Genomic DNA, 55,050 nt, shown 5'->3' on the forward strand with positions numbered 1-55,050 from the left:
GAGCTTCAGTTCCGTCTCGCCGAGGTAGGACAGCAACTGGGCGACGTCGCCGTCACGGAACTCGAGCTCGCCGAACTCGGCGAGCGCGTTCAGGAAATGCTCCTCCGCCTTCTCCAACTGCCCCAGACGCAGCCGGCAGCGGGCAATCAGATCCAGCGCGATCGCGGCGTTGAACCGCTGCCCTTCCTCGCGGTAGAACCGCCACGCCGTGTCGGCCAGTTCGACCGCGACCTGGCAGTCGCCGCCTTCGAAGGCCAGCCATGCGTGGTTGGCCACGACGTTCATCTCGCCGTGCTCGTCTTCGGCGGCGACGAACTCGGCCCGCGCCCGCTCGTAGCGGTCCATCGCCTCGACGCGCTCACCGAGCTGCCCGCGCGCCAAGCCGAGCCCGTTGTGCGTGACACCCATCGCCTTGTGGTCCTTCGTGCGGACCGCCGACTCGTGCGCCTGCTCGAAGCAGGCGATCATCTGTTCCCATTGCTTCGTGGCGTAGAAGTACTCGCGAAGGTTGTAGGCGAACTTCCAGCACTCGGTGTCGTGACCGTGGTCGGCCATCTCCTGCAGCAGCGGCAGGAAGTTGTCGGCTTCCAGGTCCATCCACTTCTTCCCGGCCTCGGGATCGGGGAAGACCGGGCTGGTGACCGGGGTCGACGGCGGGTCCAGCGGGATCCGGTAACGGTGCTCGTTCGTCCGCCGGTTGGCCGCGGCCGCAGTGTGCAGGAAGTACTCGAACAGCCGCCGACGGCCCGCGATGGCCTCCCCTTCGGACAGGATCCCGGTCGCTGGGCGGCGCAGGTGATCTCGCAGCATGTCGTGCAGACGATAGGCGTTGTGCGAGTGCCATTCGAGCATGCCGGACCGGATCAGCCCGTCGAGCAGCTCTTCGGCGGCGGCCGGCGTGATTCCGGCCAGGGCGCCGGCCGCGTGGGAGTCGATCCGCGGTCCGGGGTGCAGAGCAGTCATCGCGAGCATCGCCTGCTGGGCGTCGGACAGCGTCGCGCAGGACGCCGCGAACACCGCGGCGATGCTGCGCACCCCGTCGTCGAATTCGCGCGGCCGGGCAGCCTCGTCGGCCAGCCGGGCGGCCACGTCCTCAAGCCGCCGAGCGGGGTTGTCGCGGAACCGCGACGCGACGATGCACACCGCGAGCGGCAGCTGGTAGCACAACCGGGTGATGTCGGTGATGACCGCCCGATCGCCCCGCTCGTCCGAGCCCTGCCGCAGCTGCGCCACCGAGCGGAAGAGCTCGGCGGCGGCGCCGGGAGCCAGCGTCCGCACCTGGCGGTGAAACGAGGTGCCCAGGGCGGTCAGCGGCTGCCTGCTGGTGACGATGACCGCGGATCGGCCGTTCGGCGGCAGCAGACGCACGAGCTCCTGTGCGCTCTTGACGCTGTCGAGGATCAGCAGGACCCGCCGGTTCACCAGCTTCTGCCGCAGGAGGGCCGCACGGTCGTCGGTGTTCCTCGGCACCAGCTCGCCGGGCACTCCCAGGCGGCGCAGAATGCGGTCGAGCGCCTCGTCTTCCGCGATGGGCTTGCTGTCCGGGTTGTAGCCCTGCATGTCGAGGTAGAGCCGGCCGTCGGGGTAGTCGTCGCGCAGGACGTCCGCGACCCACAGGGCGATCGCTGTCTTGCCGACCCCCGGCAACCCGTGCAGCACGCACACCTGGGCCGCCTGCCGCCCGCCCACCTCCTTGAGGTGTTTCGTGAGCGCCTCGACCTCGGCGTCACGCCCGATCAGCCGGCTCGGGCCGGCGGGCAGGTCGAACTTCGGCTCGGCCGACATCCGCCGGTCGCCGACCGCGCGCCGGGCCGCCACGCGGGCCAGTTCGTCCCCGGTTCCGAAGACCCGGTCGCAGGCGGCCGCGAATGTCGTCGTCGGCGGTGACTGGCCCTGCTCGACCCGGCTGACCTGGGCCTTGCTGTAGTGGATGAGGTCGCCGAGGGCTTTGGTGGACAGACCGGCCCGCAACCGGAGTTCCCGGACCCTGCCACCGAAAGACTCCCAGTCTTCGCCCACTTCGCCTCCTCCGGCCGCCGGGTCCCGCACCACGTGGTTCCCATCATCGGCCATGGCCATCGCGCCAAGGATCGCGGCCGTGGCCCATCAGCGTTACAAACTGCGAAGGGAACGATGTAACGCCGCCACACAGCGTGATCGCTGGTACAAATGGGCGAAGCCTGAGGACCAATGCCCATGACGACGAGTGTGCAAGTCGTCAGCCCGAAAGGACCGACCGACTTGCCTGAACCCAAATACGATGTCTTCTTGTCCTTTGCCGGCCCGGACCGGTCGGTGGGGCGCCGGCTCGCGGAGAACCTCAGCACATCCGGGGTGCGTGTCTTCTTCGACGAGAAGATCGAATTGTTCTCAGGTATCACGGAGAGTATCCGAGAGGCATTGAGCGAGTCGAAGACGCTGCTCGCCTACTACTCGACGGACTACGCCCGCCGCCCCGCGTGCCAACACGAGCTGATGCTCGCCATCCTGGCCGGCGAGCAGGAAGGTGATCCCTGCGGGCGGATCATGGTGCTCAACCCGGAACCGCACACCGCGCACCTTCGTCCGGTCCAGCTGGCCGACGCCAAGTTCGCGATCACGGACGACGACGAACTGGTGCGCGCGATCGCCAAGCGAGCCGCGGTGGTCGACACCCCGATCGGCTCCGCCCTGCCGGATTCGCCCCCGTCGTGGCACGCGCAGCGGGTGGGCCCCGTCCGCCGGTTCCTGGGGCGCTACCAGGAGCTCTGGGACCTGCACACGGCGCTGCACGTGGCGGAGTTCCCGCTGGTCGACGAGACCGCATGCGGCGCCTTCGTCGCGGTGTCCGGCCTGCCGGGGGCGGGCAAGACGGCGTTGGTGACGACGTATGCATGGCGGTTCACGGCGGCGTACCCGGGCGGTGTGCGGTGGCTGAGCCTCAAGGGCGCCACCGCGGAACCCGGCGACCTGCGCCGGCGGCTCGAGACCGCCATGGTCGAGCTCGACCCGCGACAGCGGGTGCGGGGGCGACCGGGCGCCGCATGGGCCCGCCGATCCGCTCGCGCGTCGCCGCGTTGCCTGTGGGTGGTGGACGACATCCCGGCCGGTGTCGGTCCCGAACTGCTCGAGGCGCTCCCGCTGCCCGGATTCGGCACCACCCGGGTCATCTTGATCAGCGAAGACGACGCATTCCGCGACGAACTCCCGGTAGTCCGCGTCGGCCCGCTCCCCGCGCACGACGCAGCCGCGCTACTGGACGCCTACCGGCTGCCGGACGACGGCGAGGACCGCATCGCGCGCGACGAGCTCGCGGCCAGCCTCGGCCATCACGCTGCTTCGCTGGTCACCGTCGGCAAGCACCTCTGCGACCGGCACGGTCTCGCGTCGTACCGCACGTTCGCGGGCGACCTCGCAGCGACCGGGTCGATCGCCGGGGCGGTGTTCGCCCCCGCGCGCGGCGTACTCGACCGGATGACGCCCGGCGAGCTGCTCCTTCTCACCCTCGCCGAGCAGCTGAGCACGACGACGTTTTCGGCCGCGGACCTGACCGGGATGAACCGCCTCGCACCGTTCGACGTGGGAGCGGCACTCAAGATGCTGCGTGACCGGTCGGCCGCGATCCGGGTCGGCACCGACTGGCACCTCGACCCCTACGTCGTCCACGCCGCGCGCCCGGCGCCCCCGCACGCAGCGATCTGACACGTCAGCGCGGTCCCTGGCGCCGACCCACCGAGCGGCCGAGGAAGTACCCCAGCAGCAACCCCACCACCAGACCGATCACCACGAAGAAGATCACCGTCGCCGCGGCGATCTTGCCCACCGTGCCCAGGAAGCCCTTCGCCTCGAACTCACTCACCGTCGCCAGCGTCTGGGCCATCGCGTAGTGCGTCATGATCACCACCGTGGCATCGGCGGCGAACCGGCGCAGCACGGGAAGGTCCCCTCACCGGCGCTCAGGACGCCGGTGAGGGGACCTTCGATCTCCGTGGGCCAACCGGCGATGGCTCAGCCGACGGAGGGGCCCATCCCGAGGGACTGCGGTGTGCTCGCGTCGGGCGAAGGCTGGTGCAGACCCTCGTCCAGGGGGCCGAACTCGGTCATCAGGGCCGCGCTGCCGCCCCACGGGGTCTGCTCCTCGGCGATCAGCGAGTTCGTCGTCAGCAGCAGGCCCGCCACCGACGCCCCGTTTTGCACCGCCGAACGGCACACCCGCAGCGGGTCGACCACGCCCATCGCCACCATGTCGCCGTAGCGGTCGTGCAGCGCGTCGAAGCCCTCGTCGTCGCCCAGTTCGCGGGTGTGCGCGACGATCTCGTGGGCCGGGTGGCCCGCGTTGTGCGCGATGAGGAACGCCGGCTCGGCCAGCGCGCGCCGGACGATCTCGACGCCGATCGCCTGGTCGCCTTCCAGTCCCAGCCCTTCCAGCGCCTTCTCCGCGTGCAGCAGCGCCGCTCCCCCGCCCGCCACGATGCCCTCGGCCATCGCCGCCCGGGTCGCCGACAGGGCGTCCTCGACCCGGTGCTGCAGCTCCTTGAGCTCGGCCGGGGTGGCCGCGCCGACACGCACGACCGCGACCTTGCCGGTCAGGGCGCCGATGCGCTCGGTCAGGACGTCTTCGTCGACGCCGAACTGCGCGCGCTCCAGTTCCGCCCGCAGCTGCCCGACCCGGAACTCGACGGCGTCGGAAGTACCGCCACCACCCACGATCGTGGTGTTGTTCGCGGTGACCCGGACCTGCTTGGCCCGGCCGAGGTGCTCCAGCGTCATCGTCTCCATGCTGAACCCGGACGTCCGCGAAAGCACCGCGCCGCCGACGATCGCGGCGAGGTCCTCCAGCTTGTGCAGCCGGCGGTCGCCGAACCCGGGCGCGCGCACGGCCACCGACTGGAACGTGCCGTTGACGTGGTTGTGCACCAGCATGGACAGCGCCGTGCCCTCGATCGACTCCGCGATCACGACCAGCGGCCGCGGGTCCCGCATCACCTTGTCCAGCAACGGCATCAGCTGCTGCACCTTGGTGATCTTCTCCGCGCACATGAGGATGTACGGGTCGTCGAGCACCGCTTCCAGCCGGCCCGGGTCGGTGACCAGGTACGGCGAAAGGTAGCCGTTGTCGAATTCGAAGCCCTCGACGAAGTCGACGCTCATCCCGATCGACGGCGACTCCTCGACCGTCACCACGCCGCCGTCGCCGACGGTGTGCAGCGCCTTCGCGATGACCGCGCCGACCGTGTCGTCGTCGTTGGCCGAGATCGCCGCGACGCGCGCGTAGTCCTGTTCGGACACCACGGGATGCGCCTGCTTCTCCAGGTGTGCCACCAGCAGCCCGACGGCGTGGTCGATGCCGCGCTTGACGAGTACCGGGTTGCCGCCGCCCGCGATCGCCCGCATGCCTTCGTGGACGATCGCCTGGGCGAGCACGGTGGCCGTCGTGGTGCCGTCGCCGACCACGTCGTTGGTCTTGATCGCCGCTTCCTTGACCAGTTGCGCGCCCATGTTTTCGAACTGGTTCTTCAGGTGGATCTCGCGGGCGATGGTGACGCCGTCGTTGGTGACCACCGGCGAGCCGGTGATCTTCTCGATGATCACGTTCCGGCCCTTGGGGCCGAGGGTGGACTTGACCGCTTCGGCCAGCTTGTCGACGCCCGCCAGCAGCAGGTCGCGGGCGTCCGAGCCGAACCGCAGTTCCTTCGCCATGTTTCCTGCTCCTAGGGTGTGAGGATGGCCCGACCGCGCACGCGTCCGGCATCGAGGTCGGCCAGTGCGTCGAGAGCCGCGTCCAGCGGGTACTTCTTCGTGTGGAGCGTGACCTTTCCGGCCTGCGCGAGCACCATCAGCTCCACCAGGTCGTTGTACGTGCCGACCAGGTTGCCGATCACGCTGCGCTCGGTGGAGATGATGTCGATGGTCGGGATGTCGATGTTGCTGCCGTAGCCGATGACGAAGTGCGACCCAGCGCGCCGGGTCATCGCGAACGCGTCCTGCTGGGCGCCTTGCTCGGCGACGAAATCGAGCACGACCTCGGCGCCGTTGCCGCCGGTCAGGTCGAGCACGGCGTCGACCTGTTTGCCGTCGCCCAGCACCGTCTCGTCGGCGCCCAGGGTCGAGGCCAGCTCGAGGGCGTCGGCGTTGCGGTCCACCACGATCACGCGGGTCGCGGTGAGCGCCTTGAGCGACTGGATGCCGATGTGTCCGAGCCCACCGGCGCCGTTGACGACGCACGTGGTGCCCGGGTACAGCAGCGGGACGGCCTTGCGCACCGCGTGGTAGGCGGTGATGCCCGCGTCGGCCAGCGCGGCGACGTCCTCCGGCTGGGTCGCCGGGTCGAGCTTGATGCACGCCCGCGCCGAGGTCAGCAGGTACTCGGCCATCCCGCCGTCGCTGTCGATGCCCGGGAAGCTCCCGTTCGGACAGTGCATGTCGTCGCCGGCGCGACAGGGGTGGCAGAGCCCGCACGTCGGCGTCGGGTGCAGGATGACGGTGTCGCCGACCTCCACATTGGACACGGCGGGACCGACCTCGTGCACCCAGCCGGCGTTCTCGTGGCCGATCGTGTACGGCAGCGCGACGCCGGACTTCTCGGCCCACTGCTCCTCGATGATGTGCAGGTCGGTGCGGCAGACGCCGGCGCCGCCGATCTTGACCACGACGTCGAAGGGTCCGGTCGCGCGCGGCTCCGGTACCTCTTCGATCACCGGTTGCCGGTGGTACTTCTGCAGCCGCACGGCCTTCATCCCGTGCCCTCCTCTTCAGTGGTCAGGGAATACCGCGCTCGCAGCATGCCGCGGCAGACGCCCGAGTTGGCCTCCATGCTCGTGCGGGTCAGCCGCGCGAAAGCCAGGTGGCGCTTCGCGTCGGCCGGGGCCACCGCTTGCCCGGTGGCCGGGTCGAGCAGCAGCGGGTCGCCGTCCTCGGCGGGCAGGCCCAGCTCACGGCGCCGGGCGCGCAGCCGCTCGACGTCCGGTCCCGGCGGGACCTCGCCGAGCGTCAGCGACGCCGGGTCGAGCCCGGTGCCGGCCAGCGTCCGGCAGACGCGGTCGGTGCCGGCCAGCACGGCCTTGCGCACGAAGTCGTACCGCAGGCTGTCGAGTTCGTCGACGGCCTCGCCTTCGAACGACGCGACGAACCCCTGCCGCGCCGCCACCCCGCGGTTGATGACGTCGGAGGCGAAGTGGTCGTCGAGCCGGATGTCGAGCCCGGTCAGGCCCGGCACGCCGGCGACGGCGTCGTAGGCGTCCGCGACCATCAGGAACGCGAAGTTGGGCGCGCAGAAGTAGGTCGGCAGGCGCAGCCGGATGACGGCGTGACCCGCCTCGCTCACCTCGCAGCAGGCCACGAAACCCAGGTCGGTGAGGGGTTCGTCCAGTTCGGGATCCCGGACGGTGCCCAGCGCCGACCACACTGTCGCGTGGTCGGCACGGTCGGCACGGACACCGCGCTCGTCGAGTGCCGTCACGGGTTCGGCACGCCGACGGGCTCGACGTCCTTCGGGTCCGCGAGCTTCAGCTCCGCGGGCACGTCGATGTCGTACAGGCGGGCGGCGTTGAGGCCGAGGATCTTCTTCTTCTGGTCGACGGTGAGCGGTGCGAAGTCCGACAGTTCGTCATCATCCGGCATGTTCCAGTCGACGAAGCCCTCGACCTGCCACTTGGGTTCCCAGATGGCGTAGTCCGCGCCGAAGATCAGCTTGTCCTCGCCGAGCCAGAACATCAGCTCGCCCATGACCTTCGCGAAGAACTTCGGGCGGGCGTGCATCAGGCCGCCGACGACCACGGCGAGTCCCGCGTAGACGTTGCGCTCCTGGGTGGCCATGAAGCAGAAGTCCTCGATGCGCGGCAGGCCGACGTGCTCGACGATGAAGTTGAGGCCCTGGAAGTCCGTCGCCACGTGGTCCACATCGGACACGTCGAAGGCGTCCTTGTCCAGCGGCCAGATCGTCGGGCCCTTGTGGATGTGGACGTTCTTGACGCCGAGTTCCTCGCACTTCTCGAGGAAACGAGCCGCTTCCGGGTCTTTGAGGCTCCAGCCGCGGGAGTCGCCGCGCCACTCGGCGGTGTAGAGCTTGACACCTTTACAGCCGTACCGCTTGACGCGTTCTTCGAGCGCCTTCAGGCCTTCGTCGCCTTCACGCGGGTCGAAGGTGGTGTTCACGAGGAACTTGCCGGGGTGCTTCTCGGCCAGCGCCGCGTCGGCTTCGGTGGTGTTGAAGCCGTTCTTGTACCACTGCCGCAGGTTCGTCGGCTGGAAGATGGCCGTGTCGACGTGCCCGACCTCGAACAGGTCGTGCATCATCAGCTCTTCGGAGTACTTCTGGAAGCGGTCGATCGGCCAGTGCGTCTCCTTCGGGCCGAGGCCCTGGTAGGCGTGGAAGCACTCGATCCAGCCCTTGGCGTATTCCTCCTGGCCCTTGACCCAGTTGCCCGGGCTCGCGTCCCAGAAGTGGGTGTGGGCGTCGACCACGAAGTATTTTTCGCCGTCTTTTTCGTACATCGGTGATCCTTCCTGAGCGGATCGAGTGCTTCCTGCTGTGGTTCTAACGAATGACCTTGAGGTCGAAGTCGAGGTACTCGGCCGCGTCCTCGGGGTTGGCGAACATGATCGTGCGGTCGTCTTCGTGGATCATCCGCCCGTAGTGGGTGGACATGCTCTCCTCGAACTCGGCCGCGTTGAACCAGCCTTCTTCCTCGCCGGCGGCCTCGTCGACCTCGGCGTAGACCAGGTCGGTCCGGCCCTTCGCGTCGACGCGGATCATCGACGGCAACGGTGTCACGGTCACGTTTTCCTTGCCGGCCATGACTTCGGCGATGATCGCGCCGACCTGGTTGTTCATCAACGTGAACCCGCACATGTTGGACGCGGTGTTGTTGACCTTGTACGGACTTTCCGACGTCTTGAAGACAGTCACTGGCCCAGCTCCTCCGGTGCTTTGAGGCCCAATTCGGACAGGATTCCGGCGAACCGGCTCTTCGCCCGGTCGAGACCGTCCTCGAACCGGATCGGCTTGGCGTCGGGCTGCGACCACAGCGGCTGCAGGGCCCGGGCGGCGGCGATGCTCTTCGGCACCCAGTCCTCGAGCCACTTCTGGAGCAGCGCCTGGTTGTGCCCGGCGAACTCCTTGTCGTTGATCAGCAGGTGGAACATTGCCTTCGTGTAGCGAAGGTCGCGCTCGGAGAAGTCGAACTCCTCCGCGCCGATCAGCGTCGGGGTGACGAAGTCGCCGTTCGCGGGCGCGGCCTGCTGCACCAGGTTGCTGCGGAACAGCTCGCCGACGAGGGGCTCGAAGACGATGTTCGCGGCGAAGATCGCCTCGCACCAGTCCCAGATCCCGGTCAGCTGCTCGGCGGTCTCCCGCACGCCCTGCCAGGCCGGGTCCTCGGCCCACGTCGCCAGGTGGGCGCTGCCGTCGAAGCCGTCGATCTCTTCGGTGAGCGTCAGGTTGTACAGCGCCAGGTCCTGCGCCGCGCGGATCCGGTGCATGCTGTTCACCGAGATCGCGTTGTTGTGCATGTTCGTCGGCGCGCGCCGGTTGGCGTTGGCGTACAGGTACAGGCCGAGACCGTGGTCGACGTGCATCCAGGCGCCGACGTGCTTGGCGACGAAGTCGACCCAGTTGGGGTTCCACTGCTCGAACGCCTTGGCCTGGCGCGCGGCGTCGACGTTCTGGTTGAGCTGGCGCACGACGTTCGCGTTGTAGCGGTAGAGGGTGAGCTCCCACTCCTCGTTGGGGTCACGGAACTCGTGCCAGCCGAGGGCCGGCCAGTCGTAGCCCTTGCCGCCGGAGCCCGGGCCGCGTTCGGGCAGCGGCCGGTCCGAGCCCCACGCCTTCAGCGCGGTCCACTCCAGCGGGTAGCCGCCCTTGCCGTCGGCGAAGGCGTAGAGCCAGCCCTGGGACAGGTAGTGCCGCGGGTCGGGCTGGACCTCGACGGTGACGTCTTCGTAGTGGCTCTGCTTGCGCTTGGCGGCGTTGAAGTAGTTGAACCGGCGGGCGTCCGAGTCCGGGAAGACCTTGGCGCCCGCTTCGGCGTCGGTGAACGTCGGCTTCGGCACGCTGCGTTCGGAAGTGGCTGTCATGGGATCCGTCCTCTGTGTTCAGGCGTCGGATTCGCCCGTGGTGGTGAACTTGTCGTAGAAGACGCGCTTGTCGGCGACGCCGAGCGCGGGCAGCAGTTCCAGCGCGGCCTCGACCATCGGCGGGGGCCCGCAGACGTAGGCGTCGGCGCCGGTCAGGTCGAGGCCGGCCCGGCGCAGGACGTCGGTGATCAGGCCGGTCTCTCCCGCCCAGCCGTCGTCGCCCGGCTCGGAAAGCGCCGGCACGTAACGGAAGTTCGGCAGGGTCTCCTCGAGCTCCCGCAGTTCGTCGTGGAAGCAGAGGTCCGCCTCGCGGCGGGCGCCGTAGTAGTAGGTCGCCTTCCGGTCGATGCCGCGCTCGGCCATGGCCCGCAGCAGCGACAGGATCGGCGCCATCCCGGCCCCGCCGCCGACGAAGACCAGGTCCTTGCCCGGGTTGTCCCGGAGGGTGAACACCCCGAACGGGCCGGTCACCCGGAGCCGGTCGCCGACCGCGACATCGGCGTCGAGGAACCGGGAGAACAGCCCGTCGGGGTAGATCTTGATGACGAACTCCAGGAGCCCGTCGCGCGCCGAGGTGTTGGCCATGGAGAACGACCGCGTCTCCTCGGTGCCCGGGATCGCGAAGTCCAGGTACTGCCCGGGGAAGAACTTCAGCGACTGGTCCGGATCGGTCAGCTTGACGACGAGGTGCCGCAGGTCGTGCGTGACGTGGTCGTTGGCCGTGACCTCGACCTCCGCCTCCTGGATCGGCAGGCCGGACTGGATCATTTCCTCGTCGTAGTTGAGCAGTTCGATCGTCAGGTCTTCGTAGGCGTGGGCCCGGCACAGCAGCGTGAAACCCTCCTCCTTTTCGTAGTCGGGGAGCGCGAAGGTCGAGTAACGGTCGTGTTCGACGTCTTCGCCGTCGAGGATGAACGACTTGCAGGCCGCGCACTGCCCTTCCTTGCAGCCGTGCATGAGCATGACGCCCTGCTCGGCGGCGGCGCGCAGGATCGTGGTGTCCTCGGCGACGTCGATCTCGATCCCGACCGGTTCGAACCGGACGCGGTGCTTCTCTGCCATGCCAGGCCCTTCCTGCGCCGTCAGGCCGTCTTCGGCGCCGGCCGGCCGGCCGGGCCCTGACGGTTGTAGTCGGCCACGAACGCGGCGCGCTCGGCGTCGGACATCTGGTTCAGCAGCACGTTCGGCGACTGCACCTCGGGCATCCGGCGCAGGTGGTCGAGCGTCCACATCTTCTTCGGGTCGAGGTTCAGGTGCGGCTGCGCGACCATGGTCTTGCCGTCGTCGCGCACGAAGCCCATGTCGGAGACGACGTCGGCCCAGTTCCAGCCGTGGTAGAGCGTCTCCCACTCGCGGGCGCCGACCAGCTGGCCCATGTTCGGGGTGTTGCGGCCCTGGTAGGTGGGCCGGAACGCCTCGGCGTCGGTCCAGCGGCACGTCTCCGAGCAGTACGTGCGGTGCTGGCCGTCGACCTCGTCGACCACCATGTCCTCACGGATGAGGCACGGCACCATGCACGTCCAGCAGCGGTGCGGGTACACGTAGTCGACGTCTTCGGCGACGATCGGATGGTGCCCGTTCGGCGTCGCGAGCCGGCTGTAGTTCTCCCACCACTTGCCGTACTTGTCGTACCAGCCCGGGTACTTGTACTCGAACCACTCGAAGTCCTCGTCCGTCATCGGGTCGATGCGCCAGTAGTTGGCGAGCCACCCGGTGGCGAAGAACTGCGCGACCTCATGGACGTAGCCCTTGTTCCAGATCCGGTTCCAGGCTTCTTCGATGAGGTCGTGCGGGATGACGAGCCCGTACTTCTCGAGCGGCACGAGGTAGCTGCGGTAGTAGTCGTCGTAGATCCAGCGGCGCCACATCTCCGCATAGCTCTCGCGGTCCTTGCGGCGGTCCTTGGTGCCGTACTCGATGAACGTGCCGATCGCGGCGTCGACGACGGCGTGGTTGTTCCACCACGCGTACCGCAGGTCGCGTTCGAGCAGCTGGTGGTTGCTCTCGTCCGACAACGCCATCAGCAGGGTCGCGTACCCGTTGCTGATGTGGCGGGACTCGTCGGACTGCACCGAGTGGAACACCGTGGGCAGCAGGTAGTCGCCGTTGGCGGCGGCTTCCGCCGGCATGGCGACGAACAGCGTGTTCGTGAACGCCGTCTCCGCCACGATGGTGAGGTAGATGCTCGCCGCGGTGATGGCGTCACCGGTGATGAAACCTTCGGCGAACTGGCGGCCGATGGTGCCGCAGTAGTCGTTCTGGAAGTTGCGCAGGCTCGAGTTGAAGCCCGCCGGGTCGATGTAATTCTGCATGTACAGGCGCTTGAGGTTCTGCTGGATCGTCGAGTGGCGGACCTCGTCGATCATCTGGATCGCCTGGCCGTTGTGCAGTTCCGGGTTGGGCACCGTGCGGAACAGCAGCGGCATCGCCCGCGCGGCGGAGATCTCCGGCAGCGGGATGATCGACAGGAACAGCTTCTGCCACTCCAGCCAGCGTTCCTGCACCTGGCGGAACATGTTGCCGCGGATCGCGCCGTCCTCGGCGCCGTAGACCCGGTGGTCCTTCTCCTCCTGCATCGGGAAGTACGAGCGGAGGACCTGCTTCAACGGGTCCTTCTTCTTGGCCTTCTGGAAGGTGTAGTCGGTCCCGTAGTGCGAAACCGGGGTGTGGTACGCCGGTTCCCACGACAGTTCCTGGATCTTCTGGTGGGCTTTCGCCACACTCTGGCGACTCATGGATCACTCCTTATCCGTGGCACCTGCCTACGGCGGCCGAGCGGCTCCCCTCCCGGCCGGGGGATGCGGGGCGCACGTCCTGCGCTCACCATTCAAGGGGGGCCCGCGAGTGACGCGGGTCTCAATCTGAGACAGAACCGCTGCTCAGGGCGTTTCGTCCGCGTCGAGCATCCGCGCGCGCAGCTCGGCGAGCTCACTGTGGACGCCCGTGCGCACGCGCGCGTCGCCTTCGACGGTCGGGGTGATCCCGAGGGCGCGCAGCAGCGCCGCGGCCGGATCGCCGGGATGGCCATCCCCGCCGAACGTCGGGTGCAACCCCTGTTCGGCCAGATGCGTGAAAACCAGGTTGACGATCGTCCACGGGTTGTACGTCTCCGCGGCATCGGCGGCCATGGGCCCTCCTCCTGGTCAGCGGTCTCTTCCGCGTCCATCCGACCGCCGCCCGCGCGGCACGGGCGTCTCAATTTGAGACACCGCTCCGGCGCAACCGGCTCTAGGCTGGACGGGCGGCACAACGGGTGTGCCCGCACCCACGTGGGCCGCGGGAAAATGGAGGTCACGTGGACGAGATCGCGCCCGGAACCCTGCTCGCCGACGACGAGCTCGCCCGCACCCGGGTGCGTTTCCTGACCGCCGAGCCGGTGCCTCCCGGGACCGTCCGGCAGACAATCCTGGCCTCCTGGCGGCGTTCACAGGAGTTCCAGGTCGAGGCCGACCGGATCGACCCGCTCTACCAGGGCGACCAGAACCTCGACATCCCGCTGATGCGCGGCGCCGAACCGGTGCTGCACAAGCTGAGCGAGCAGTTCGACGGCCAGCCGATCAGCCTGATCCTCACCGACGCCAGCGGCGTCGTGCTGACCCAGCGGACCGGCGACGCCGACCTGAGGCGCCACCTCGAACGCGTCGAGCTCGTGCCCGGGTTCAGCTACGGCGAGCAGTCCGTCGGGACCAACGGCATCGGCACCGCGCTCGAGGACGGCCGCGCGACCACGGTGTTCGGCCACGAGCACTACGCCGAGCACCTGGAGAACCTGGCCTGCGCGGGCGTGCCGATCCACCACCCGATCTCCGGCAAGAAGATCGGCGCCGTCGACCTCACCTGCTGGTACAAGGACGCCGGCGGCCTGCTCATCGCACTGGCCCGCTCGACGGCCGAGCAGGTCCGCCAAGCGCTGCTGCGGCACAGCGACCTGCGGGAGATGATCCTCTTCCAGGCGTACCTGCAGACCTGCCGCCGGTGGACCGGCATCGTGCTGGCGTTCAACGACGACATCGTCATGATGAACGACCGGGCGCGGCAGCTGCTCGACCCGGCCGACCAGTCGGTGCTGCTGAGCCACGCCACCGAAGCGCTGACCGGCGGGCGCCGGACGTCGGCGACGCTCGCGCTGTCCAGCGGCTTGCGCGTGCGCGTGTTCTGCCGCCGCGTCCCGGGCCAGCGCGAGACCGACACCGCGGGCGGCGTGCTGTCGGTGAAGCTGATCGAGGCCGACGAAGCCCTCGCGGTGCCGTCGACGCCGATGCTGCCGATGTACCTGCCGGGTGTGGTCGGCTCGGCGCCGCTGTGGCTGCGCTGCGGCCACGAGCTCGACTCCGGCCACCAGCGCGGCGAGTGGGTCGCGCTGGAAGGCGAGGCGGGCACCGGCAAGCTGACCCTGGCCAAGGGCCTGCACCAGCGCCACCACCCGGCGGCGCGGCTGCTGACCGTGGACGCGGCGGTGACGACCGGCACCGACTGGGCGGCCGAGCTGCTGCGCGAACACACCGACGCCCCGATCCGCACGCTGGTGATCCGCCACGCCGACCGGCTGACGGCGCCGGCGGCCAACGCACTGGCGACCACGTTGCGGGAGCTGCGCGAGCGCGCCGACGCGCCGTGGGTGGTGGCCACGCTCGTGCCGGAGGCCGAGACGAAGCCGGCGCTGGCCGAGCTGCTGAAGTCGTTCCCGCGGACGGTGCGGGTGCCACCGCTGCGCCACCACGTCGAGGACTTGGCGGAGCTGGTCCCGCTGGTGCTGAGCAAGCTCGGCTACGGCGGCCGGCTCACCTGCTCGGCGGCGGCGTTGCACCTGCTGATGCGGGCGGAGTGGCCGGGCAACACCGGCCAGCTCTACCAGGTGCTGCGGAAGGTGGCCCAGCGCCGGCGGGCGGGGACCATCCGCCCCGGCGACCTCCCGGCCGAGTTCCACACCGTCGCGCGGCGGCCGCTGAACCGGTTCGAGTCGATCGAGCGGGACGCCATCGTGCGCTGCCTCGAAGACGCCGACGGCAACAAGGTCCGGGCGGCGAAGCTGCTCGGCATCTCCCGGGCGACGATCTACCGCAAGATCCACGAGTACGGCATCGTCCCCCCGACCCGCTGACCCCGGCCGCGCGTCGCGAATGACTCATTCGCGGCGTCGGAGGTCCCGAATGAGTCATTCGCGACCTCCGGGGCCGGCCGGTCAGCGGGCCGCGAGTTCGGCCAGCTGGTAGGCCAGCTTCTCCCGGGCCTGCGGCAGCGAGAACACCGTCTTCAGCACCGTGTTGCGCAGCAGCCGCGCCGGGCGGGGGCGCAGGGTCGCCATCCGCGTCATCCGGTCGGTGAACGCCACGACGCCGGTCGCCACCGGGCGGCGGGTCGCCTCGTAGGTGTCCAGCAGCGCGTCCGGCCCGCCGGCGACCACCCGGGCGAGCAGGCGGCCGAGCGCGACCGCGTCCTGGATGCCGGTGTTCATGCCCTGGCCGCCGGCCGGGCTGTGCACGTGGGCGGCGTCGCCGGCCACGAGGACCCGGCCCGCGCGGTAGTGGTCGGCCACCCGGTGGTGCACCCGGAACCGCGAGCTCCACCCGACCTCGGTGACGCGCGACCGCGCGCCTTCCGGGCCTCGCGCGTCCACAATGGACTGGATGTCGGCGATCCCGGGGTGCTCGGGGGCTTCGGCGACCGTCGCGACCACCCGGTAGTGGTCGTCGCTGCCGGGCAGCGGCGCGACCACCGTCACCCCTTCCGGCGACAGGTGCAGGCTGACCTCCGCGCGGTCCAGCGGCCAGGTCATCCGGACGTCGGCCAGCACGAACGACTCGGCGTAGCTGGCGCCGGTGAATCCGATGCCGGCCTGCTCGCGCACGGTGCTGTGCATGCCGTCGGCGCCGACCACGTACTTCGCGCGCACGGTGCCGCCGGTCGTCGTGACGGTGACGCCTGTGTCGTCGCCGGCAACGGCGGTTACCTCGTACGGGCGGTGCACGTCTCCGCCCGCCTCGCGAAGCCGTGCCAGCAGCACGGCTTCGGTCCGGTCCTGCGGCACCATCAGCGTGTACGGGTAGGCGGTGGGCAGGCCACCGAAGGGCACCCGGGCGAGCACCGTGGGGCCGTCGCGGACGGTGAACGTCGGGACGACGACCCCCAGTTCCTTCGGCCGCTCGGTGACGCCGAGCTCGGCCAGCACCTCCAGGGTCCGGGCGTGCACCACGCAGGCCCGGGAGGCGTTCGCGCCCTCGGCCTGGCGGTCGAGCAGGACGTAGTCGACGCCGGCGTCGGCCAGGGCGATCGCGGTGGGCCGCCGACCGACGAGATCCTGCTGACGCTGCTGCGGTCGGCGGTCGCCGACGACGCGGTGGTCGAGAAGATGCGGCAGGTGTTCGCCGGCCAGGTCACCCCCGCGGTGCTGCGGTTCGGCGACCCAGCCGACGCCCCGCGTCGCGCAGGACTGGTGGTGAGCCAGCTGCTCGGCCTGGCGTTGACGCGGTACGTCCTGCGCCTGCCCCCGGTGGTGGCGCTGACCTCGGCGGAGGTGGTCGCCGAGGTCGGCCCGACCGTCCAGCGCTACCTGGCGGGGGTCCCGCCGATGTCATGAACGACCCGTTCACCTCGCCCGACGCCGTGAACGAGTCGTTCATGACGTTCGGGGCCACCGATCCGGGGTGCTGCTGCGAGCCGCCGGGCCCCCGGAACGCTCACTTCGGCGGGTTCACCGCCGCGGCGACGTCGGCGATCGTCTGCGGGTCGACCAGTCCCGTGTCCTCCAGGACGTTCATGTGGTCGAGCACCGTCTGGTTCGCCTGCGTCGCGTGCCGGCGGATCACGTCGTTCTGCGTACCCGCGCGGACCTCGGCGATCGTCGCGAAGATCTTGCCGTGCGACGCGCGCAGCAGGTTCACGAACAGCTTGTCGAACTCGAGCCCCTGCGCAGCGGTCAGCTGGCGGACCCAGCCCTGCTGCTCGGCGCTGGCCTGGTCGGGCAGGGTCACGCCGAGCATTTTCGCGTCCTCGCGGACGAGCTGGTCGAGGTGCGAGTGCCCGTCCAGCAGGTGCAGCCCGGCGCGCTTCACCGCGTCGCTGCTGGCGTGGGTCTGCGCGAGGTCGCCGGCGGGCATCTCCCAAAGGCCCGCCTGACGCACCTTGACCAGGAACGTCTTGTCGAGCTCGGTGACCGGCCCGGCGTCGGCGACGCCCGCGGCGGCCACCGCGGCGTCGGCGGCCGAGCCCATCTGCATGCCCGCCATGTCGTGCCCGTACGCCGGGACCTGCGCCTGCGTCGACCCGGGCGCGGTCTGGGCGCTGGCTTTCAGCACCATGACCGAGCCCACGGCGACCACGGCGAGAGTGGCCACGACGACCAGCACGGTCCGAGCCCTGGCCTTGGCCGTCATGCCACGGTGATCCGGCATCGTTCCTCCTTCTGGCGACAAGTGCCTGTACGGGGTACTACGGCTCCCGCAGCGGAGGGGTTCAAGCGAATCCGGATTATTTTTCTTGCGCACCAACGGTTTTCCACAGTCCACTGTGGAGGCACAAGGAAAGGCGGCCGAACCGGCCGGACGTCCCGGCGAGTGCCGGGGTGACCCATCTTGACCGATGCTCTTGCGGATGGCAAGTATTGCTTCATGCAAACTCTCGAAGACGCGGCTCCGGGCGCCGACCCGGACGTGGTGGCGCTGGACGGCCTCACCCTCGTTCTGGTCGGGATCGCGTGGGAGTGCGCGCACGCGGCGCCGCCCGAGGTCACGTTCCCCCAGACGCGCCTGCTGCTCATCCTCGACCGCCTCGGCCGGGTGCCGAGCTCGCGGCTGGCGGCGGCGATGGACGTCAACGCGTCGTCGGTGACGCGGCTGGCCGACCGGCTGGAGGCCCTCGGCTACGTGGAGCGCGGCCGCGACGCGCGCAACCGGAGCGTGGTGACCCTGGAGGTCACCGCGACCGGTCACGAGCTGGTGGCGCGGATCCTCGACCGGCGGCACGCGGCACTGGGCGCGCTGCTGGACCGGCTGCCGCCGGCGCAGCGCAAGACCGCGGCTGCGACGGCCCGGCGGCTGGTGACCGCGGCCGCCACCCTCCCGGCGCTCGGCCCGGCCCCGCTGTGAGTGCCATCCTGGACGGCATGCCGACCCGGTGGACGTGCCCGCGCTGCGACCGCGAGTTCGCGCGCGCCGGCCAGGGCCACACGTGCGTCCCGGGCTGCACGGTCGACGAGACCTTCGCCGGCCGCGACCCCCGGTTCCGCGCGATCTACGACACGGTCGTCGAACACCTGCGGTCCCTGGGTGACGTCCACGAGGACGCCGTCAAGGTCGGGGTGTTCCTGAAGCGGGACCGGAAGCTGGCCGAGCTGCGGCCGCGGTCCAAGGACGTCCTGGTGTACCTGTTCCTGCCCCGCCCGATCGAGACGGCCCGGATCGCCCCGGCGCGGTGGGCGAGCGGTCCCCGGGTGGGACACCAGCTCAAGCTGCGCGAAGTGTCCGATGTGGACGACGAAGTCCGCGGCTGGTTCACGATCGCCTATGACTTCTCCTGAGCCGGGTCAGCTCGCGGGGCCCGTCCAGCCTTCGGGCACGTGGCCGATCCGCACGCGCTGCGGGTGGTCGCCGACCGGCACCGAGAGGAGCTTCCGCCCCGTCGCGAAGTCGATCGCCGTGACCTGGTCCGCGCCGGCTTCGGAGATCACGCACGCGCCGCCGTCGCCGCTCACCGTCGCCCAGTACGGCTTCACCGCGGGCACCAGAGTGCCCTGCTGCAGGGTCGCGCGGTCGACGACCGTGGCGTAGTCGTCCATCGTGCCGGCGATGCAGAGCTTCGTCCCCGCCGGGTTCATCGACATGCCGTGGTGACGGGAGTCGTTGACGAACGTGGTGCGGTCGTCGCTCGTGGCCGGGTTCTTCGGCAGCTCCTTGAGCCGCGTGATCCGGTCGCCCGCGACGTCGTATTCCAGGAAGCCGTTGAAGAACGACACCTGGAAGTACAAGGTGGACTCGTCCGGGGTGAACGCGACCGGCCGCACCGCGTCCGAGAGGTCCCGGCGCCCGAAGGCGTCGAGCCGCTGCCGCATGTCGATCACCTTGACCGGCCGGAAGGTCGTGGCGTCGACGACGGTGATGTGCCGGTCTCCCTTGGTGAAGTCCCAGCCGGGGTCGTCGAGGTCGGTGTTGACCTCGCCGATCGACATGTTCCACAGGGACCGGCCGCCGTCGGTGAACACGTTCTCGTGCGGCTTGTCCCCCGCGGTGAACGAGCCGGCCTGCTGTCCGGTGCCGATGTCGAGCACGTGCACGGTGTTCGACGTCGAGGCGGAGACGGCGACGCGACGGCCGTCCGGCGAGACCGCCATGTGGTCGGCGCGGAACCCCGAAACCGGGAAGCGCCAGTTGATCCGGCCGGTGGCGAGGCTGATCGAGACGACGTCGGCGAAGCTCGGCCGCGAGGCCACCACGGACGCCCCGTCCGGCGTGGTGTACATGTCGTCGACGAACTGGTCGTGACCTTCGCCCGGCCCGTTGCGGATGCCGAGGAAGAACGCCAGCTTGATCGGGTTGAGGTAGATCTCCCGCAGCCGGTCGTCCTTGTCCGGGATGATGTTCACGCGCCCGATCTTCGCGAAGGACCCGCGGGACTGGATGACGTCGGCCGTCCCTTCCCAGTTGTTGCCGACGAACATCACCTCCCGAAGGGCCGCGGGTGCACCGGTCGCCGGGACCGCCGCGCCGGCCGTCAGCAGGGCGACGGCGGAAGCCAGGTACGCCAGGCGCGAGAGGTACGACCGCCGTCGGCGGATGCTCGGGGAAGTGCGCACGGAAGACACCTTTCGACGCTGAAGAGGTGCGGTGGTGGTTTTTGCGCGGGACGGGGGTTACTGTCCGGTATGCCACGATAACCGGCCCCGGGAGCTCTTCCGGTAGGGCCGATCGCCCAACGTCGCGGGCGGCGGGTTGTGGCCGTGCCACAACGGGTCCGGGAGGTGCCGGTGACGCCGCTGCTCCGGCGGATCCTCGACGACCTGGCCGCGGACGAGGCCGTCCTGGACCAGCTGGTGAAGGTCGCGCGCAGCGAGTCGCCCGAGGTCGCACGGCTCCCGGAAGCCGAGAACCGGCGGCACATCCAGGTCCTGCTCTCCGCGGCGCTGCGGGCGACGGCGAGCCCCGGCGAGCCCGCCCGCGAGGACTACTCCGCCGCGGAAGCGCTGGGCGCCGACCGCGCCGCGCAGGGTGTCCCGCTCACCGAACTCCTGCGCGGGGTCCAGGCGGGCCGCACGCACGCGGCACGCATCGCGGTCGAACGCGCCCGGGCCGCCGGCGTGGCCGACGACGTGATTCTCGAGACCGTCCTCGACGCCAGTCGCTACACCGGCGCGCTGGAGCACCACATCGTCAAGGGCTACCACGCCGCCGAGCTCCAGCTTTCCCGCACGGTGCGCGACGCGCGGACCCAGCTGCTGCGGACCCTGCTGCTCGCCGGGCACCCGCCCACGCCCGAAGAGCTCCGGCGAGCGGGACTGCATCCCGACGCCCGGTACTTCTGCGTGGTGTCCGACGTCAGCGACCCGGCGCGGGCGCGCACGCTGGAGCAGGCGCTGGTGGAGTTCGGCGGGGTTTACGGCCTGGTCGAGGGCAGGCTCACGGGCTTGGCGGCCCGCTCACCCGCGGGCGTCGCGCCGGCCGGCGACGACCTGCTGGTGGTGGCGCCCGCGGCCGCTTTGCCCGCGCTGCGGGAGGTGCACCGCCTCTGCACGGCGGCGGCGCGCCTCGCCGGGCCCGGCTACCACGACCTGACGGCGCTGGCGGGCGAGGTGGCGTTGTCGGCGCAGCCGGTGCTGGGTGACCTGCTCACGTCGGCGCTGCTCGGCTCGCTGGACCCGGCGAACCCGTTCCACCGCGAGCTGGCGGCGACGGCCTTGGCGTACCTCGACCACGGCCAGCGCCTGCGCTCCACAGCGGAGGCGCTGCACCTGCACCCGAACACCGTCCGGTACCGGTTGGACCGGCTGGCGGAGCTGACCCCGTTGGTGGTGGGGGAAAACAGCGGCGGCCGGGTGCTCGACGCGGTGCGGTGGTGGTGGGCGCTGCATCGGTGGCTCGAGGCGCCGGCCTGAAACCACGGCACCAGCAACGCGAGCAGCCACCGCTCGGCACCCGGCGCCGTCCGCCCTGCCGCACCACCGGCGCACCGTCCGGCGCCGATCCCGCACCATCACAAGCAAGCCCCGCCACTCACCGCGCCGGGCTGATCCCCCGCACCGCCAACGCCAGCAGCCGGCCCGCCTCGGCCGCCGGATCGCGGTGGTGTTCGGTCGTCAGGACGATGCCGCCGATCAGGGCGAGCAGGTCCGCCGACGTCACGTCGGCCGGCACCACCCCGGCTTCGACGGCCCGCCTCAGCAGGGGTTCGCCCGCGTCCGTGAGGCGGACGCAGACGCGCTTCTGCTGCGGTTCGTTTTCGTCGCGCACCAAGGCCGTGGCCATGCCCCGCGCGGACGCCGCGTATTCGGTGAGGGCGGCGAGCCAGTCGAGCAGCGCGGCCCGCGGGTCCTCGGCGCCGGCCAGTGCGCGGGCGCGGGCGTTCAACGCTTCGACGCGGCCTTGGAAGACGGCGTCCAGCAGGGCGCTGCGGCTGGGGAAGTGCCGGCGCACGGTGGCCGAGCCGACCCCGGCGACGCGGGCGATCTGCTCGAGTGACGCCTCCGCGCCGTGTCGGGCGACCTCCTCCTCGGCGACGGCGAGGATCCGCGCGTAGTTGCGCTGCGCGTCGGAACGCGGCACGGACACCTCCCGCCCGGAAAGTGGCGGGGGCCGCCACTTAGTGGTTATCGTAGCGGACACGAAGTGGCGGGCCCCGCCACTTAGCTGCCCGAGGAGAACCCCATGTCCCCCGTCCTCGTCACAGGCGCCACCGGCAAGCAGGGCGGCGCCACCGCCCGCGCCCTGCTCACCGCCGGCGTCCCCGTCCGCGCACTCGTCCGCGACCCCGCCCGCGCCCACGCGATCGAGGCGCTCGGCGCCGAATTGGTCGTCGGCGACCTGCACGACCCTGATTCCCTCCGTTCCGCGATGAAGGGCGTGCGCGGCGTGTTCTCCGTGCAGATGCCGGACCTGGCGGACCTCGAAGGCGATTCCGAGTGGGTCCAAGGCCGCAACCTGGTCGACGCGGCCGCGGCGGCGGGCGTGCCGCAGTTCGTGCACACCTCGGTGTCCGGGGCCGGGCAGCACCGCGGCGCACCGGGGTGGGCGGACGGCCGTTGGAAGTCGATGGAGCACTACTTCGAGACGAAGACCGCCATCCAGGACCGCGTCCGCGAAGCCGGTTTCGCGCACTGGACCCTGCTCAAGCCGGGATTCTTCATGGAGAACTTCCTGCTGCCGTCGTTCCTCTTCCCCCGCGGCCTCGACGGCGGGATCGTGACGATCATCAAGCCGGGCACCGAACTGACGCTCGTCGCAGTCGACGACATCGGCGCCGCGGCGGCCGCGGCCTTCGCCGACCCGGCGCGCTTCGACGGCGTCGAACTGGAACTGGCCAGTGAGCGGGCGACGATGGCGCGGGTCGCCGAGGTCCTTTCCCGCGGGTTCGGCGTCGAACTGACGGCGCCCGACCTGACCCCGGAAGAGGCCGTGGCGGCCGGAGCGCCTCCGTTCACCGTGCGGCACGAGTGGCAGAACGAGATCGGCCACCCCGCCTCCCCCGAGTACGCGCGAGCCCTCGGCATTCCGCTGACGTCCTTCGCGGACTGGGCGGAAAGGCACCTGACAGCGGGGTGATCACCGGGCACCTGCTGGTGCTCCCCCGGACGCACCACGAGGACCTCGCGGCCCTGCCGGCCTCGGCGGGCACGCGGATGTTCGCGATCGCCCAGGAACTCGCCGCGGCACTGCGCCGCACGGACCTTCGCGGCGAAGGTCCGCGCGGCGCTAGGCCTTGTGCAGCTTGTCCGGGTGGTGCACGGCGGTCTTCCCGGTTTTCTCGCTCACGACGATCACGCCCCCATGCGCAAGGTCGTCGGCTACGTGCACCGGCACCTGGCTCAACGGCCGTCCGGCGAGATCGAGGACACCACCTGGCGGTACTCGCTCATGAACTGGGGGCACGATCCACCGAAGCGGTGAACTCCTTCAGCACCAGCGCGTTCGCCGCTTCGCGGATCGGGCGGGCCATCTGCTCCAGGACGCGGTTGCGGCCCGGCAGGTACGGCATCAGCTTGATCATCCGGGTGTTGAACCACGCGAACGCACGGGACTGCGGGATGATCCCGCGCAGCGCCGTCTTGGCCAGCGCCTGGTTCTTCTCGATGTACGGCCGCATCTCGCTCTCGTACTGCGAAAGTGCCACCTCGAAGTCGTCCGAAGCGGCCAGCTCCCCCGCCAGCACGTACGCGCCCACCAGCGCCAGGCTCGTTCCCTGACCGGACGCCGGAGACGCGCAGTAACCCGCGTCGCCGAGCAGGGTGACGCGACCGGCCGACAGGTGGTCCATGACGATCTGGCAGACCGGGTCGAAGTAGAAGTCGTCGGCGTCACGCATCGCGTCGAGCAACGCGGGGATCTCCCAGCCCAGGCCCGCGAAGTGGTCCGCGACCAGGTCCTTCTGGCCGTCGACGTCCCGGCGGTCGTAAGTCAGCGGCGGAGCGGTGAACCAGAACGCCGCCTTCGCGTCGTCCGCCCGGGCCGTGCTGTAGACGTTCACCATCTTGCCCGCGGCCGCCGAATGCAGCAGCTCCCAGCGGTCCAGCTGCTGGGTGTTGGGCACGGTCGCGATGGAGATGTAGGCGTCGAACCGGCGCAGGAAGTCCTCCTCCGGGCCGAACGCCAGCGCGCGGACGCCGGAGTGCAGGCCGTCGGCGCCGACGACCAGGTCGAACCGGCGCGGGGCGCCGTGGGCGAACGTCACGTGGATGCCGTCCGCACGCTCGTCGAGGCCGGTGATCCAGTCGCCGAAGACGTACTCGGTGTCGTCCCGGGTCGCGGAGTAGAGGATCTGCGCGAGGTCGCCGCGCAGGATCTCGGTGTCGTCGCCGTGGCGGAAGCCGAACGTGTCGGCGTCCAGCGTCGCGAGCTCCTTGCCGCGCTTGTTCACGAACGCCGCGCCGCGCATGTCGGTGCTCGCCGCGTGCACCTCCGCCAGCAGGCCCATCCGGCGGACGACGTCGACCGCGACACCGCGGATGTCGACCTTGTAGCCGCCTTCGCGCAGGCTGGGGGCGCGCTCGACGACGGTGGCGCGGAAGCCGTGGCGGTGCAGCCAGAAGGCGAGGGCGGGGCCGGCGATGCTGGCGCCGGAGATCAGGATGTTCTTCGTCATGCCCCGAACTCTGGGCGCGGCCGCTGACCGCTCACGAACCGAGCGCGAACCGCCGCTGACCGAACTCGCTCAAAGCCTGCTCAGGGGGCATTTCGCGGCCACGGTCGAAGGCTTCCGAATAGGCCTCGGCACCAATGCGCGCCCGCACCCGGTCGACCACGCCGGCGACATCCGCGTCGCCCGCGACCGGCGCGCCGCGCAGCCCGACGGCGACGCCGAGCAGGAAGGCGGCCCGCTCGTCCTCGGCCCGCGCGGCGAGGACGCCGGCCAGTCCTTCGACCGCTTGGGCCGCGCCCGGCAGGTTCGCGTGTTCGAGGGCCGTGGCCAGCGCCTCCTGGTGCAGGTCGGTCGCCTCGTCGAGGTGGCCCCGGGCGGCGGCCGTCCAGCCGAAACCGGTGTGGAGCCGGATGCGCGTCTCGCCGCCGGTGACCGGGTCGACGGCGAGGCCGAGGGCCGCGGTGTACCAGCGCCGGGCCGCCGCCAGGTCGCCCGCGCGCCGCGCGATCTCGCCCAGGCCGCCGCGGGCCCGCGCGAGCGTCAACGGCGTCCCGGCCGCGCGCGCCAGGTCGGCGGCGGCTTCGTAGCCGGTTCGGGCGGTCTCGGCGTCGCCGGCGCGCAGCACGCCGTCCGCGCGGCGGCAAAGCAGGTCGGCGGCGTCCTCGAAGGCGCCGATCTCCCCGGCGAGCCGCACGGACTCGTCCATCAGCTCGCGGAACCGCGCGTGGTCACCGCGCCAGTCCGCGAACTCCGCGAGCTTCTCCAGCGCGCTGGCCTCGCCCCAGCGGTCGCCGAGCGCGCGGAATCCGTCCAGCGCGGCCGAAAAGTGCACCTCGGCTTCCGCGATCCGGCCGCGGTACTGCGCGCCGAGACCGTCGCCGATCAGGGTGAACGCCCGCGACCACGCGTCGTCGCCGACCAGCGCGGCCAGCCGCTCGCCGTCCCGCACCTTGGTGCGCGGGGAAAACGCCCACAGCAGGAAGAGGTACGGGTGGCGCAACGGCCCCTCGAGCCCGTGCAGGATCGGCTCGATGTCGACGTCGGTGTCCGACGCGTGGATCAGGCAGAGCACGTACTCCTCGGCCAGTCCCACCGGTGGCTCGGCGCCGAAGGCGGCGACGACGGCGTCCGCGAACGGCGTCGCCTCGCTGCGCAGGCCGCGCAGCCACCAGTACCAGGTCAGGGCCGCGATGAGCCGCACCGCGGTTTCCGGTTCTTCGGACGCGCTCCAGCGCAGCCCCGCGTGCAGGTTCGCGTGCTCGGCGGTCAGCTCGTCGAGCGTGGTCAGCTGGCCCGCGCCGCGCAGCTTCGGCTCGGCCGCGCGGACGAGGCCGAGGAAGTACTTCGCGTGCTCCGCCCGCCGGTCGTCGCCGTGCTCGGCGCAGAACGCGCGGATCGTCTCCAGCATCCGGTAGCGGCCGCCGGCGAACTCGACGAAGGACTTCTCGACCAGGCCGGTGAGCACGCCGTCGGCGTCGGGCTCGGCGCAGACGCGTTCGACCGCGTCGAGCCGCGCGCCGCCGGCGAAGACCGCGAACCGGCCCGCGAGCCGCTGTTCGTCCGGTTCGAGGAGGTCCCAGCTCCACTCGACGACGCCGCGCAGGGTCCGGTGCCGTGGCTCGGCGGTCCGGTCACCGCGCGACAGCAGCCGGAAGCGGTCGCCGAGCCGGGCGGCGACGTCGGCGGCGGACATTGAGCGCAGGCGGGCGGCGGCGAGCTCGATCGCCAGCGGGAGGCCGTCGAGGGCCGCGCAGATCCGGCTCACCGCGCCCGGGGCGGGGACGAAGCCGGGCGCCACCGCCGCGGCCCGGTCGGTGAACAGCTTCGCCGCGGCGTCGGCGGACAGGGCGCCGACCGGCACCAGCTTCTCGCCGGTCAGGCCCAGCGGTTCACGGCTGGTGGCGAGCACGCGCAGGCCGGCGCACGCGCCGAGCAGCCGGCGGACCAGCCGCGCGGCCTCGGCGACGACGTGTTCGCAGTTGTCGAGCACCAGCAGCAGCGGCCGGTCGGCGAGCGCGGCGGCCAGCCGGTCGGCCGGCTCCTCGGCCACCCCCGGGGCCAGCACGCCCTGCTCGCGCAGGCCCAGCGCGGCGAGGACGGCCCGCGGCACGTCGGTCGTCGTCGCCAGCTCGACGAAGCACGCTTCGCCGACTGCCGCTTCGATGGCGAGCCGGGTCTTGCCGGCGCCGCCCGGCCCGGTCAGCGTGACGAGCCGGGCGTCCGCGAGAGCGGCTTTCAGGTGCTCGAGTTCGGTCCGGCCGACGAACCCGGTGAGCGGCACCGGAACCCGCCGGGCGGGCGCGGGTTCGGCGGCCCGCAGGGCGGCGACGTGCGCGTCCGCCAGCTCCGGTGACGGGTCGGCGCCCAGCTCGTCGGCGAGCCGTTCGCGGATCTCGGCGAAGGCGGTCAGTGCCTCGGCGGAGCGGCCGCTGCCGTGCAGCGCGCGGATGAGCTGGGCGGTGAGCCGTTCGCGCAGCGGGTGTCCGCCGGCGAGCTCGCGCAGTTCCGCGACGAGCCGTTCGTGGTGGCCGAGCGCCAGCTCGGCCTCGACGCGCTCCTCGGTCGCGGCCAGGCGCAGCTCGGCCAGCCGGGCCGCGCGCGGCGGGTCGGCGAGACCGTCGAGCGCGGGCCCCCGCCACAGCGCGAGTGCTTCGGTGAGCAGCTCCCGTTGCGCGGCCGGGTCGGGTGTCGCCCGGGCCTCGCCGGTGAGCCGTTCGAAGCGGTGGACGTCGATGTCCTGCGGATCGACGGCCAGCCGGTACCCGGCGGGCGTGAACTCGACGAGACCATCGGGCGCGCCGCCGTCGCGCAGGCGCCGCCGCAGCCGCGACACCTGCGACTGGAGCGCCTCGGCGGCGCCGTCGGGCGGGTGGTCGCCGTGCAGGCCGTCGATCAGCCGCTCGGCGCTGACCACGCGGCCGGCGTCGAGGGCGAGGAGGGCGAGCAGCCCCCGGAGCTGCGGACCGCCGAGGGGAACGGAGGTCCCGTCGGGACGGCGGGCTTCGACCGGCCCGAGGATCGCGAACTGCACGCCGCCGATTCTGGCCCAGGGGCGCGGGCCACGGACGGATTTCCGCCGAACCGGCCGCTCCGCGCCCCGGCTCGGAGTTCACCCCCGCAGCTTGCGGAAGAACGCCCGGAGATCGGTCACCAGCAGCTCCGGCTCCTCCATCGCCGCGAAGTGGCCGCCCTCGGCGAACTCCGACCAGTGCTCGATCTTCTCCTCCGGATCCATGATCCGCCGCACCACCGGCGAGGAGTTGAACACCGCCCAGCCCGCGGGCACCGCGGACGGCGCCAGCCAGCCGTGGCCCGAATGCGCGGCCTCGTAGAGGAAGCGGGCCGCCGTCGCGCCGCTGCGGGTGAACCAGTACAGGCTCACCGTCGTCAGGAGGCGGTCACGGGAGATGCCCTGGCCCGTCCACGCCTCGAACTTCTCCGCGATCCAGGCCAGCTGCCCGACCGGCGAGTCGGTGAGGGCGGCGGCGATCGTCTCCGGCTTGTGCGACTGCAGGTCGAGGTAGCCGCGGCCGGACTTCCACGCCTCGCGGGCCGCGTCCAGTTCGGACTGTTCCGCGTCGGTCAGGTTCTCCGGCATCGGCAGCTGCTCGCCGGCCAGCGCGATGGTGCCGCGGTCGCTGGTGACGTGCGTGCCGATCACCCGGTCCGGGAACAGCGCCGCGAGCCGGCCGGTGACGCCCGCGCCGATGTCGCCGCCCTGCGCGGCGAAGCGGTCGTAGCCGAGCCGCGTCATCAGCTCCGCGAACGCGTCCGTCGTCCGGGCGAGCTCCCAGCCGGGGCCGCTCAACGGTGTCGAGAACCCGAAGCCGGGCAGCGACGGGACGACGACGTGGAACGCGTCCGGGCCCGGCTCGGTCAGCGGGCCGATGACGTCGAGGAACTCGGCGAAGGTGCTGGGATAGCCGTGGGTGAGCAACAGCGGCATCGCGTCGGGCTCGGCCGACCGGACGTGCAGGTAGTGGATCGTCTGGCCGTCGATCTCGGTGGTGAACTGCGGAAACGCATTGATCTCCGCTTCCTGCGCGCGCCAGTCGAAGCCGTCGCGCCAGTACTCGGCCAATTCGCGGACGACGGCGGTGGGGATGCCGCGGGACCAGTCCGGCTCGTCGCCCGGCACGGGGTCGGCGAACCGGGCCTCGGTGAGGCGCCGATGCAGGTCGTCGAGGTCGGTCTGCGGGATTTCGATGCGGAAGGAGTTCGTCATGAGCAGCACGCTAGGAGCCATTGCGGAAGACTCCCTTCCGCGATCCGTGCGATCCTCGGAAAATGTTGCAGACCTCCGCTCGCCTCCTCCGGCTGCTGTCGCTGCTGGAGACCCGGCGCGACTGGACCGGCGCCGACCTCGCCGAGCGGCTGGGGGTCACCGCGCGCACCGTCCGCAGCGACGTCGGGAAGCTGCGCGACCTCGGCTACCCGGTCGAGGCGTCCCCCGGTGTCCAGGGCGGCTACCGGCTCGGCGCCGGCGCGCAGTTGCCGCCGTTGCTGCTGGACGACGACGAAGCGGTGGCCGTCGCGGTCGGGCTGCGGACGGCCACCGGCGTCGCCGGCATCGGCGAGACGTCGGTGCGCGCGCTCGCGAAGCTGGAGCAGGTGCTGCCGTCGCGGCTGCGGCACCGGGTGCACGCGCTGCAGGCCGCGACGGTCGCGGTACCGGGGGCAGGTCCCTCTGTCGACGCCGATGTGCTGACCGCGATCGCGTCGGCGATCCGCGCGAGCAAGCGGCTGCGGTTCGACTACACGAGCCACGACCGCACGGCGAGCCGCCGCGACGTCGAGCCGCACCGGCTGGTCAGCCTGAACCGGCGGTGGTACCTCGTCGCCTGGGACACCGCGCGGAACGGCTGGCGCACCTTCCGCGTCGACCGGCTGACGCCGAAGGTGCCGAACGGGCCGCGTTTCACGCCGCGCGAGCCTCCGGAAGGTGACGTCGCGCAGTTCGTCCAGCGGAGCGTCGGCGCGGCGACCTGGCGCTACCACGCGAAGGTGCGTCTGCACGCGCCGGCGGAGTACGTCCGCGCCCGGCTGCCGCTGGCCGTCGAGGTGACGCCCGAGGGACCGGACCGCTGCGTCACCGAGGTCGGCTCGGACAGCGCGGCGATGCTCGCGCTGTACCTGGGGCTGCTCGAAGTGGACTTCGAAGTGCTCGACGCGCCGGAACTGGCCACCGAGCTGGCCAAGACGGGCGAACGGTTCCTGCGCGCCGCTAGCGCAGCGAGTCCGCCAGCTCCTGGATGATCGCCAGCTGCTCCTGGACGCCGACCTCCATGCCGGACTCGAGGATCATGTCGCGCAGTTCCCTGCTGCCGGTTTCGGTCAGCAGCTCGAAGCGCGTCCGATCCCCGAGGGCGGTGAAGGTCGCGGTGTTGAGCGGCCCGTCCACCGAGTCGAGGTCCACGCCGGGCATCTCGAAGACCTCGGTGTAGACGATCTTCTCTTCCGGCACGACTTCCCGGTATTCGCCGTGGAAGCCGACCTCGGCGCCGTCGTTCGTCTCCAGCACGAAGCGCCAGCGGCCGCCGGGACGCAGGTCCATCTCGACCTTCGTCGTCGTCCCGCGATGGCCGGCCCACCAGCGCTTCACCAGCTCCGGCGTGGTCCACACGCGGTAGACGAGGTGTTTCGGCGCGTCGAACTCGCGCGTGATGAGGATCCGGTCGTCGGCGGGGGTGGTGATCTCCACGTCACTGCTCCTGTTCCTTGAGTTCTTCGAGGACCTCGTCCATCAGGGCGAACCGCTCGGACCACGTCCGCTCGTAGCGCTTGACCCAGTCGTGGATGGGCTTGAGCGCGAGGCCGTTGAGCCGGTAGAGCCGCTGCCGGCCGTCGCCGCGCACGTCCACCGCACCCACCTCCCGCAGCACCCGCAGGTGCTTCGACACCTGCGGCTGGGCGAGACCGAGCACGTCGACGAGGTCGCCGACGGACCGCTCACCCCCCATGAGGACGTCGAGGATCTGCCGCCGCCGGGGTTCGGCGACGGCGTTGAAGGTGTCGGCGGTCGTCGCTGCTCGGGCCACGCGGCCATCATATGCCCATATGGGTATGCGTCAAGACCCACATCCTGGGCACGGTGGGCTCGCGCTCCGGTCTCTGCGACGATCAGCCCATGACGGCCGGGGCCGATGGTCCACAGAGGACGGACGCGCGCGGCGCCCGGCGCAGTGCCAGCGCCAGCGCCGTCCTGCGGGCGGTCCTCGACGACGGCCCGATCGCCCGCAGCACCGTCGCGCGGCGGACCGGGCTCTCCGCCGCCGCCGTCACCGGGCACACCGCCGAGCTCATGCAGCGAGGGCTGCTGCGCGAACTCTCCGAGGCCGAGCCACGGCGAAGCGTCGGGCGGCCGCACGTGCCCGTCGACCTCGACACCGGGCGGCACGTCGCCGGCGCGCTGCACCTCGCCGTGCACCACGCCACCGTCGCGCTGCTCGACGTGCGCGGGAACGTCTTGGTGCAGCACGAAGAACCGCACGACGGCCTGGCCGCGGAAGACCTGCTCGCCCGCGCCGCCGAGATCCTCGACGACCTGCTGCTCGGGCACGCGCCGGACCGCGAGCCGCTCGGGCTCGGCGTCGCCACCGGCGGCTGGGTCGACCGCGCGTCCGGCACCGTCGTCGACCACCCGCTGCTGGGCTGGCGGGACGTCCCGGTGCGCGACCTGCTCGCCGCCTCGACCGGGCTCACCGTCGCGGTCGACGGGCACGCACGCTCACTGGTGCACGCCGAGCAGCTCTTCGGGCACCCGCGGGCGCGGGACAGCGTGGTGCAGCTGTTCACCGGCAACGTCGTCGACGCCGCGTTCGCCACCGGGGGCGCCGTGCACCACGGGCCGCGCTCCGCCGCCGGGGCCGTCGCGCACCTGCCGGTCGACGACAGCACCGAAGCGTGCCGGTGCGGGCGCACGGGCTGCCTCGAAGCCACCGTTTCGGAAGCGACGCTCGCGCGCAAAGCGGCGGAAAGCGGACTGATCGCGCGCCCGGATTTCCCGGAATTGCTCGCACTCGCCACGCGCGGCGATTCCGCGGCGGTGCGGATGTTCCACGACCGCGCGCGATTGATCGGCCAGGCGGCGGCCTTGCTGCTCGACGTGCTCAACCCGGCCGTGCTCGTGGTGGTCGACCGGAGCATAGCGGGTGTGCCCGGGTGCCTTCCCGCCATCCGGGACGAGGTCCGTGCGCGCTCGCGCGGCCTTGACACGGCGGAAACCGTGGTGGGAACGAGCTTCCCGGGCACGGAGCTGGCCACCGCCGGCGGCGCGGTTCTGCTCGACCTCCTCTACGACGACCCGCTCGGTCCGCTCCTGACCGAACTCTCGCACACGTCGTTGATCGGCACTGCGTGAAGCACCGGAGTTATTTCACGAACTCGCAAAATTGACCGTCCGCTCGGCCGCCCCGAACAATCGAGGCATCCCCGCCGACTCCCGGAACGGACGAAACCACCGTGTAGAAAATCTTGCCCCTCCTGGCCGCCGCCGCGGTGCTGCTCGCCGGGTGCGCGTCGGCCACGGCGACCGGAGCCCCCGGGCAGCCGGAAAAACTCGAGCTGCGCTACCAGGGCAGCGCGAACTCCGTGACCCTGCCCGAGCTCGCCGAGGATCTGGGCTATTTCGGCCAGGTCAAGCTGAAGTGGGTCGGGAACACGATCAGCGGCCCGCAGGACATCCAGTCCGCCGCCACCGACCAGACCGACTTCGGCGGCGCCTTCACCGGTGCCGTCGTCAAGCTCGCCGAAGCCGGCGCGCCGATCAAGGCGGTCGTCAACTACTACGGGTCCGACGACCAGGCCTTCATCGGCTACTACACCAAAGAGGACAGTCCGATCCGGACCGCCCGCGACCTGATCGGCAAGAAGGTCGGCGTCAACACGGCCGGTGCCAACCTCGAAGCCGCGCTCGACACCTGGCTGAAGAACCAGGGGCTGTCCGATGACGAGATCAAGCAGGTGCAGCTCGTCGTCATCCCGCCGGTGAACGCCGAGCAGGCCTTGCGCAACGGCCAGCTCGACGTCGTCGCGCTGCAGGGCATCCTGCAGGACCACGCCCTCGCGGCCGGCGGCATCCGCTCGCTCTTCAGCGACGTCCAGGCCTTCGGCCCCTACAACGGCGGCCCGTACGTGCTGCGCACCGACTTCATCAAGAAGTACCCGGAGACCACGAAGATCTTCGTCTCCGCCGTGGCGCGCGCCATCGAGTGGGAACGCACGACACCCCGAGACCAGGTGATCGCCCGCTTCACGAAGATCATCGAGGCCCGCGGGCGCAACGAGAACACCGGCACCTTGAAGTACTGGAAGAGCGTCGGCATCACCCACGGCGGACTGATCGGCGACAAGGACTACACGCTCTGGGAGCCGTGGCTGAAGCAGCAGGGCTACATCAAGGGCGACAAGATCGACACCTCGAAGCTCTACACCAACGAGTTCAACCCTTACCGCGACGGCGCTCCGGCGGTGACCAAGTGATCAGCATCCGCTCGGTGACGAAGACCTTCGGTGCCCTCACCGCCCTCGACGACGTCTCCCTCGACGTCGCCGACGGCACCTTCCTCTCCCTCGTCGGGCCGAGCGGCTCGGGCAAGTCGACGCTGCTCGACTTGCTCGGCGGCCTCACCACCCCGACGTCCGGCGAAATCCTGATCGACGGCGAGCCGGTGCGCGGCCCGGGACTCGACCGCGGGGTCGTCTTCCAGCAGTACGCGCTGTTCCCGTGGCGCACCGCCCGCACCAACGTCGAGTTCGGCCTCGAAGGCGGTTCGCTCGGCAAACGGCAGCGGGCCGAGCGGGCCCGTGAATATCTCGCCCTGGTCGGGCTTTCCGGCTTCGAGGACCGCTACCCGCACGAGCTGTCCGGCGGGATGAAACAGCGGGTCGCCATCGCTCGCAGCCTCGCCTACGACCCCGCCGTGCTGCTGATGGACGAGCCGTTCGCCGCCCTCGACGCGCAGACCCGCGAGCAGCTGCAGGACGAGCTGCTGCGGATCTGGCGCCGCACCGGCAAGACGATCGTGTTCATCACCCACGGCATCGACGAAGCCGTCTACCTCGGGCAGCGGGTGGCCGTGCTGACCTCGCGGCCCGGGCGGCTCAAGGCCGTCGTGGACGTCGACCTCGGCGACCGCGCCGGTGACGTCCGCTCCGACCCGGCGTTCGGGCGGCAGCGCCACCGGCTCTGGGAACTGCTGCACGACGAGGTCCGCAAGGCGGCCGAACACGAACGGAGCGCGGCCGGATGACCACCACCCTCGAAGCCCCGACTGTCCACACCGGACCCACACCGGCGGCCCCGCCGCACCGCAAGTGGCGCAAGAAGATCACTCGCGCGGTCCACGCGTCCGCCGCGGTGGTGCTGTTCGTCCTGCTCTGGGAGCTGGTCCCCCGGTTCGTCCTCGACGAAAGCACGCGGACGTTCCTGCCGCCGCTCTCCGAAGACCTGCAGGCGCTGTGGGACCTCGCGCTCGACGGCCAGCTCGCCGACCACCTGCTCGCGAGCGTCGGGCGGTCGGCCGCCGGGTTCGCGATCGCCGTCGCCGTCGCGGTGCCGCTCGGGCTGCTGATCGGCTGGTACCGGCCGGTCGCGCGGTTCCTGCAGCCCCTGCTGGAGCTGGCCCGCAACACCGCCGCGCTGGCGCTGCTGCCGGTGTTCACGCTGCTGCTGGGCATCGGCGAACTGTCGAAGGTCACCCTGGTCGTCTACGCGTGCGTGTGGCCGGTGCTGCTCAACACGATCGCCGGCGTCAACACGGTGGACCCGTTGCTGGTGAAGGCGGCCCGCTCGCTCGGGCTGTCCAGCCCGCGGCTGTTCCGGAAGGTGATCCTGCCTTCGGCGGTGCCGACGGTGTTCACCGGCATCCGGATGGCGGCGTCCTACTCGATCCTGGTGCTGGTGGCCGCCGAGATGGTCGGCGCGAAGGCCGGGCTCGGCTACCTGATCAACACCAGCCAGGTGAACTTCCAGATCCAGCAGATGTACGCCGGGATCATCGCGGTCTCGGTGCTCGGAGTGCTCGTCAACTCCGGCTTCGTCGTCCTCGAACGACGGTTTTCGACCTGGCGTCCCAAGGAGAAGGCATGATGCACCTCAACGCGTTCGTGATGCCGAACGGCCACCACGAAGCCGCGTGGCGGCACCCGTCCACCGACCCGCACCGGGCGCGGACGCTGCAGCACTACGTCGACATCGCCCGGACCGCCGAGCGCGGCAAGCTGGACTCGCTCTTCCTCGCCGACGGCGTCGCGCTGTGGGGCAACGTGAAGCACAACTCCCACAGCCACTTCGAGCCGTTGACGCTGCTTTCCGCCCTCGCCGCGAGTACGGTCCACATCGGACTGATCGCGACCGCGTCGACGACCTACAACGAGCCCTACCACCTGGCGCGCAAGTTCGCCTCGCTCGACCACCTCTCCGGCGGCCGCGCGGGCTGGAACATCGTCACCTCGGCGGGCATCGACGAGGCCCGGAACTTCAACCTGGCCAAGCGGCCCGCCCACGCGGCGCGGTACGACCGGGCCGAAGAGTTCATCGAGGTCGTCAAGAAGCTGTGGGACAGCTGGGACGACGACGCCGCGCTCGTCGACCGCGCGACCGGCGTCTACGCGGACACCGGGCGCATCCGGCCGATCGCCCACGACGGCGAGCACTTCCAGGTCCGCGGGCCGCTCAACATCGAACGCCCGCCCCAGGGCCACCCGCTGCTCGTGCAGGCGGGCTCGTCGGAAACCGGCAAGGAGTACGCGGCCCGCCACGCCGAAGCCGTCTTCACCGCGCAACAGACGTTCGCCGAAGGCAAGGCGTTCTACGACGACGTCAAGGGCCGGCTCGCGAAGTACGGCCGGACGCCGGACGAGATCAAGATCCTCCCCGGCATCTCGCCGATCCTCGGCCGCACCGAGGCCGAAGCCCGCCAGCGTGAGGCCGAGCTGAACGCGCTGATCACGCCGGACTACGGGCTGCGGCAGCTGTCGAAGATGCTCGACCACGACGTCACCGGCTACCCGCTGGACGGCCCGCTGCCCGACGTCGGCAGCTTCACCGAAGGCGGCCAGAGCCGGTTCGAGCTGGTCGTGGGCCTGGCCCGGCGCGAGGACCTGACCATCCGGCAGCTGCTCGAACGCCTCGCCGGCGGGCGCGGGCACCGCGTCTTCGCCGGCACGCCGGTCCAGGTCGCCGACGAGCTGGAGGCCTGGTTCACCGGCGGCGCGGCGGACGGCTTCAACGTCATGCCGCCCACCCTGCCCGGCGGGCTCGACGACTTCGTCGACCTCGTCGTCCCCGAGCTGCAGCGGCGCGGGCTGTTCCGCACCGCCTACACCGGCACGACCCTGCGCGAGCACTACGGCCTCGCGCGCCCCGTCAACCGCAACCGAGTGAAGGAGCCCGCATGACCGCGATCAGCACGGACGTCCGCAAGATCACCGGGAGGATCGGTGCCGAGATCATCGGCCTCGACCCGGCCAGCGACCTCGATGCCACCCAGGTGGCGTTCCTCGCCGACGCTTTGCACGAGCACAAGGCGCTGGTGTTCCGGAACACCGAGCTCGACGACGAGGGCCAGCAGCGGTTCGCCGCGCGCTTCGGCGAGCTGACCAAGGCGCACCCGACCGTGCCCGCCGCCGACGGCGCACCGACGATCCTGCCGGTCGACAGCGAGCTGGGCCGCGCCAACCACTGGCACACCGACGTCACCTTCGTGCTCAACCCGCCGAAGGCCAGCACGCTGCGCAGCCTCGTCGTGCCGCCGTACGGCGGGGAGACGCTGATCGCGAACGCCGCCGCGGCCTACCGGGACCTGCCGGCGCCGCTGCGGGCGTTCGCGGACACCCTGCGGGCGGTGCACACCAACGACTACGACTACGTCCAGCCGCCGGAGACGGTGGACGACAAGGAACAGGCGCGACGCGCCCAGTTCGTCTCGCGCAAGTACCGGACCCTGCACCCGGTGGTGCGGGTACACCCCGTGACCGGCGAGCGCGGCCTGTTCATCGGCGGGTTCGCGCAGCGGATCGAAGGGCTGTCGGTGAGCGAGTCGCGGGACCTGCTGCGGCTGCTGCAGTCCTACGTGACGCGGCCGGAGAACGTCGTGCGCGTGGCGTGGGAGCCGAACCAGCTGGTGCTGTTCGACAACCGGATCACCCAGCACTACGCGATCGACAACTACGACGGCCTGCCGCGGCGCCTCAACCGGGTGACGGTGGCCGGCGACGTCCCGGCCGGCATCGACGGGCGCAAGAGCGAGTCCCTGGAAGGGGATGCCTCGCACTACACCTCGGTCGCGTGACCTCCGTGAAGGCCACCTTCAGGAACTCTACGTTCCTGAAGGTGGCCTTCACGAACATCAGCGCTCGTTGCGCGCCAAGTCCCGGAAGCAGTCCCACGCCCGGCTGACCAGCGCCGGGTGCGTCCGCAGGTCGATCGCCGTCCGGGCCAGGGCCGCCGCGGACGCCAGCATCGCCGAGCGCCCGCGCGGGCTCGCCGCCGCCTCGGCGAACTCCGGCGTGTGGTCCGAGTTCTCCTCCGCCGTGATCGCCACGAACGGGTGGATCGCCGGGACCCGGACGCTCACGTCGCCGATGTCCGACGAACCCAGGAACACCCCCGGCGCGGGCGGGGTCGCGTGGATCCCGCCCGCCGCCAGGTGCTCGCTGAACCGTTCGGACAGCACCGGGTTGTCGCGGAAGTGCGCGTAGCCGCGCCCGAGGCGTTCGACGTCGACCTTCGCGCCCGTGGCGAGCGCCGCGCCTTGCGCGCCCGCCGTCACGTCCTCGACCAGGCGGTCCAGGGCGCCGGTCGTGAGCGCGCGGAGCCCGAAGCGGCCCTCCGCGCGGTCCGGGACGATGTTCGTCGCCTCGCCGCCGTGGGTGATGATCCCCTGGACGTGGGAGCCGGCGGGCAGGCGCTGGCGCAGCGCCGAGACCGCGCCGAACGCCTGGATCAGCGCGGCGAGCGCGTCGATGCCGGCCTCCGGGTCACCGGTCGGGTGGGCCGCGCGGCCGTGGAAGGTCACCTTCAGCTCCACCTGCGCGGTCAGCGGGGCCCAGGACCACGAATGGACACCGGGGTGCACCATCAACGCCGCGTCGACGTCGTCGAAGACACCCGCTTCGGCCAGCGCCACCTTGCCGCCGCCGCGTTCCTCGGCGGGACACCCGACCGCGAGCAGCGATCCCGGGCCGTCCGCCAGGACCTCGCGCGCCGCCAGGGCGGCACCGAGGCCGGCCGCGGCGATCAGGTTGTGCCCGCACGCGTGCCCCAGCCCGGGCAGCGCGTCGTACTCCAGCAGCAGCGCGACGCACGGCCGCCCGCTCCCGGCCCGCGCGACGAACGACGTCGGCAGCCCGGCGACGCCGGTTTCCACCTCGAAGCCGTCCGCGGCCAGCTCCCGCGTCAGGCACTCGGCGGCCGCGTGCTCCTCATAGGACAGTTCCGGCCGTTCGTGCAGCGCGGCGGCGACCGCCCACAGCCGTTCGGCCAGCTGCTCGACCCGCTCGTCCGCCCGCTCATGCAGCTCTTCGTGCCACTCCATGCCCATCGGAATACCCCCACCACGCACGGTCACACCAGGCGCAGTGTTTCACAGGGCCGGCTTCCGGCTATTCGCGCGCATGGACCACAGCGAAGCACCGGTGCTCGAAGCGCTGCGCGACTACCACCGCGTCGGCTACGTCCCCTTCAACGCTCCCGGCCACAAGCAGGGCCGAGGCGTCGATCCGCGGGTGCTGGACGTCGTCGGCGCCCAGGTGTTCGAGTCCGACGTCATCGCGCTCAACGGCCTCGACGACCGGCTGATGCGCCAGGGCGTGCTCGCCAGGGCGCAGGAGCTGATGGCCGACGCGGTCGGCGCCGAGCACACGTTCTTCTCCACCTGCGGCAGCTCGCTTTCGGTGAAGAGCGCCATGCTCGCGGTCGCCGGGCCGCACGAGAAGCTGCTGGTGCCGCGGCACGTCCACAAGTCGGTGGTGGCCGGGCTGATCGTCAGCGGCGTCCAGCCGGTGTGGGTGCGCCCGCACTGGGACGCCGGGCAGCACCTGACCCACCCGCCGGGCCCGCGGGAGTACGCGGAGGCGTTCGAGCGCGAGCCCGACGTGAAGGGCGCCTTGATGGTGACCCCGACCGACTACGGGACCTGCGGCGACATCCGCGCGGTGGCCGGGTTCTGCCACGAGCGCGGCATCCCGCTGATCGTGGACGAGGCGTGGGGCGCGCACCTGCCCTTCCACGACGGACTGCCGCCGTGGGGGATGTTCGCGGGCGCCGACGTGTGCGTCACGAGCGTCCACAAGATGGGCGCGGCGGTCGAGCAGAGCTCGGTGTTCCACCTGCGCGGCGACCGGGTGGACCCGGCCGTGCTGAAGTCCCGCGAGGACCTGCTCGGCACGACGAGCCCGAGTTCGCTGGTGTACGCCGCCCTCGACGGCTGGCGGCGGCAGATGGCCGAGCACGGCAAAGAGCTGCTGGAAGGGGCCCTCACCCTGGTGAAGTCGGTGCGCGGCCGGCTCTCGGACCTCGGGTTCACGGTGCTGCACGACGAGTTCCTCGGACCGGACCTCGCGGACTCCGTGGACCCGCTGAAGGTCGTGCTCGACCTCGAACCGCTGGGCATCAGCGGGTACCAGGCCGCCGATTGGCTCCGGGAGCACCAGCACGTCACCGTCGGGCTGTCGGACCACCGCCGGACCGTGGCCCAGATCAACCATTCGGATGACGACGAGACAGCGGACGTGCTCGTCTCCGCGCTCGAAGCGCTCATGAAGGCCGCGCCGGGGTTCGAGACCCCGCCGAAGGTCGAGATCCCGCCGCCCCACGAGTTCGAGCTGGACACCGCGATGTTGCCGCGCGACGCGTTCTTCGGCCCCACGGAGCAGGTTTCCCTGGACGACGCGCCGGGCCGGATCGCGGCGGAGATGATCACGCCGTACCCGCCGGGCGCTCCCGGCGTGCTGCCGGGCGAGGTGATCACGAAGCCGATGCTCGACTACCTGCGCAGCGGGCTGGAAGCGGGAATGGAACTGCCCGACCCGGCCGACTCCGCGCTGGACTCGGTCCGGGTGGTCGCCAAATGATGCCGAAGGCGGCACTTTCCCGGGAAAGTGCCGCCTTCGCCGATCGGTAAGTCAGGCCTTCGCGCTCTTCAGCTCCAAGGGGTTCTTCGGCGCGGCCGAACGGGCATCGATCATCCGCTGCCCCAGTTCCTGAAGCTGCTTGCGGCCCATGGCCGAGCGGACCTCCGGGAACCACTCGTCCTCTTCCTCTTCGACGTGGTGGCGGACGTTCTCGGTCAGCACCGTCACCTTGGCGTCGAAGGTTTCGTCGTGGGCGTCGAGGTCGAGCAGCTCGGAGAGCATCCACACCACGACGTGGTGCTCCTCCACACTCTCCAGGACGTGGTCCTTCGTCTCCGGCACGGCTTCGCGCGCGGCCGGGTAGAAGATCTCCTCCTCGATGTACGCGTGGACGGTCAGTTCCTCGATGATCGAGTCGGCGAGCCGGCGCTTCTCCCCGTAAGCGTCCTCCCCCGCCTTTTCGAACTCCTTGAACAGCTTTTCCACGGTCTTGTGGTCGTTCTTCAGCAGCACGATCGCGTCGGTCGACATCGGTGTCCTCACGGTGTGGCCAGGTCCCGCAGGGCGACCTGGGAGTTCTCCAGTTCCTTCGTCATCAGCAGGGCGACGGTGCCGGCGCGGGCCAGCGCCCGGCCGACGTCGCCCACCGAGTCCCACGTCGCCGCGACGGCTTCGCCGCCGTGGCCCGCCACCCGACCGGACAGCAGGCCCTCCTCCAGCCGGCCCTGCAGGGCCGGCAGCAGGTGGGTCAGGTCGTCCGCGAGCCGCCGCAGGGCGCCGAGCACGCGGTACATCTCAGCCGGCGAGTCGAGCTCGCCGTCGCCGACGCAGCGGGACAGCCGGCGCACGGTGGCCCCGGCGTCGGCGGCCAGCAGCGAAGGCGAAGACGCGGTGCTCGGGTTCATAGCCGCCCGAATACCCGCTCCCCGCCGGGGAAAACGCCGTTTGCGTGCCCCCTCGCGCGGGTACCCGTTCGACTCCCCCGACCTCCAGGAGTGCACCGGTGAACCCAGACGTGCTGACGTTCGGCATCGAAGAGGAATTCTTCGTCGTCGACCGCCGTGGCCACCTTTCGCAGGCCGGCGACGATGTCGTCGACGCCGCGGAAGCGGCCGCGGACGTCCAGGGCGAGCTGCAACACGAGCTCAACCTGTCGCAGGCCGAGGCCGCCACCGACGTCTGCAGCACGCACGCCGAAGCGCTGCGCCAGCTGAGCGGGCTACGCGCCGACCTGGACCGGTCGGCCCGTGCCCGCGGCTACCGGCTGCTGCCCGCCGGAGCTCCCCCGCTGTCCGAAGCGGAGCCGCCGCGCATCACGCCGAACCCGCGCTACCAGCGGATGGCCGAACACTTCGGCGCCACCGCGTGGACTTCGCTCACTTGTGGCTGCCACGTCCACGTCGCGATCCCCGACAAGGAGAGCGGGATCCGGGTCCTCAACAGCGTTCGGCCGTGGCTGCCCGCGCTGCTCACGCTCACGGCGAATTCGGCCATCGCCGACGGCTACGACACCGGGTACGCCAGCTGGCGCTACCACCAGTGGAGCCGGTGGCCCTCGGCCGGTCCGCCGCCGCGGTTCGCCTCGCTCGACGAGTACGAAAGCATCGTCGACGGCTGGCTGCGCTCCGGGGCGATCCTGGACCGCGGGATGATCTACTGGGACGTCCGGCTGTCGGAAAAGCAGCCGACGCTCGAATTCCGCATCGCCGACGTCGCCGCGACGCCGGTGGAAGCGGTACTGCTGGGTGTGCTGGCGCGCGGTCTCGTCGCGACCGCGCTGGCCGATGGCGAGCGGTCACCGGAGCTGTCGAACGAGGTGCTGCGCGGCCGGCTCTGGCGGGCGTCGAAGGAAGGCGTGACCGGGTGCTGCCCGCATCCGCGCACCGGCGACCTGGAGCCCGCGAAGGCCGTGCTCGACGACCTGATCGAGCTGACGGCCCCCGCGCTGGAAGCGGCGGGAGACCTGGAGTTCGCCCGGGAGGAGACGGCCCGGCTCGCCGCCGAAGGAGGCGGCGCCGATCGGCAGCGCCGCGCCTTCGCGGAACGTCAGCGAGGCACGGACGTCGTCGACCTGCTGACCGGCAACGGCTAGGGCAGGACTGCGTCGAGCCGGTCGAGCAGCTGCAGCGCGCGGACGGCGGCGCGGGAGCGGCCGGGGTCGACGACGAGGTGGACGCCCGCGGCTTCGGCGTCCCGCTGGGCGCTCAGCAGGACCCGCAAGCCCGCGGCGCCGAGGAACTCGACCTGGCCGAGGTCCACCCGCAGGACGCCGGGGCGGGCACGAACGTGCCCGGCCAGCGTGGCCTCCAGCAAGGGTGCGGTGCACCCGTCGACCTCCCCGCCGACTTCGACCACGATCGCGTCGGCGGTCTTCCATCGGGTTTCGCTGCGCAGGTCGCCGCCGGAGGCGACGCGGGGCGACGGCAGCCGGTGCGTCTGCGGCGGAGCGGGGCCGGTCACGCGCGGCCGCTCGTAAGTGGTCATGGGTTTGAAGTACCCCTCGCGCGTTCCCGGCCAAACAAGCCCCCGGCCCGGGCGCATTTCCGCGACCGGAGCGGGTAACCGCGGACGAGCGCCCGCGCGGAAGGAGCCCGCCCATGCCCGACGGCCCGCCCACGATGGGTGTCGAAGAGGAGTTTCTGCTGGTCAACCCCCGCACCGGGCACGCCTCGCCGTGCGCGGAGCCGGTGCTGGCGCGGTACCACCACCACGGGCCGCTGCCGGACGGCGTCCGCGTGCACCGCGAACTGCGCCTCACCCAGATCGAGGCCGCCAGCGGCATCTGCACGACCGCCGGCGAGCTTCGCGGTCAGTTGACGGCGGCCCGCCGGGTGCTGGCCGGGGCCGCCGCGGCCGAAGACTGCGCCCTGCTGGCGACCGGCACGCCACTCGGGCCCGGACCGGCCACGCCGCCGCCCGCGGCGGCCGGCCGGTACGCCGAGATCGACGCCGCCTACGGCGCGGTGGTCGCCGACTACGAAGCCTGCGGCTGCCACGTCCACGTCGGGGTCGCCGACCCCGACACCGCGGTCGCGGTCGTCAACCACCTCGGCCGCTGGCTGCCGACGCTGCTCGCCCTGTCGGCCAACGCGCCGTTCGACCACGGGCGCGACACCGGCTACCACAGCTGGCGGATGGTCCTGCAGTCCCGCTTCCCGGGCTCCGGCATCGCTCCGCACCTGCGCGACCACGCCGAATACCGCCGGGCGGTCGACACGCTCGTCGACTGCGGCGCGCTCGTCGACCCGGACCAGACGTTCTGGCTCGCCCGCCCGTCCGGCCGGTTCCCGACGGTCGAGCTCCGCGTCGCCGACACCGCGCTGACCGTCGACCACGCCGTGCTGCAGGCCCTCCTGAGCCGGGCGCTGGTCCGGCGGGCGCTCGACGACCTCTCCCGCGGGCGGGAAGCCGCGCCGTTGTCCCCGCAGGTGTCCGCGGCGGCGGTGTTCGCCGCGGCCCGCCACGGGCTGACCGGCCTGCTCGTCGACGCTCTCGACGAGACGCGCCGTCCGGCGTGGACACTGGTCGAAGCCCTGCTCGAGCACGTCCGGACGGCGTTGGCGGAGAGCGGCGACCTGGTCGAGGTCCAAGCGCTCGCGGCGACGCTGCGCGCGGACGGGACCGGTTCGGCGCAGCAGCGCGCGGTGGCCGGGCGCGGGACGGCGGCCGCGGTGCGGTGGCTCACCGCGCGGACCGTGCCCGCCGGGCATGGAACGCGGCTCACCGGGTAGTCCCCGGGCATGACCACCTTCACCGCCGCCGCCACGCTGCCGGCGTCGCGCGGCCCGCTTTCGGAGTCCGTACTGCAGACGCTCCTGCGCACCCAGCCGCGGGCGGACCTCGGCTTCGACGGCTTGGCGGACGCCGACCCGCTGGGTGACGACCTCCAGCTCGCCCTGCACCTGTGTTACGAACTGCACTACCAGGGCCTGCCGGGCGTGTCGGCCGACTGGGAGTGGGACCCGGAACTGCTGCGCCTGCGCGGCGCGCTGGAGGCGCGATTCCTGGCCGCGCTGCGCGAAAACGTGCCGGGCGGCGACGACGTCCAGGCGGAACTCGACGCGTTGCTCGTCGAACCGCTGGACGTCGAAGGGGTTTCGCACTTCCTACGCGACCACGGCGACTGGACCCACGTGCGGGAGTACTTCGCGCACCGCTCGGTCTACCACCACAAGGAGGCCGACCCGCACGCGTGGGTGATCCCGCGGCTGCGCGGCCGGGCCAAGGCGGCGCTGGTCGCGGTGGAGTTCGACGAGTTCGGCGGTGGCCGCGCGGAACTCGCGCACGCCCGCCTGTACGCGGACCTGCTGCGCGCGGCGGGCCTGCCGGACGGGTACCTCGAGCTGATCGACCACGTGCCCGGCCCGATGTTCGCCGTGGTCAACATGATGTCGATGTTCGGCCTCCACCGGTCGCTGCGCGGCGCGCTCTGCGGCCACTTCGCGGCGGCGGAGATCACCACGGCGCCGTCCGCGACGCGGATGGACCAGGCGCTGCGGCGGCTGGCCGCGCCCGAGGCGTGCCGGTTCTTCTTCACCGAGCACATCGAGGCGGACGCGGTCCACGAACAGGTGATGCGCCACGACGTGCTCGGCGACCTGCTCGAGCAGGAGCCCGAACTGGCCGCCGACGTCGTGTTCGGGATCCAGGCGACGGAGTTCCTGGAGGGCCGCTTCGGCGCGCGGCTGCTGGAGCGCTGGCGCGCCGGCGGTTCCTCGCTGCGCCGGCCGCTGCCGGCGAGCTGAAAGCGGCGGCGACCTCCGAAGAGGTCGCCGGCGGTCACTCTTCCCGGGTCCGCACCCGTTTGCGGTGGCTCGTGTCGCAGAAGGGGAACCGCTTGCTCCGGCGGCACGCGCACACCGCGACGACGAACCGATCGGACCGCACCACCTCGCCGTCGGGCGTGCACAGCTCGACCGGTCCTTCCACGAGGACCGGGCCGCCCGGGACGACCGTGACCCGGCGGGGCCGCTCAGCGGTCGGCACGCAGCACCACCAGCTCCTCCATCCGCTGTCCCGGCTCGATGAGCCCGGCGGCTTCCAGGAACTCCGTCCGTCCGGAAAGGACCGGGCCGAACGGGATGCGGACTCGCCGATCCACCGACGCCCGGAGTCCTTGCGCGGACAGCATTCCCAGCGAACGGTCCACACCGGACAGTGCCGACTGGACGAGCAGCAGCGTGCCACCGGGGCGCAGCAGCGTGCCCGCCTGGGCGCACAGCGGGTCGAGGATCGCGCGGCCGTCGGGGCCCGCGTCCCAGCCGCGGGTCGAGCGGACCGTCGGGGCCGGGGAGGGCACGTAGGGCGGGTTGGCGACGACGACGTCGAACGGGCCCTCCGCCAGTGCGGTCATGAGGTCTCCGCGGCGGGGGCGGACGCGCAGCCGCCGGGTGAACGCGTTGAGCCGCACCGAAGCCAGCGCCCGGCGGGAGAGGTCCAGCGCCAGCACGGTTTCCGCGCCGCGGCGGGCCAGCGTCAGCGCCTGCGCGCCGGTGCCCGTGCAGAGGTCGAGGGCCCGGGCACCGGGCGGGATCGCCAGGTCGCCGATCGCCGCCGCGAGCAGGGCGGTGTCCTCCTGGGGGCGGTAGACGCCCGGCAGGCGCAGCAGCCGCGGGGGCGCCGGCACGGGCCGGGGAACGACGGGCCGGGCGGCCAAGGGGCCCGGGCGGACGGGTTCCGCCGACGTGGTCATCTCGGTCTCCTTCACCTCGCCGCGGCCCGGCGCACTCGCCGGCGGACTACCGCGTCGCACCCGGCTACCCGGCGAAGATCAGGGCAAACGCCGCCGGTTGAACCGGCGGCCGCGGGGTATCCGATCCGGAAGGACCACGAGGGAAGGCACGAAAGATGACGTCTCAGGACCGCACCCAGCACCCGACCGACCCGGCGGAAGGCGCGCGTGGCGACGACCCGCACGGCGACACCCCCGAGGCGCAGCGCGAAACGCTCCGCGGCGAGCAAGGCACCTCGAGCGGCGATCAGCACGACGACAGCGACCCGCAGTCCGGCTGACGTCGCTCGACGAACCGAGATGTCCACTGGAGACGGCCGGCGCTACCGCCCCGGACCCGCGGCACGGCGACTCGACGAGGCGGGACCGTGCTCGTGCCGGTGCGCCTCGGCCGTCCCCGCAACCCCGGTCACGCGGCCGCCGGCGTCTCCTCCATCAGCAGCAGAGCGCCCTGGCTCTCCCCGTTCGTCCCGCGCAGTGCGCTGCACCGCAGGCGGACCACCGTCGCGCGGCCGCGGCGGTTGATCGCATCGACCTTGATCTCGCGGTGGAACCCGGCGTCCGCCAGCGCGTCCCGGACCGCCGGACGCAGCTCCGTCAGCGGCAGGCCGATGTCCAGGTTCAGCAGGTGGCGCCCCTCCGCCTCTTCCCGGCGGACGCCCCACAGGTCCTCGGCGCCGCGGTTCCAGGCCTTGACGCGCATCTCCCGGTCGACCACCACGATCCCGGCCCTGACCGACGTCAGCACCGACTCGAGGAATTCGTTGACCTCGTCGAGGTCGCGGCTGCGCTCGCGCAGCGCGTCGTTGATCGTCTGGAGCTCGTCGTTGGTCGACTGGAGCTCCTCGTTCATCGTCTCCAGCTCCTCGTTGGTGGACTGGAGCTCCTCGTTCGTGGTCTCCAGCTCCTCCACCGTCGACTGGAGCTCTTCGTTGGTGGTCTCGAGCTCCTCGTTCGTCGACTGCAGCTCTTCGTACGCCGACTCGAGCTGGCGGTTCGTGTGCTCCAGCTCGGTGAGCAGCTGCCGTGCCCAGCTGACGTCGTGGAACACGATGGACACGCCGAGCAGCTTCTTGTCCTTGCCCGTCAACGGGTTGATGTGGACCTCGTACCAGACGGCCTCGCCGGCCCGGCGCCACTCGACGTCCTTGATCCGCAACGATCGCCGCTCCAGCCGCGCCTGCTCGACGTAAGCGCGCAGCGCCACCGGGCGATAGGACACGTCGAGGTCGCGCAGCGGACGGCCGATGTCGCGTTCGGACAGTCCGAACGCGACCTCCGCCTGCGCGTTGACCAGCGCGGTGAGCTCGTCCTCGGTCACCACGATCTGGGCGACCGGGCTCGCCGAGAAGGCGTGCTCGCGCAGCTCTGCGAGCCCGGAGATGTCGTGGTTGCGGCGCTGCGGGAAACCCGGCGAGACGAAGTGGTTGTAGCTGACCGGCGCGTTGACGGCCTTGCGGAACACCCGGCGCTTGAGGTCGAGGGGTTCGAAGATCCGGGCGTGCGAGAGCAGCATCTCGGCCTTGCCGAGGAACAGCAGGCCCTTGGGCGCCACCGCGAAGTGGAACCGCTCGAGGATCTTCGTCTGCGTCTCGGCGTTGAAGTACATCAGGGTGTTGCGGCAGACCAGCAGGTCGATGCGCGAGATCGGCGCGTCCTGCACCAGGTCGTTGCGGCCGAAGATCACCGACCGGCGCATGTCCTTGCGGAAGCAGTAGCGGCTGCCCTGCAGTTCGAAGTACTGCTCCAGCTGACCTTCGTCGAGCCCCTCGACCTCAGCGGAGGTGTAAGCCGCGTGCCGGGCCTGGGACAGCGCGTCGTCGTCGACGTCGGTGGCGTAGATCTTGACCCGCTGGCGGAACGCGTCGATGCCGATCGCGTCGGCGAAGAGCATGGCGAGGCTGTAGGCCTCCTGCCCGCCCGCGCAGCCGGCGCTCCACACCCGGATCGGCTCCTCCGGGTTGCGCTCGGCCAGCAGTCCGGGCAGCACGTGCTCACGCAGGTACTCCCACGCCTCGTGGTCCCGGAAGAACCCGGTGACGTTGATCAGGATCGTGTTGAACAACGCCACGAACTCTTCGGAGTTCACCTGGAGCTGGTCGATGTACTCCGTGTAGCTGTCGATGCCGATCTGGGTCATCCGCCGGCAGACGCGCCGCATGAGGCTGCTGCGCTTGTAGCCGGTGAAGTCGAAGCCCCGCGACTCCTTCAGGTAGGCCAGCACCGACTCGAATTCGCCGTTGGGTTCCTTGAGCTCGGTCACGGTCCGACACGCTACCCGCGGTCGCGGCCGCTCGAAGGAGCGGCACGCCTGGTGAGCACAGCCCAGACGGTCTTGCCACCCGACCACGAGCGGCTGCAACCCCACACCTTCGCCACCTGGGCGATCATGCGGAGGCCGAGTCCCGGTTCGAGGGAGCTGAGCCGCTCCAGGAGGACCGCCGGGCGCGGGCTGTCGTCACTGACCGCGACGCTCAGGATGCCGCGCCGCAGCTCCAGCCGCAGCCGCGGCGGCGACTCGGTGTGCCGGACGGCGTTCTCGACGAGTTCCGTCGCGATCAGGAGCGCGTCTTCGGTGAGGCCCGCCACGCCCCATTCGGCGCACACCCGGCGGACGAAGTCGCGGGCGAGAGCGGACGAGTTCACCGAACGGGCGAGCAGCTGAGCGGCCCGGCGACGCGGGGGCCGGGACAGCAGGTGCTCGGCCGTCTCGCGGTCTTCGTACACCGGCACGAACTTGTCGACGGTCCGGTCGGCGAACATCGTCCGGTGCTCGGGACGGGCGGTGACCACGCTGAAGGGGATGCCCGGCCAGTCCCCGATCCGCATGGCGATCAAGGAGAACACGGTCACGAGCGCGGCGTCGTCGACGTCCAGCCCGTCGATGTCCGCGATGAGCCCGTCGGGGGACTCCGTGGCGATCTTGAGCAACCCGTCCCGCAGGTCGGGGTACGAATTCAGGTTCAGCGCCCCGGTGACGAGCGCGGTGGTCGCCCCGGCCCGGTACTGCGGCACCAGGTGCACCTGCCCGGCAGCGGGGTTCACGACGAGGTCTCCGTTTCCGAGTCCGGGTCCGCCGACAGGGAGAACAAGAACTTGCGCAGCGTTTCCGCGGCCTCGGCGCATTCCTTCGCGGTGGTGGCGTACCGGTGGGCCAGCAATCCGTGCTTGCGGTGCTCCGAGTTCTTCTCCAGGCGCCGCGCCAACGCGGCCTTTTCGTCGAGTGAGCGCAACGCCGTCCACAGGGCCCGCTGGAACTCGGTGTCCTGCGCGCCCAGCAGCGCCTCGGCCGACCAGGCGTGCCCGATCCGGCATCGGTACTGGCCGGCCGCGTCGACTTCCATCAGGGCCCCTTGGCAATCCGGACAGGTGAAGCCCGAGGGTGGGAGGTCTTCGTCGGGCACCACGGACCCCAGCCGCACGCCGTCCCGGGCGATCCGGTCCTCGAGCAGCAGGGCGGCCGACAGCTGCGGGGCGACGACCTCTTCCACCGGCCGCCGGACGAGCTTGTCCAGCGCCGGGCCGATTTCGGCCGCCGGCAGCACGCATTCCGCGTCCACCAAGGCCAGCGCGTTCTCCGGCATGCCCGTGTACAGGGCGTCCGCCGGGTCCTGCACCACCGCCAGCCCGCCACGGTCGACGATGGAGCGAAGTCCCAGCGCTCCGTCGTCGAGCGTGCCGGAAAGGACCACGCCGATCGCCCGGGACCCGGCCGTGACCGCGGCCGAGCGAAAGGTCGCGTTGATCGCCGGCCGATGGCCGTTCTCCGTCGGCCCGCGGGTCAGCACCAGTGAACCGTCGTCGGTGAGCAGGTGGTGATCCGGCGTCGCGACGTAGATGACGCCGGGCCGCAGCGCCGCCCCGTGGGTGGCGGGGAACGCCGGCAGCGGCCCGGCGCGGTCGAGGATCAGCGGGAGCGCGCTGCGGGCTCCCGGGGGGAGGTGCATGACCACCAGGATCGCCGCGGGGAAGTCCACGGGCAGCGACCGCATCACCGATTGCAGGGCTTCCACCCCGCCGGCGGACGCGCCGACGACCACGATGTCCCGCTGGACTGCGGGCACGGCCACCACCTCCTGTCACCACGGTAGACCCTCGGCTTCTCCCCGGGTAGCCCGCTGGTGACAGGACAAAACGCGGTGGTTACTCCTCGGCGAACCCGAACGGCAGCGCGTCGACGCACGCCTGGTACTTCTCCGCCATCTCGTGCTCGGTGTGCGCCGCGACAAACAGCTGCGCCAGCTCAAAGCTGTAGCTGTCCTGCTCCGGCAGGTCCGACAGCCGCTGCCCCACCTCGGGCACGATCGAGATCTGGGTACCGTCGACGCGGTCCTGGATCGTCGCGATCTCCTCGGGGGTCGGCACGCGCGTCACGACGCCGTCTTCGAACCGGCGCAGGTACCACTTGCCGGCGATCTGGTACTTCCCCTTGCTGGGCCGACGCCCGGGGTCCTGGCCCAAGCCCAAGCGCACCATGATCTCGTGGTTGGCGACCCCGTCGACGAACTCGAACAGCTCGGCGTGCGACTGCGAGTGCCGCGGGTTGATCTCCAGCAGCGCGACCTGGCCCGATTCGGGGTCGCAGAAGAACTCGATGCTGAAGGTGCCGTTGTCGTAGCCGATCCGCTTCATCACCCGCTCGGCGACCTCGCGCATCCGCCGGACGGGCTCCTCGCCCAGCTGCGACGGGTACTGGTGGCGCAGGAACGACGAGCTGTCCGGGTAGTTGATCGAGTCGAGGGCGCCGTAGACGACGACTTCGCCGCGGTACACGTAGCCCTCCACGGCGGCCTGTACGCCCTGCAGGGCTTCCTCGGCCAGGCACGCCGCGCCGCCGACCCGGGCGATCTCCGGCGGCAGCTGCACCTGGTCGAGGACGTAGCCGAACGGCTCCCCGACTCGGGCGACGCCGGCGCGGATCTCGTCGACCGCGCCGGCGAACTCGGCCTCGTCGCGGGCCTTGAACGCGAGTTCGGAGGAGAACGACTTGACCGGCTTGAGCCACATCGGGAAGCCGACGCCCTCGGGCGGCGCCGGTCGCTCGTCGTCGAGGTCGACGATGCCGAAGTTCGGCAGCTCGTCGATCACCTCGCGCTGTTCCAGCCGGCTCCAGTACTTGTGCTCGCACTTGAGGACGGCTTCCAGCGACAGGCTGGGCAGGCCGTAGCGGGCGCACAGGATCGGGACGAGCGTCGCCGCCGGGAAGTCCCAGTAGGTCACGATCGCGGCGACGTCACCGTCGAATGCGTCGAGCTGGTGCTGCGCGGTCTTCAGCAGCGCCTCGAAGTCGATCTCGCCGTGTTGCAGCTCTTCCGGGGTCAGCAGGCCGTGGAAGTCGTAAGTCCCCGCCCACGGCAGGCGGTCCAGTACGCGCTGGTTCTCTTCGTCCAAACCGACCACAAAAATGTTGGTACTCATGTCAGAAGGCCTACCCGGGCCGCGGAACCGCCGAAACGGACCAGACGGCCCGTTTGCCCGGGCCCGGAGCGGGAATCCCGCCGCCATGACTGCGCTGCCCGAACCGCTGTCCCTCTGGGTCGACACCGCCCCCGCGCCGGACCGAACCGGGGTGCCGGTGCCCGCGGAGGCCGATGTCGCGGTGCTCGGTGCGGGCATCGCCGGGCTCACCACCGCCCTGCTGCTCGCCCGCGGCGGCCGCTCGGTCGTCGTGCTGGAGGCCGAGCGGGTCGCCGCCGGGGTGTCCGGCCACACCACGGCGAAGGTCAGCGCCCAACACGGGGCGAAGTACGCGGAGCTGACGTCCCGGCACGGCGCCGGAGCGGCCAAGACCTACGCCGGATCGCAGGTGGCGGCCCTCGAGTGGATCGCCGCCACGGCGGCCGAGCTCGGGCTCGACTGCGGCTTCACCCGCGCGGACAGCTACGTCTACACGACGCGGGAGAACAGCGTCGACGCGGTGAAGCGGGAGGCCGACGCCGCCGCGGCGGCGGGCCTGCCCGCGTCCTTCGTCGAGGAAGTCGCGCTCGACGTGCCCGCGCTCGGCGCCGTCCGGACCACCGGGCAGGCGCACTTCCACCCGCGCCGATGGCTGCTCGGCCTGGCCGATGAAGTCGAGCGGGCGGGCGGCACGGTCGTCGAGAACGCCCGCGCGACCGCGCTGAACGGGCAGACGGTCCGCACGTCACGCGGCGACGTCGTGGCGGGCCAGGTCATCGTCGCGACCCACTACCCGGTGCTCGACCGCGGCCTCTACTTCGCCCGGCTCGAGCCGGTCCGCGACCTCGTCGTCGCGGGCCCGGCGGCCGGGAACGCCGAGCCGGCGGGCATGTTCCTCGACACCGACACGCACCATTCCGTGCGCGGGTACGCGCACGCGGGCACGCCGATGGTGATCGCCGGCGGCGAGCACTACCGAGTCGGGGCGCACGTGAACGTCGAGCGCCGGTACCGGCGGCTCGCGGACTGGGCGGACGCGCACGCGGGCCTGCATCGCGTGACCCACCGCTGGTCCGCCCACGACATGTCCACCCCGGACGGCCTGCCCTACATCGGCCGGTACCTGCCGGGGACGAAGAACCTCTGGGTGGCCACCGGGTTCGGCCAGTGGGGCATGACCGGCGGGACCGCGGCCGGGCACGTCCTCGCGGCGCGGATCCTCGGCGAGCCGCACCCGGCCGCCGACCTGTTCGACCCCAACCGCTTCGACGCCCGTTCGGTGCTCGGCGTGGCGGAGGACAACCTCACCGTCGCGCGGTACCTGATCGGCGACCACGTCGCCGCCCTGTGGCGATCGGACAAGCTCGACGACCTCAAGCCGGGCGACGCCGAGGTCGTCCGCGTCGGCGGCGAGCTCGTCGCCGCCCACCGCGACGAAGCCGGGCAGCTGCACACCGTCGGCGCGCACTGCACGCACCTCGGCTGCCTGGTCTCGTTCAACGACGCCGAGAAGACCTGGGACTGCCCCTGCCACGGCTCGCGGTTCGGCGTGGACGGCGAAGTCGTGCAGGGCCCGGCGGTCCGCCCGCTGCGCCGGGGGCCCGCGTGAGCCTGCCCGCCGTCGCCGCGTGCCGGCGGGTGCTGGCCGACGCGATCGACGGCGGGCCGGCGAGCGACCCCTACGGAGGCTCGCCGAGCTGACCGCCCCGCCGCACCCGCCGGACGCCTAGCCGGAGGCGAGCTTCTTGCCCGCGTCGTACAGCAGGTGCAGCGCGTCGGCCGCGCCCACGGCCGTCAGCACCGTGGCCACCAGCCGGGTCGGCTTCGGGGCCATGATCAGGCCCGCGGCCAGCCCGGTGCCGATCCACACGTCCAGGCAGAACGGGCACGAGACCAGCTCGCCGATCGCGTGCCCGGCGTGGCCCTTCGCGGGGACCGACTCGTTCAGCTCGTCCTCCCCCGCGGGTTCCTCGTAGCGGGTGAACGGCGCCCGCAGCGGGCTCGTGATGGCCGCCTTGGCCAGCATCCGGCTCGCCTTGAACGTCGCCGCGCCCAGCAACGCCGTGTCGGCGGCGCCGATCCGGTGCGGTACCCGGGCGCCGAGCAGGCGGCCCAGCGCCGTCAGCCCGCCGACGAAGGCGCCGTACGCCCCCATGGCGCCGGCGTACCCGGCCAGCGGGCGGTCGGCGTCGCCGGCGTAATCGCGCTGCACCTGCTTCGCCTTGGCCGAGATGTCTTTGACGACGCTCATGCGTCCGCCGATCCGGGCTTCATCATCTTGCCCTGCTGCTTCGCCTTGGCCTCGTCCGGCAGCACGCGTGAGGCGGCCGCCTGCAGCTTGTTCTTCGCCATACCCGCGACGACCTTGTCCTCGCCGGCCATCAGCGCTTCGTAGCCGGCTTCGGCGATCTCGGCCGCGGAGTCCTTGTCGCCCGCGGCGAGCTTGGTGTCCTCCATGTCGGCGCGCTCGAAGAACTCCGTGTCGGTCGGGCCCGGCAGCAGCGCCGTCACGGTCACGCCCTTGTCCTTCACCTCGCCGCGCAGGCCTTCGGAGAACGACGTCAGGAACGCCTTCGAGGCGGCGTAGACGGCCTGGTAGGGCGCCGGGGACGTGCCGGCGATCGACGAAGTGAACAGCACCCGGCCGTGGCCCCGCCCGACCATGCCCGGTACCACCCGCTTGGTCAGGTGCACGGCCGAGCGCACGTTGAGGTCGACGACGGTCAGCTGGTCCGCCAGCAGGGTGTCGCCCGCGAACTCGCCGTTGATGCCGACGCCGGCGTTGACGGCCAGGGCTTCGACCGGGCGGCCGGCCAGGTGCCGGACGAGCTCCTCGACCCCTTCGGCCGCGGCGAGGTCGGTCCGGACCGTCTCGACCCGGGCCCCGCACGCGCGGACCTGGTCGGCGGCCGCGGCCAGCTCGTCGTCCTCGGCGGCCAGCACGAGGTCGAAATCGTGCCGGGCGAACTGCTTCGCCAGCTCGAACCCGATGCCGCTGGACGCGCCGGTGACGACGGCCAGGGGCTTGGTGGCGGTGGTCATGAGACCGCTCCCTTCCGATTGGTCTCCCCGGCGTACCCGGGCAGGCGGCCGGCAATCATGGTTTCCCGATGCACGGGGCGGGTATTTCGCCGCGATGGGACGCACCAGACTCCGCCGCAGTGACCTGCGCGGCCCCGGCATCCGGCGGATCCGCCGCGGCCGCGGGTTCTCCTACGCCACGACCGACGGCGAACCGGTCACCGACGCGGAGCTGCTCGACCGGATCAAGGGCCTGGTCATCCCGCCGGCCTGGCGGAACGTGTGGATCTGCCCGTACCCGAACGGGCACGTCCAGGCCGTCGGGACCGACGACGCGGGACGGCGCCAGTACCTCTACCACGAGCAGTGGCGCAAGGACCGCGACGAAGAGAAGCACGACCGCGTCCTGGCGATGGCGCGCCGGCTCCCCGCGTGGCGGGCGGCGGTCGAGGCCGACCTGGCCGGGTCCGGCCTCACCCGGCAGCGGGTCCTCGCGGCAGCGCTGCGGATGCTCGATCGAGGGATCTTCCGCACCGGCGGCGAGGAGTACGCGGAGGAGAACGGCACCCACGGCGTCGCGACGCTGCTGCGGGAGCACGCAGCGGTCCGCGGGGACGAGTGCCGGTTCTGCTACGTCGCCAAGGGCGGTCTCGACCGTGAGGTGGCGATCCGGGACTCCGCTTTGGCCTCGGTGCTGAAGTCGCTGCTGCGCAGCCGGCCGGGCAGCGACCGCCTGCTCGTGTACCGCGAAGGCCGGACCTGGCACGAGGTGCACGCGGCCGACATCAACGAGCGGTTCAAGGAGCTGGCCGGCGACGACTGCACCGCGAAGGACCTGCGCACGTGGAACGCGACGGTGCTGGCGGCGACCGCGTTCGCCACGGCGGAGGCTCCGGCTTCGAAGGCCGCGCAGAAGCGCGCGGAGGCCGGGGTGATGAAGGAGGTTTCGAAGGCGCTCGGCAACACCCCGGCCGTGTGCCGGTCGTCCTATGTGGACCCGAGGCTGATCGAGGCGTACCGCGCCGAGCGCACGATCGCGCCGGCGCTGAAGCGGGCCGCCCGCGTCGATGGGGACGACGCGCGGGCGGTGCTGGAGAAGGCCTGCGCGCGTCTGCTCAGCCGCGCGTGATTAACCATCACCCGGGCGGGGAACCCGCCGGACGGTTCAGCCATCCGCGACCATCAGGGGGCACGGTGAGTGAGCGCCGATCCACCCGTCCGTGTACTGGCCCGCGGACCCGGTCGTCCGGGAACCTGGGACCAATGGATCCCGACGCTTCCCCCGTGCGCTGGCGCGCGTCGATCGGCCTCGCGGTCGGCGGCGACGGCCCGGTGTCGAGCATCGTGGAATCCGACCACGGGAGCGAGGGCTCGGCCCGGGAATGGATCGAGCGGAAACTGCCGGGAACGAGGTTCCCGGCGTGGATCCCGGCGGCTCGGCGCGCCGACGGCGTGGAACTGTTCGGCCGGGTCGTCCGCGGCCGCGTGGTGAC

General features: G+C 71.4%; 54 protein-coding genes and 1 pseudogene (2 of these 55 cut by a window edge). 23 read left to right on the top strand and 32 right to left on the bottom strand.

What is annotated here, in order from left to right:
- Nucleotides 1-2,019: the 5' portion of a helix-turn-helix domain-containing protein gene (locus tag AB0N03_RS24735; protein WP_364376079.1), read on the bottom strand. The gene continues 1,518 nt to the left of window position 1, outside the view; only the first 2,019 of its 3,537 coding nucleotides appear in the window; it begins with the start codon at nucleotides 2,017-2,019; its stop codon lies beyond the left edge, outside the window.
- 177 nt (nucleotides 2,020-2,196) lie between these two features.
- Here AB0N03_RS24735 and AB0N03_RS24740 point away from each other — a divergent pair, with 177 nt between their 5' ends.
- Nucleotides 2,197-3,681 (top strand): toll/interleukin-1 receptor domain-containing protein, encoded by a 1,485-nt coding sequence (locus AB0N03_RS24740; protein ID WP_364376082.1) that lies wholly within the window; start codon nucleotides 2,197-2,199, stop codon nucleotides 3,679-3,681.
- Nucleotides 3,682-3,685: 4 nt separating this feature from the next.
- Here AB0N03_RS24740 and AB0N03_RS24745 read toward each other — a convergent pair whose 3' ends face one another.
- From AB0N03_RS24745 to AB0N03_RS24790, 10 genes are all read right to left on the bottom strand, one after another.
- Nucleotides 3,686-3,913 carry a hypothetical protein gene (locus AB0N03_RS24745; RefSeq protein WP_364376084.1) on the bottom strand — a complete coding sequence of 76 codons (228 nt, stop codon included), beginning with the start codon at nucleotides 3,911-3,913 and terminating at the stop codon, nucleotides 3,686-3,688.
- A 74-nt stretch (nucleotides 3,914-3,987) separates the two neighbouring features.
- On the bottom strand, nucleotides 3,988-5,679 hold the full coding sequence (gene groL, locus AB0N03_RS24750; protein WP_364376086.1) for a chaperonin GroEL: 1,692 nt from the start codon (nucleotides 5,677-5,679) through the stop codon (nucleotides 3,988-3,990).
- 11 nt (nucleotides 5,680-5,690) lie between these two features.
- Complete coding sequence (locus AB0N03_RS24755) at nucleotides 5,691-6,716, bottom strand: NAD(P)-dependent alcohol dehydrogenase (protein WP_364376088.1); 1,026 nt, start codon at nucleotides 6,714-6,716, stop codon at nucleotides 5,691-5,693.
- Nucleotides 6,713-7,438, bottom strand: coding sequence for an iron-sulfur cluster assembly protein (locus tag AB0N03_RS24760; RefSeq protein WP_364376090.1), 726 nt, complete (start codon nucleotides 7,436-7,438; stop codon nucleotides 6,713-6,715). Before AB0N03_RS24760 ends, AB0N03_RS24755 begins: the two co-directional genes overlap by 4 nt.
- Nucleotides 7,435-8,472, bottom strand: coding sequence for an amidohydrolase family protein (locus tag AB0N03_RS24765; protein WP_364376093.1), 1,038 nt, complete (start codon nucleotides 8,470-8,472; stop codon nucleotides 7,435-7,437). Before AB0N03_RS24765 ends, AB0N03_RS24760 begins: the two co-directional genes overlap by 4 nt.
- A 43-nt stretch (nucleotides 8,473-8,515) precedes the next feature.
- Entirely contained in the window at nucleotides 8,516-8,887 is a 372-nt protein-coding gene (gene mimD, locus AB0N03_RS24770) for a propane 2-monooxygenase effector subunit MimD (RefSeq protein WP_364376096.1), read from the bottom strand.
- Nucleotides 8,884-10,053: a toluene hydroxylase gene (locus AB0N03_RS24775; RefSeq protein WP_364376099.1), complete on the bottom strand. Its 1,170-nt coding sequence runs from the start codon at nucleotides 10,051-10,053 to the stop codon at nucleotides 8,884-8,886. The genes mimD and AB0N03_RS24775 overlap by 4 nt, the downstream gene beginning before the upstream one ends.
- Nucleotides 10,054-10,071: 18 nt before the next feature.
- Nucleotides 10,072-11,115, bottom strand: coding sequence for a 2Fe-2S iron-sulfur cluster binding domain-containing protein (locus AB0N03_RS24780; RefSeq protein ID WP_364376102.1), 1,044 nt, complete (start codon nucleotides 11,113-11,115; stop codon nucleotides 10,072-10,074).
- Between the two features lie 20 nt (nucleotides 11,116-11,135).
- Nucleotides 11,136-12,788 carry a methane monooxygenase gene (locus AB0N03_RS24785; protein ID WP_364376105.1) on the bottom strand — a complete coding sequence of 551 codons (1,653 nt, stop codon included), beginning with the start codon at nucleotides 12,786-12,788 and terminating at the stop codon, nucleotides 11,136-11,138.
- Between the two features lie 144 nt (nucleotides 12,789-12,932).
- A complete protein-coding gene (locus AB0N03_RS24790; protein ID WP_364376108.1) occupies nucleotides 12,933-13,181 on the bottom strand; it encodes a hypothetical protein in 249 nt (82 codons plus the stop codon).
- A 167-nt stretch (nucleotides 13,182-13,348) separates the two neighbouring features.
- On the opposite strand from AB0N03_RS24790, the gene AB0N03_RS24795 reads away from it, so the two are divergent.
- Nucleotides 13,349-15,154 (top strand): helix-turn-helix domain-containing protein, encoded by a 1,806-nt coding sequence (locus tag AB0N03_RS24795; RefSeq protein ID WP_364376111.1) that lies wholly within the window; start codon nucleotides 13,349-13,351, stop codon nucleotides 15,152-15,154.
- Nucleotides 15,155-15,235: 81 nt separating this feature from the next.
- Here AB0N03_RS24795 and AB0N03_RS24800 read toward each other — a convergent pair whose 3' ends face one another.
- Nucleotides 15,236-16,324 (bottom strand): FAD-dependent monooxygenase, encoded by a 1,089-nt coding sequence (locus AB0N03_RS24800; RefSeq protein ID WP_364376294.1) that lies wholly within the window; start codon nucleotides 16,322-16,324, stop codon nucleotides 15,236-15,238.
- On the opposite strand from AB0N03_RS24800, the gene AB0N03_RS24805 reads away from it, so the two are divergent.
- Nucleotides 16,238-16,630 carry a hypothetical protein gene (locus tag AB0N03_RS24805; RefSeq protein ID WP_364376114.1) on the top strand — a complete coding sequence of 131 codons (393 nt, stop codon included), beginning with the start codon at nucleotides 16,238-16,240 and terminating at the stop codon, nucleotides 16,628-16,630. The two genes, AB0N03_RS24800 and AB0N03_RS24805, sit on opposite strands and share 87 nt — an antisense overlap.
- Before the next feature lie 100 nt (nucleotides 16,631-16,730).
- Here the strand turns inward: AB0N03_RS24805 and AB0N03_RS24810 are convergent, their stop codons facing one another.
- On the bottom strand, nucleotides 16,731-17,444 hold the full coding sequence (locus AB0N03_RS24810) for a DUF4142 domain-containing protein (RefSeq protein WP_364376117.1): 714 nt from the start codon (nucleotides 17,442-17,444) through the stop codon (nucleotides 16,731-16,733).
- Between the two features lie 216 nt (nucleotides 17,445-17,660).
- On the opposite strand from AB0N03_RS24810, the gene AB0N03_RS24815 reads away from it, so the two are divergent.
- Both AB0N03_RS24815 and AB0N03_RS24820 read left to right on the top strand, forming a co-directional pair.
- Nucleotides 17,661-18,137: a MarR family transcriptional regulator gene (locus AB0N03_RS24815; RefSeq protein ID WP_364376120.1), complete on the top strand. Its 477-nt coding sequence runs from the start codon at nucleotides 17,661-17,663 to the stop codon at nucleotides 18,135-18,137.
- Nucleotides 18,138-18,154: 17 nt separating this feature from the next.
- Nucleotides 18,155-18,568, top strand: coding sequence for a DUF5655 domain-containing protein (locus AB0N03_RS24820; RefSeq protein ID WP_364376122.1), 414 nt, complete (start codon nucleotides 18,155-18,157; stop codon nucleotides 18,566-18,568).
- Nucleotides 18,569-18,574: 6 nt separating this feature from the next.
- Here the strand turns inward: AB0N03_RS24820 and AB0N03_RS24825 are convergent, their stop codons facing one another.
- On the bottom strand, nucleotides 18,575-19,840 hold the full coding sequence (locus tag AB0N03_RS24825; RefSeq protein WP_364376125.1) for a YncE family protein: 1,266 nt from the start codon (nucleotides 19,838-19,840) through the stop codon (nucleotides 18,575-18,577).
- Between the two features lie 171 nt (nucleotides 19,841-20,011).
- Here AB0N03_RS24825 and AB0N03_RS24830 point away from each other — a divergent pair, with 171 nt between their 5' ends.
- Entirely contained in the window at nucleotides 20,012-21,136 is a 1,125-nt protein-coding gene (locus tag AB0N03_RS24830; RefSeq protein WP_364376128.1) for a helix-turn-helix domain-containing protein, read from the top strand.
- Nucleotides 21,137-21,254: 118 nt separating this feature from the next.
- Here AB0N03_RS24830 and AB0N03_RS24835 read toward each other — a convergent pair whose 3' ends face one another.
- Entirely contained in the window at nucleotides 21,255-21,803 is a 549-nt protein-coding gene (locus AB0N03_RS24835; protein WP_364376131.1) for a helix-turn-helix domain-containing protein, read from the bottom strand.
- Between the two features lie 102 nt (nucleotides 21,804-21,905).
- Between AB0N03_RS24835 and AB0N03_RS24840 the strand changes: the two genes are divergently transcribed.
- The gene (locus AB0N03_RS24840) at nucleotides 21,906-22,799 is read left to right on the top strand and encodes an NmrA family NAD(P)-binding protein (protein ID WP_364376134.1); all 894 of its coding nucleotides are present in this window, start codon (nucleotides 21,906-21,908) and stop codon (nucleotides 22,797-22,799) included.
- 210 nt (nucleotides 22,800-23,009) lie between these two features.
- Nucleotides 23,010-23,144, top strand: a pseudogene (locus tag AB0N03_RS24845) (DUF3140 domain-containing protein); the annotation flags it as partial.
- On the opposite strand, the gene AB0N03_RS24850 reads toward AB0N03_RS24845, so the two are convergent.
- From AB0N03_RS24850 to AB0N03_RS24860, 3 genes are all read right to left on the bottom strand, one after another.
- Nucleotides 23,110-24,336, bottom strand: a complete 1,227-nt coding sequence (locus AB0N03_RS24850) for an FAD-dependent monooxygenase (protein ID WP_364376137.1) — start codon at nucleotides 24,334-24,336, stop codon at nucleotides 23,110-23,112. The pseudogene AB0N03_RS24845 and the gene AB0N03_RS24850 overlap by 35 nt on opposite strands.
- A gap of 31 nt (nucleotides 24,337-24,367) precedes the next feature.
- On the bottom strand, nucleotides 24,368-27,364 hold the full coding sequence (locus tag AB0N03_RS24855; protein ID WP_364376140.1) for a BTAD domain-containing putative transcriptional regulator: 2,997 nt from the start codon (nucleotides 27,362-27,364) through the stop codon (nucleotides 24,368-24,370).
- Between the two features lie 78 nt (nucleotides 27,365-27,442).
- Entirely contained in the window at nucleotides 27,443-28,567 is a 1,125-nt protein-coding gene (locus tag AB0N03_RS24860) for an epoxide hydrolase family protein (RefSeq protein ID WP_364376297.1), read from the bottom strand.
- A gap of 53 nt (nucleotides 28,568-28,620) precedes the next feature.
- Here AB0N03_RS24860 and AB0N03_RS24865 point away from each other — a divergent pair, with 53 nt between their 5' ends.
- Nucleotides 28,621-29,589, top strand: a complete 969-nt coding sequence (locus tag AB0N03_RS24865) for a YafY family protein (RefSeq protein ID WP_364376143.1) — start codon at nucleotides 28,621-28,623, stop codon at nucleotides 29,587-29,589.
- On the opposite strand, the gene AB0N03_RS24870 is transcribed toward AB0N03_RS24865, so the two are convergent.
- Both AB0N03_RS24870 and AB0N03_RS24875 read right to left on the bottom strand, forming a co-directional pair.
- Nucleotides 29,558-30,034: an SRPBCC family protein gene (locus AB0N03_RS24870; protein ID WP_364376146.1), complete on the bottom strand. Its 477-nt coding sequence runs from the start codon at nucleotides 30,032-30,034 to the stop codon at nucleotides 29,558-29,560. The genes AB0N03_RS24865 and AB0N03_RS24870 overlap by 32 nt on opposite strands.
- 1 nt (nucleotide 30,035) lies before the next feature.
- On the bottom strand, nucleotides 30,036-30,371 hold the full coding sequence (locus AB0N03_RS24875; protein ID WP_364376149.1) for a metalloregulator ArsR/SmtB family transcription factor: 336 nt from the start codon (nucleotides 30,369-30,371) through the stop codon (nucleotides 30,036-30,038).
- 89 nt (nucleotides 30,372-30,460) lie between these two features.
- Between AB0N03_RS24875 and AB0N03_RS24880 the strand changes: the two genes are divergently transcribed.
- The 6 genes from AB0N03_RS24880 (at nucleotide 30,461) to AB0N03_RS24905 (ending at nucleotide 36,626) form a co-directional block, all read left to right on the top strand.
- Complete coding sequence (locus AB0N03_RS24880) at nucleotides 30,461-31,693, top strand: ROK family transcriptional regulator (protein WP_364376151.1); 1,233 nt, start codon at nucleotides 30,461-30,463, stop codon at nucleotides 31,691-31,693.
- Between the two features lie 113 nt (nucleotides 31,694-31,806).
- Nucleotides 31,807-32,814, top strand: a complete 1,008-nt coding sequence (locus AB0N03_RS24885; protein ID WP_364376153.1) for an ABC transporter substrate-binding protein — start codon at nucleotides 31,807-31,809, stop codon at nucleotides 32,812-32,814.
- Nucleotides 32,811-33,584 (top strand): ABC transporter ATP-binding protein, encoded by a 774-nt coding sequence (locus tag AB0N03_RS24890; RefSeq protein WP_364376156.1) that lies wholly within the window; start codon nucleotides 32,811-32,813, stop codon nucleotides 33,582-33,584. The genes AB0N03_RS24885 and AB0N03_RS24890 overlap by 4 nt, the downstream gene beginning before the upstream one ends.
- Nucleotides 33,581-34,423, top strand: coding sequence for an ABC transporter permease (locus AB0N03_RS24895; protein WP_364376159.1), 843 nt, complete (start codon nucleotides 33,581-33,583; stop codon nucleotides 34,421-34,423). Before AB0N03_RS24890 ends, AB0N03_RS24895 begins: the two co-directional genes overlap by 4 nt.
- Nucleotides 34,420-35,733 (top strand): LLM class flavin-dependent oxidoreductase, encoded by a 1,314-nt coding sequence (locus AB0N03_RS24900; protein WP_364376162.1) that lies wholly within the window; start codon nucleotides 34,420-34,422, stop codon nucleotides 35,731-35,733. The genes AB0N03_RS24895 and AB0N03_RS24900 overlap by 4 nt, the downstream gene beginning before the upstream one ends.
- On the top strand, nucleotides 35,730-36,626 hold the full coding sequence (locus AB0N03_RS24905) for a TauD/TfdA family dioxygenase (RefSeq protein ID WP_364376165.1): 897 nt from the start codon (nucleotides 35,730-35,732) through the stop codon (nucleotides 36,624-36,626). Before AB0N03_RS24900 ends, AB0N03_RS24905 begins: the two co-directional genes overlap by 4 nt.
- A 57-nt stretch (nucleotides 36,627-36,683) precedes the next feature.
- On the opposite strand, the gene AB0N03_RS24910 is transcribed toward AB0N03_RS24905, so the two are convergent.
- Complete coding sequence (locus AB0N03_RS24910; RefSeq protein ID WP_364376168.1) at nucleotides 36,684-37,871, bottom strand: amidohydrolase; 1,188 nt, start codon at nucleotides 37,869-37,871, stop codon at nucleotides 36,684-36,686.
- Nucleotides 37,872-37,950: 79 nt separating this feature from the next.
- Between AB0N03_RS24910 and AB0N03_RS24915 the strand changes: the two genes are divergently transcribed.
- Nucleotides 37,951-39,408, top strand: a complete 1,458-nt coding sequence (locus AB0N03_RS24915) for an ornithine decarboxylase (protein WP_364376171.1) — start codon at nucleotides 37,951-37,953, stop codon at nucleotides 39,406-39,408.
- Nucleotides 39,409-39,459: 51 nt separating this feature from the next.
- On the opposite strand, the gene AB0N03_RS24920 is transcribed toward AB0N03_RS24915, so the two are convergent.
- Nucleotides 39,460-39,939 carry a hemerythrin domain-containing protein gene (locus tag AB0N03_RS24920; RefSeq protein WP_364376174.1) on the bottom strand — a complete coding sequence of 160 codons (480 nt, stop codon included), beginning with the start codon at nucleotides 39,937-39,939 and terminating at the stop codon, nucleotides 39,460-39,462.
- Between the two features lie 8 nt (nucleotides 39,940-39,947).
- Nucleotides 39,948-40,313, bottom strand: coding sequence for a hypothetical protein (locus tag AB0N03_RS24925; protein WP_364376177.1), 366 nt, complete (start codon nucleotides 40,311-40,313; stop codon nucleotides 39,948-39,950).
- A 98-nt stretch (nucleotides 40,314-40,411) separates the two neighbouring features.
- Between AB0N03_RS24925 and AB0N03_RS24930 the strand changes: the two genes are divergently transcribed.
- Entirely contained in the window at nucleotides 40,412-41,500 is a 1,089-nt protein-coding gene (locus tag AB0N03_RS24930) for a glutamate--cysteine ligase (RefSeq protein WP_364376180.1), read from the top strand.
- Here the strand turns inward: AB0N03_RS24930 and AB0N03_RS24935 are convergent.
- Nucleotides 41,497-41,892, bottom strand: a complete 396-nt coding sequence (locus AB0N03_RS24935) for an STAS domain-containing protein (protein ID WP_364376183.1) — start codon at nucleotides 41,890-41,892, stop codon at nucleotides 41,497-41,499. The two genes, AB0N03_RS24930 and AB0N03_RS24935, sit on opposite strands and share 4 nt — an antisense overlap.
- A gap of 113 nt (nucleotides 41,893-42,005) precedes the next feature.
- On the opposite strand from AB0N03_RS24935, the gene AB0N03_RS24940 reads away from it, so the two are divergent.
- Together AB0N03_RS24940 and AB0N03_RS24945 are read left to right on the top strand one after the other, a co-directional pair.
- Nucleotides 42,006-43,139, top strand: coding sequence for a glutamate--cysteine ligase (locus tag AB0N03_RS24940; protein WP_364376186.1), 1,134 nt, complete (start codon nucleotides 42,006-42,008; stop codon nucleotides 43,137-43,139).
- A gap of 9 nt (nucleotides 43,140-43,148) precedes the next feature.
- The gene (locus tag AB0N03_RS24945) at nucleotides 43,149-44,153 is read left to right on the top strand and encodes an iron-containing redox enzyme family protein (protein WP_364376189.1); all 1,005 of its coding nucleotides are present in this window, start codon (nucleotides 43,149-43,151) and stop codon (nucleotides 44,151-44,153) included.
- 34 nt (nucleotides 44,154-44,187) lie between these two features.
- On the opposite strand, the gene AB0N03_RS24950 is transcribed toward AB0N03_RS24945, so the two are convergent.
- Complete coding sequence (locus AB0N03_RS24950) at nucleotides 44,188-44,394, bottom strand: CDGSH iron-sulfur domain-containing protein (RefSeq protein ID WP_364376192.1); 207 nt, start codon at nucleotides 44,392-44,394, stop codon at nucleotides 44,188-44,190.
- Entirely contained in the window at nucleotides 44,381-45,100 is a 720-nt protein-coding gene (locus tag AB0N03_RS24955) for a methyltransferase (RefSeq protein ID WP_364376195.1), read from the bottom strand. The genes AB0N03_RS24950 and AB0N03_RS24955 overlap by 14 nt, the downstream gene beginning before the upstream one ends.
- Before the next feature lie 155 nt (nucleotides 45,101-45,255).
- Here AB0N03_RS24955 and AB0N03_RS24960 point away from each other — a divergent pair, with 155 nt between their 5' ends.
- Nucleotides 45,256-45,420 (top strand): hypothetical protein, encoded by a 165-nt coding sequence (locus tag AB0N03_RS24960; RefSeq protein ID WP_364376198.1) that lies wholly within the window; start codon nucleotides 45,256-45,258, stop codon nucleotides 45,418-45,420.
- A gap of 128 nt (nucleotides 45,421-45,548) precedes the next feature.
- Here AB0N03_RS24960 and AB0N03_RS24965 read toward each other — a convergent pair whose 3' ends face one another.
- From AB0N03_RS24965 to AB0N03_RS24980, 4 genes are all read right to left on the bottom strand, one after another.
- On the bottom strand, nucleotides 45,549-47,402 hold the full coding sequence (locus AB0N03_RS24965; protein ID WP_364376201.1) for a CheR family methyltransferase: 1,854 nt from the start codon (nucleotides 47,400-47,402) through the stop codon (nucleotides 45,549-45,551).
- An 11-nt stretch (nucleotides 47,403-47,413) separates the two neighbouring features.
- Nucleotides 47,414-48,184, bottom strand: coding sequence for an ATP-binding protein (locus AB0N03_RS24970; RefSeq protein ID WP_364376204.1), 771 nt, complete (start codon nucleotides 48,182-48,184; stop codon nucleotides 47,414-47,416).
- Nucleotides 48,181-49,212: a chemotaxis protein CheB gene (locus AB0N03_RS24975; RefSeq protein ID WP_364376207.1), complete on the bottom strand. Its 1,032-nt coding sequence runs from the start codon at nucleotides 49,210-49,212 to the stop codon at nucleotides 48,181-48,183. Before AB0N03_RS24975 ends, AB0N03_RS24970 begins: the two co-directional genes overlap by 4 nt.
- Nucleotides 49,213-49,282: 70 nt before the next feature.
- Nucleotides 49,283-50,557, bottom strand: coding sequence for an ATP-grasp domain-containing protein (locus AB0N03_RS24980; protein ID WP_364376210.1), 1,275 nt, complete (start codon nucleotides 50,555-50,557; stop codon nucleotides 49,283-49,285).
- 85 nt (nucleotides 50,558-50,642) lie between these two features.
- Between AB0N03_RS24980 and AB0N03_RS24985 the strand changes: the two genes are divergently transcribed.
- Nucleotides 50,643-52,145: an FAD-dependent oxidoreductase gene (locus tag AB0N03_RS24985; RefSeq protein WP_364376213.1), complete on the top strand. Its 1,503-nt coding sequence runs from the start codon at nucleotides 50,643-50,645 to the stop codon at nucleotides 52,143-52,145.
- A 117-nt stretch (nucleotides 52,146-52,262) separates the two neighbouring features.
- On the opposite strand, the gene AB0N03_RS24990 is transcribed toward AB0N03_RS24985, so the two are convergent.
- The gene (locus AB0N03_RS24990; RefSeq protein WP_364376216.1) at nucleotides 52,263-52,787 is read right to left on the bottom strand and encodes a DUF1360 domain-containing protein; all 525 of its coding nucleotides are present in this window, start codon (nucleotides 52,785-52,787) and stop codon (nucleotides 52,263-52,265) included.
- Complete coding sequence (locus tag AB0N03_RS24995; protein WP_364376219.1) at nucleotides 52,784-53,578, bottom strand: SDR family NAD(P)-dependent oxidoreductase; 795 nt, start codon at nucleotides 53,576-53,578, stop codon at nucleotides 52,784-52,786. The genes AB0N03_RS24990 and AB0N03_RS24995 overlap by 4 nt, the downstream gene beginning before the upstream one ends.
- Before the next feature lie 94 nt (nucleotides 53,579-53,672).
- On the opposite strand from AB0N03_RS24995, the gene AB0N03_RS25000 reads away from it, so the two are divergent.
- Nucleotides 53,673-54,686 carry a DNA topoisomerase IB gene (locus AB0N03_RS25000; RefSeq protein ID WP_364376222.1) on the top strand — a complete coding sequence of 338 codons (1,014 nt, stop codon included), beginning with the start codon at nucleotides 53,673-53,675 and terminating at the stop codon, nucleotides 54,684-54,686.
- Between the two features lie 134 nt (nucleotides 54,687-54,820).
- On the top strand, nucleotides 54,821-55,050 hold the 5' portion of the coding sequence (locus tag AB0N03_RS25005; protein WP_364376225.1) for a hypothetical protein. 112 nt of this gene lie beyond the right edge of the window; the window shows 230 of its 342 coding nt (coding positions 1-230); the start codon lies at nucleotides 54,821-54,823; its stop codon lies off the right edge, out of view.

The organism is Amycolatopsis sp. NPDC051061, from assembly GCF_040682935.1.
In the GTDB taxonomy this organism is placed as follows: Bacteria; Actinomycetota; Actinomycetes; order Mycobacteriales; family Pseudonocardiaceae; genus Amycolatopsis.

Excerpts from the sequence above, each read along its gene's own strand:
- AB0N03_RS24790 (WP_364376108.1), bottom strand. The coding sequence starts at position 13,181 with ATGGCCGCCGATGCCGCGGAGACGTACAACCCGTGGACGATCGTCAAC.
- AB0N03_RS24960 (WP_364376198.1), top strand. The coding sequence starts at position 45,256 with ATGACGTCTCAGGACCGCACCCAGCACCCGACCGACCCGGCGGAAGGC.
- AB0N03_RS24785 (WP_364376105.1), bottom strand. The coding sequence starts at position 12,788 with ATGAGTCGCCAGAGTGTGGCGAAAGCCCACCAGAAGATCCAGGAACTG.
- AB0N03_RS24955 (WP_364376195.1), bottom strand. The coding sequence starts at position 45,100 with ATGACCACGTCGGCGGAACCCGTCCGCCCGGGCCCCTTGGCCGCCCGG.
- AB0N03_RS24940 (WP_364376186.1), top strand. The coding sequence starts at position 42,006 with ATGCCCGACGGCCCGCCCACGATGGGTGTCGAAGAGGAGTTTCTGCTG.
- AB0N03_RS24880 (WP_364376151.1), top strand. The coding sequence starts at position 30,461 with ATGACGGCCGGGGCCGATGGTCCACAGAGGACGGACGCGCGCGGCGCC.
- AB0N03_RS24775 (WP_364376099.1), bottom strand. The coding sequence starts at position 10,053 with ATGACAGCCACTTCCGAACGCAGCGTGCCGAAGCCGACGTTCACCGAC.
- AB0N03_RS24985 (WP_364376213.1), top strand. The coding sequence starts at position 50,643 with ATGACTGCGCTGCCCGAACCGCTGTCCCTCTGGGTCGACACCGCCCCC.
- AB0N03_RS24755 (WP_364376088.1), bottom strand. The coding sequence starts at position 6,716 with ATGAAGGCCGTGCGGCTGCAGAAGTACCACCGGCAACCGGTGATCGAA.
- AB0N03_RS24765 (WP_364376093.1), bottom strand. The coding sequence starts at position 8,472 with ATGTACGAAAAAGACGGCGAAAAATACTTCGTGGTCGACGCCCACACC.
- AB0N03_RS24865 (WP_364376143.1), top strand. The coding sequence starts at position 28,621 with ATGTTGCAGACCTCCGCTCGCCTCCTCCGGCTGCTGTCGCTGCTGGAG.
- AB0N03_RS24905 (WP_364376165.1), top strand. The coding sequence starts at position 35,730 with ATGACCGCGATCAGCACGGACGTCCGCAAGATCACCGGGAGGATCGGT.
- AB0N03_RS24920 (WP_364376174.1), bottom strand. The coding sequence starts at position 39,939 with ATGTCGACCGACGCGATCGTGCTGCTGAAGAACGACCACAAGACCGTG.
- AB0N03_RS24840 (WP_364376134.1), top strand. The coding sequence starts at position 21,906 with ATGTCCCCCGTCCTCGTCACAGGCGCCACCGGCAAGCAGGGCGGCGCC.
- AB0N03_RS24945 (WP_364376189.1), top strand. The coding sequence starts at position 43,149 with ATGACCACCTTCACCGCCGCCGCCACGCTGCCGGCGTCGCGCGGCCCG.
- AB0N03_RS24935 (WP_364376183.1), bottom strand. The coding sequence starts at position 41,892 with ATGACCACTTACGAGCGGCCGCGCGTGACCGGCCCCGCTCCGCCGCAG.
- AB0N03_RS24910 (WP_364376168.1), bottom strand. The coding sequence starts at position 37,871 with ATGGAGTGGCACGAAGAGCTGCATGAGCGGGCGGACGAGCGGGTCGAG.
- AB0N03_RS24850 (WP_364376137.1), bottom strand. The coding sequence starts at position 24,336 with ATGACGAAGAACATCCTGATCTCCGGCGCCAGCATCGCCGGCCCCGCC.
- AB0N03_RS24900 (WP_364376162.1), top strand. The coding sequence starts at position 34,420 with ATGATGCACCTCAACGCGTTCGTGATGCCGAACGGCCACCACGAAGCC.
- AB0N03_RS24925 (WP_364376177.1), bottom strand. The coding sequence starts at position 40,313 with ATGAACCCGAGCACCGCGTCTTCGCCTTCGCTGCTGGCCGCCGACGCC.
- AB0N03_RS24895 (WP_364376159.1), top strand. The coding sequence starts at position 33,581 with ATGACCACCACCCTCGAAGCCCCGACTGTCCACACCGGACCCACACCG.
- AB0N03_RS24820 (WP_364376122.1), top strand. The coding sequence starts at position 18,155 with ATGCCGACCCGGTGGACGTGCCCGCGCTGCGACCGCGAGTTCGCGCGC.
- AB0N03_RS24980 (WP_364376210.1), bottom strand. The coding sequence starts at position 50,557 with ATGAGTACCAACATTTTTGTGGTCGGTTTGGACGAAGAGAACCAGCGC.
- AB0N03_RS24815 (WP_364376120.1), top strand. The coding sequence starts at position 17,661 with ATGCAAACTCTCGAAGACGCGGCTCCGGGCGCCGACCCGGACGTGGTG.
- AB0N03_RS24780 (WP_364376102.1), bottom strand. The coding sequence starts at position 11,115 with ATGGCAGAGAAGCACCGCGTCCGGTTCGAACCGGTCGGGATCGAGATC.
- groL (WP_364376086.1), bottom strand. The coding sequence starts at position 5,679 with ATGGCGAAGGAACTGCGGTTCGGCTCGGACGCCCGCGACCTGCTGCTG.
- AB0N03_RS24990 (WP_364376216.1), bottom strand. The coding sequence starts at position 52,787 with ATGAGCGTCGTCAAAGACATCTCGGCCAAGGCGAAGCAGGTGCAGCGC.
- AB0N03_RS24740 (WP_364376082.1), top strand. The coding sequence starts at position 2,197 with ATGACGACGAGTGTGCAAGTCGTCAGCCCGAAAGGACCGACCGACTTG.
- AB0N03_RS24810 (WP_364376117.1), bottom strand. The coding sequence starts at position 17,444 with ATGCCGGATCACCGTGGCATGACGGCCAAGGCCAGGGCTCGGACCGTG.
- AB0N03_RS25000 (WP_364376222.1), top strand. The coding sequence starts at position 53,673 with ATGGGACGCACCAGACTCCGCCGCAGTGACCTGCGCGGCCCCGGCATC.
- AB0N03_RS24995 (WP_364376219.1), bottom strand. The coding sequence starts at position 53,578 with ATGACCACCGCCACCAAGCCCCTGGCCGTCGTCACCGGCGCGTCCAGC.
- AB0N03_RS24915 (WP_364376171.1), top strand. The coding sequence starts at position 37,951 with ATGGACCACAGCGAAGCACCGGTGCTCGAAGCGCTGCGCGACTACCAC.